This window comes from Corynebacterium sp. MSK297, assembly GCF_030232885.1.
GTDB lineage: Bacteria > Actinomycetota > Actinomycetes > Mycobacteriales > Mycobacteriaceae > Corynebacterium.
This window is the reverse complement of record NZ_JASPGD010000005.1, coordinates 1-57,671: the sequence shown is the minus strand read 5'-3', so window position 1 is coordinate 57,671 and position 57,671 is coordinate 1. Positions and strand designations below refer to the sequence as shown.

The window sequence follows — 57,671 nt, the reverse complement described above, 5'->3', positions numbered from 1 at the left end:
AGCAATTCGGACCCGCGATCGGTGGCTTCATGCAACATCCACCCGTCGTGGGTTCCCTGCACCGCGTTGAGGTCCGTGTTCGCCCACGGCATAGCCAGGACGCAATCGACGTCACGGATCATATCCAGCCATTCGCGGGCGGCGTCTGCTCCCCTACCCTCGTCGCCAAGGTCGGGTTCACGGTCCGCACCCCACGAATCCCGCAGGCGGACCGGCTCATTATTAATCTCCGGGCGCTGCTCATTGACGTAATAACCTTCGGTCATCCGTGCAGCCATGTTCACCACCGCGGGGTCGAGTGCCATGCACGCTGCACCACCGAGATCATGGTTGCGATACGTCTCGACGAGTTCATATAAGCGCCCGCCAGCGGAAATCTGTCTGGTGAAATCCTCCGAGCGCACGATCAGCGGATCATCACCCGTGGCGCCTGGCACCGGGTCGATCCGAGCGGAAACCGGGACGATGACAGAAAACCCTCGCTCGGAGTTTTCTGGAGAATTTTCTGCGGTATCTTCCGTTACGGTGTCGTCCGCGATGAATCCGTTGGCCGTGTGTTCGTTGGCCGTGTGTTCGTTGGCCTCGGTGCCGTGTACTCCGTCGTCAGTCGGCCTATCCACACGCAACACCAGCCTCTCGCTGGCTAAATGCACCGGGTCCCCATCCTGAAAGCCGGTGAGCGTGAACAACACCGGATAGGCGCCCGGTTGCGTGATGCTTAACGACGGCGAATCTGCCGACGCCGTAGAAATATCCATCGACGCGCTAGTGGAACTATTCGGCGCCACCGAAGCAAGATTCACAGCATTACCCCAATACGGGAAATCACTGTGCGCCAGGGCAGCCTGCGCCTCGTCCGCAGAATTCACAGCATCAGCCCGCCGCACGGTCACCTGCACATCGCTGAGCTCCGATGCCGAGCGATTATCGATCCGGAATTTAGCCTGCAGCTGCTCGCCCACACCTACAGGCGTGGTAGCGGAAGCACCGGAAGCGATTTCTTCCAGGGAGGACAGAGACAAACTGACGTCGTCGTCGGCAAGCGGGTCGTGCGGCACACCCCACAACTCGGATTTCTCCGGTGAGACCGGCACTGGCTCGGGTGCGGCGATCGCAGCCGGGGCGGCAATCACACCAGGCAGAGCAGCCACCAGCAACAACGCCGAGAAAGCAGCAGGCCGACTCATCGCGGGGTGATCCTTCCCGCCTCTTTTTCTGCTCGCGCCAACTCCGGAAGCAAATCGTGTGCTCTGCGGGCTAATTTCCGCTCGTCGGCATATGCGAGGCGCTCCATCAGCTCGGAAGCCGGAATCCAAGCAACCTCCGTGACCTCTGGGTCTTCGTCGTTCAGCCATCCGTCGACGAAGCGCAACAGGTGGTGGTGCACCGTTTTGTGGATGCGCACGCCATCGGAGACGAACCAGTAATCAATCACACCCAAGTTCTCGAATACTTCGCCGTGAATTCCCGTCTCCTCCCACACTTCGCGCTCGGCGGTGAGCGTATGCTCCTCGTCCGGTTCGACGTGGCCCTTCGGCATGGACCACAACAGGCGGCCCCGCCGGTCCAGACGGCCAATCAAGGCCACATAAATGCTGGAGAGATCAACCGTGCCGTTTTCCGCAACCGCCTCAGCGAGACCGGAAAGCACCAAACCACCCGCGGATGTTTCTGTGCGGGTTTCCATGACAGAACGTTGGGAACTGTGGCCCTTGCGCGGATGTGCGTTCTTGTTGGCGTGTTTGGGGTTGTTGGGGTGCCTTTTCGACGACTGCTTGGATGTTTGTTGCTTTGCCGAGTGTTTCTTTGGCGAGTGTTGCTTGCCCTGTTTGCGTGCGTGGTGTTTTTGCGCAGGTTTCGCACGTTTTTTCCCAAAACTATCGGTCGTGTTTTTTGCAGCATCAGTATTGTCGCCGGCGGGATTGTGACCTCCCTTCTGCGCGGCCGGGCGACGCCGGCGTCGGCGTCGACTTTTGTGGCTTTTTTGCTCGTTAGTCATTACTGACGATCGTAGTAGACTAACGGGGGTGAATTCTTCAGACACCCAGCAGATTGCTTTGTTAGCACGTGCCACCGAAGCCGTCCGCGAGCTTTCCCCGCTCTTAGCAGGATTGGTGCAACGTTTTGATGCCGCCGGTCATCAGCTGTTTTTGGTCGGCGGTTCTGTCCGAGATGCCATGCTGTCACGTCTGGGTCATGATCTCGATTTCACTACCGATGCTCGCCCGGAGGTTGTAAAGCCCATTTTGGATGAGTGGGCTGAGACGGTCTGGGACACCGGCATCGCGTTTGGCACGGTTTCTGCCGTGAAAAAGGGCGAACAGATTGAGCTGACGACGTTTCGCTCCGATGCCTATGATGGCGATTCCCGTAATCCCGTCGTGGAGTTTGGCGACACCCTCGATGGTGATCTGATCCGCCGCGATTTCAAGGTCAACGCCATGGCCGTGGAATTAACTCTTGCCGACGACGACCCGAACGTGATCACTGGGCGCTTCCATGACCCGGTGGGTGGTTTCGCCGACATGGTTGCCGGGGTGCTGGACACACCGGATTCGCCGGAGATTTCTTTCCGCGATGATCCGTTGCGCATGTTGCGTGCTGCGCGGTTTGTGTCCCAGTTGGAACTGCGCATTGCCGACCGAGTGCGCGCGGCGATGCAGGACATGGCCGGCGAGATTAACCGGATTACTGCTGAGCGCGTGCAGGTGGAACTAGACAAGCTGATGGCGGGTACCAACCCGGTGGCTGGCATTGAGGTGCTGGTGGACACAGGATTGGCCGAGCATATTCTGCCGGAGGTCCCCGCGCTGGCGATGGAACCAGACGAGCACCTGCAGCACAAAGACGTGTACAAGCACTCGTTGACCGTGTTGCAGCAGGCAATTGATCTCGAGGATGACGAGCACTCGCCGGATTTGGTGTTGCGTTGGGCGGCGTTGCTGCATGACATCGGCAAGCCAGCCACGCGCGCGAAAAAGCCGGGTGGCGGTGTCAGCTTCCATCACCACGAAGTTGTTGGCGCGAAGATGACGCGTAAGCGGCTGCGGAAGCTGAAGTATCCGAAAGCCGTGATTGAAGACATTGCGAATCTGGTGTTTTTGCACATGCGTTTCCACGGCTTCAGCGAGGGTGAATGGACTGATTCCGCGGTGCGTCGTTACGTGACTGATGCTGGTGCACTGCTGCCCCGCTTGCATAAGTTGGTGCGGGCTGATTGCACCACGCGGAACCAGAAGAAGGCTCGTCGGTTGGGCCGCGCCTATGACAATTTGCTGGAGCGGATTGACGAGATCCAAGAAAAAGAAGATCTGGCTCGCGTGCGCCCGGATTTGGACGGCAACGAAATCATGGAAATCTTAGGGCTGGAACCAGGGCCAGAAGTCGGTAAGGCGTGGGCGTACCTGAAGGACTTGCGTTTGGAGCACGGTCCGTTGGGTAAAGAAGAAGCGATTGCGAAGCTGCGGGAAAAGTGGGGTGTGGCCTAAATGCCCCACTCACCGGTTTTATGGTGAATTTCCGAGCACTCACCGGCACTGTCGATCATCGGTGGAACGGCAGCCTAGTCGGCTTTATCAACGTAGTGTTCTAGTCTTCCCGTTGGTGAAGTTGTTAGCCCAGTTCTGGAAAACGTTGTTGTACTTCTACCCACCAGGCCGCAAAGGCGTCGTGAGAAAGATGCTGGGTGGTGATGTCCGGATAGTCGCCGTAGGTATCCGGATGCGGGACGGTGGTTTTGGGAACATCGATCTGTCCGGCGCGGTGCATCTTTTCTGCGCTGGTTCCTGGCTTGTCGACGCACGCTGCCCCAGCGATGACTTCATCTGGTGTTAGAGCGATCATGCGGTGTACCAGGCACCCGGATCCGCTTTCTTCCAATTCCGCGAGGTGAATCGCTGTTCCCGCACCGGGGATGGTCATCGTCAGTCGCGTATATAGATGTTTCACGTGAAACACTTCCCTATCTTCGTGTATTTCCCTATGTTCGCGTATTTAACTGTGGACGTTGAGCGCGTTGCCTGCGTCATCGATGGACACTGGTTCTAAAGGGTCACGGGCCGGGCCTGAGACCACGGAGCCGTCAGCGATCTTGAATACCGAGTTATGTGCCGTGCAGCGTACTTCATCGCCTTCCACTTTGGTGATCAGATTCCTCTGGTGCGGGCATTGTTGGGAGTACGCGACATACTTGCCCTCTTCCGGCTGTGCGATGATGTAACCGTCGGCAATAATTGCTGACCCCACCGGTACCTCTGCCTTGGCAACTTCCAGCGGGGGTTCTTCACCGCATGCGGCTAGGAACGCACCCGCAACAGTGGTGGCGGTTCCTAGAAGGAATAGGCGGCGGGAACAAGTCTGTGCCATCGTGATCGCTCCTTGCAGTGCGTGTCAGCGGTGTATTGGGTGTATTGTTTTATCGTCACAGTGTCGTTAATGCTCTAGGCCCATTGCATTCGTGATTTTGTCACCGTGATTGTGTGTGGTTATTGGTTATCGGCCTGTCGAGCGGCTTGGCGGAGCGCATTCACGTCTACGCTTGGAGCCTCGGCAACGTCACGGGTTTCCGCCCCGCCACCGGAAGAACAACATCCACCGGTAGCATCCGCATTCTTTTTTGCGCTGACGTGCTGGTCGTACAGGACAGCGGTCCGGGCACCCAGGTTGGCGCCGTAGGAAATGGCAATGATGCCGACGACCGTCGTCACGGCAGGAATAACCCACATCAGTCCACTCGCTTGTAGCGATACTAAAGCGCCGAACGTCAGGCTTGCCCCAGCAACCAACCAGACCGGGCCCGCTACGGCGTGCGAGGTCATCCATGCTTCCGGCGACTTACGTGCTTCATGTACCCGTAAGCCGAAAATGCTGTTGCCAGGTAATTTTTTCATCGTGGCCAGCCCTCCCACAACGACGACGACGGCGGCCAGGGCGAACAGCACAATGGGAACGACGATCATGCCCCCAGTCTAGCCCTGCCTGCGAGAATGACGAAAAATACTTCGCTATGCTTAATGAGTCCTGAACATCACCATCCATAGTTAAGAGTTTCCTATGAACGTTCGTAAAATCGGCTCCTCGCTGCTGTTTCGCGTCGTGGTGGCGATCGTCCTCGGTGTTATTACCGGATTATTCTTCCCGGAATGGCTCGCCCGAGTGTTCGTCACTTTTAACGGCTTGTTTAGCCAATTCCTCGGCTTCTTTGTGCCGGTGCTGATTTTCGCACTGATTACTCCGGCAATCGCCGGATTGGGTAAGGGTGCCGGAAAGTGGTTGGGTATCACCACCGGTATTGCTTATCTTTCCACTATTGGCGCCGGGTTGTTGGCCTACACTGTGGCAGTATTCGGTTACCCGACTTTGTTGGGTGCGCAATCGCTGGATCTTGATGTCAGTGACGTCGAAGAAGGTGCGTTGACGCCGTACTTCGAAGTCGAGATGGCTCCCCCATTCGAAATCATGACCGCTCTGCTGCTCGCCTTCGCCGTGGGGCTGGCAATGACGGCGGTGTCCTCACCCGCGCTGTACAAGGGTGTGCGCGAATTCGAGAAACTCATTATGAAGGTGATTACCTCCTTCGTCATTCCCCTATTGCCACTGTTCATCTACGGTATTTTCCTCAACCTGATGATGAACGACAACCTGGGCGATGTCATCAATTCCTTTGCCCGCGTGCTTGTGCTTTCCGTCGTCATGACCTGGGTGGTCGTCATCCTGCAGTACCTACTCGCCGGTGCGCTGTCGGCGAAGAACCCACTGACCGCGCTGAAGAATATGCTTCCTGCCTACTTCACCGCGCTGGGTACTTCTTCTTCTGCCGCCACCATTCCGGTGACCTACAAGTCCGTACTGAAAAACGGTGTAGCACCAAATATCGCGGGATTCGTGGTGCCACTCGGAGCCACCATGCACCTCTCGGGCTCGATGACCAAGCTGATTTTGTACACCTTCGGCATTGTCTATTTGTCTGGCATGGATGTCAGCTTCGGGCTGGCACTTGGCTTCATGCTGTTGCTGGGAATCATGATGGTGGCCGCTCCCGGGGTTCCGGGTGGTGCGGTGTACGCGGCACTTGGCTTGCTGGGAAGCATGCTGGGCTTCGACGAAGACATGCTTGCTCTGATGATTGCGGCGTATATCGTTGTCGACTCGTTCGGTACCGCAGCGAATATTACCGGCGACGGTGCGATTGCCTTGCTGATCAACAAGTGGACCAAGAACGGCACGTCAGCAGAAGGTGTTGGGCTGCCGGACGACTACGATGTTCCTGCCACGGGTGAAGCACTGGGCCAGGATTCGCCTGGCGTCGGAGAAACTGAGAAAGGCAAAATCTGACTCAGGCAACCGCTGACAGCAATAGACTGACAGAAACACACTGTTAGAAACGAACACTGACAACCGACAGTGACAATGATTTAAGCGCCAGGCTGATTTAGTCCTGGCGCTTAATGCGTTGCAGCTACCGCGCTCCAGTTAGCGCGTTGCAGCTTTCATGTGTGCGACGTAGTCGGATACCTCGTCGGCAAGCTCTGCGAGAGTGAACTCGTTACCCTGTTCCGTGGACTTCACCCGGCCAGCAATAATACGGGTAATCGCAGAACCAGTGATCGCACCGTCTGCGCCAGCCGCCAATGCTGCCCGCACGTGTTCAGGCTCCGAAATGCCGAAACCTAAGAGCACCGGTGCACCGTCGAAACGCTTAATCGCATCGACAACAGTATCCAATCCCCCGGTCTCGGCTTCTTTATCGGCGCCAGTGACACCATGCCGAGACAGCGCATAAATATAACCCGAGGAATTGTCACTGACTGCGCGCAACGTTTCTTCGCTGGCACGTGCCGGAGCAATAAATATTTGCGAGATCCCAGCCTGCTCCGCGGCAGCCACGAATGGTGCGCCTTCGCGGGTAGGAACATCCGGGATCAAAATAGAATCTGCTCCCGCCTCAGCGCAGGCCTGGTAGAACTCAGCGGTTCCCTTGCTTACCGCCAAATTGCAATAAACCAGTAATCCGATGGGAGTATCCGGGAATTCCTCGCGAATCTGGCGCAGCTGTTGGAACGACTTATCCAGGCTGGCACCCGCGCGTAGCGCGCGTTGGTGAGACTTCTCGATTTCCGGACCGTCGGCCACCGGGTCACTAAAAGGAATGCCGACCTCCAATGCATCTGCCCCAGCATTCACCGCCGCCCGGATAAGTTCTAGGGAAGCCTCATAGCTGGGATCGCCGAGCATAAAAAACGGCACAAACGCGCCCTCCCGCTTTTCGCGAAGATCAGCAAACAGTGTCTCGTAACGTCCCATGATTATGCTTGGCCCTTCTCGTCATTTTCTTCGGCGGCTTGTTTCTGTGCGGCGTTGTCATCCGCATAGCGCGCCCACGCGCCGGACTCATCTTCTAGATCCCCCAAGACGTGGCGCACGTGGTCGATGTCTTTATCGCCACGGCCGGATAGCGAGACGACGATGGAGATGTCTTCGTCTTTACGCTTCAAGGCATAGGCCAGCGCGTGCGAAGACTCCAGCGCTGGAATGATGCCTTCTTTTTGTGCGAGCAACTGGAATGCTTCCAGTGCTTCGGCGTCGGTAATACCAACGTAGGTCGCACGACCGCTGGCATGCAGGTGCGCGTGTTGTGGGCCAACGCCGGGATAGTCCAACCCGGCAGAAATGGAATAGGACTCATCGACCTGGCCCTCGGCATTGCGCATCAGATATGAGCGCGTCCCGTGCAAAATCCCGACGGTCCCCTGCGTGATGGTTGCGCCGTGGCGGCCGGAGTCCACGCCTTTGCCGCCCGGTTCTGCCCCGATGAGTTCGACGTCTGGTTCGTCGATGAAGTCTGCGAACATACCGATGGCATTCGAACCACCCCCGACGCAGGCCACGACGACGTCGGGAAGCCCGCCGGTGCGTTCAATCATTTGTGCTTTCGCTTCGGTGGAAATCACACGGTGGAACTCCCGCACGATCGTGGGGAACGGATGTGGGCCGGCCGCGGTGCCGAGCAAATAGTGCGAGTCCTCAAAGGTGGCTGTCCAATCGCGCAAAGCCTCGTTCACGGCATCCTTCAGCGTGCCGGAACCGGTTTCCACGGAGACCACCTTGGCCCCCATGAGTTCCATGCGGAACACGTTGGGTGCTTGCCGACGCACATCCTCAGCGCCCATATACACCACGCACTCGAGATCCAGTAGCGCGCACGCCAGGGCTGTCGCGGTTCCGTGTTGGCCCGCTCCAGTTTCGGCAATCACACGCTTTTTGCGCATCCGCTTGGCCAACAGTGCCTGGCCTAGGACCTGGTTGGTTTTGTGCGCGCCGCCGTGGACGAGATCCTCGCGCTTTAAGAAAATGCGCGCCTTACCGCCGAGGCGGGTGGCTTCGGTTAACGGGGTTGGCCGCCCCAAGTAGTCCTTGAGCAGGCGGGCTAATTCATCCTTGAAGGACTGGTCTGACATCGCGTCGACGAAGGCGCGCTCTAATTGATCCAGCGCGGGAATCAGAGATTCCGGGACGAATTGCCCGCCGAATTCGCCGAAATACGCCGGCAGAATGGTTGCACGGTCATCGCTCATTGGTGTGTCCTAGTCTGCTAATTCTGGTGAGTCTGCTAATTCTGGTGAGTCTGTTGAGCTCGCTGATTTGCGTTAGCCGATTATTGTGGTGGGTGGGATTGTGGCGTGAAGCCACAACCCAGTTTATCCCTTGGATAGGGTGTACTCGCGCGGTTCCGTGTAATCGCGGATCGTGTGAAAGATACTACGGATAAGGGCAGCATCTTTGCGGGGTGCAGCAGCTGCTCCCGCTGTATTCGTCTCAGTGGCGGACGCGGGTGCAACTTCTACACCGGAGTTCAGGTCTATACCGAAGCAGCCGAGTTCTAGTGCCTTTTGGATATTTCCTGCTGTGATGCCACCGGCCAGTAGGGCGTGTGGCTTGATCGCATCAGGTATCGACTGCCAATCGAAGGAGGTGCCGGTTCCTCCTTGCCCAGCATCGAGGACGAGTTTGTCCGCTGCCCCGGGGGCAAGGAGTTCGTCGAGCTTTTCTGGCTCGACTTCTGGGGTGGTCATAGAGATCGCACGCCAGATTTCTAGGCCGGTATCCGCTGGGTCTGCTCCCGCGTCGCGGAGTTCTGCTCGCACGTTCGCGAGTAACGCTTCTTCTTCAGCAATGGAACCCTGGTACGGACTGTGGAGCTGCAGGGCGTGGATTCCCGGCTGTAATAATTCTGCCCAACCATTCGTCCGTCGTGAGACAGCGACGTAGCGTAGGCCGGGTTCATCGGCGATGATTTTTTGCGATGTTTCACGTGAAACATCGCGTGGTGATGCCTCTTCGAAGATCAATCCGCCATAGACGGCACCAGCGGCTCGAGCGGCTTGTGCGGTGCTTGGCGTCGTCAAGCCGCATACTTTGTTGTGGCCATACGCCAAGGCGCGTGCTGCCCAATCGGTATCCGGTTGCGAGGACAACTGCGAACCGACCAAAAAACCCGACGCGTGCGTACCCAAGGCCCGCACTGCCCTATTGTCACGGATTCCAGACTCAGATATGGCCAGCGTCCCTGGCGGCAACAATTGCGCCAGCCGGGCACTGCGCGACAAATCAATGGAAAGATCATGCAAATTCCGGTTGTTGATGCCTATGATCCGAGCACCCAATCGCAGCGCGCGGGCAACCTCGTCCTCATTGATGACTTCCGTGAGCACGTCCAGCCCTAAGTCGTCGGCAAGAGTAGAAAGGCATGCGTACTCGTCGTCGCCCAGTACCGAGAGCATCAATAAGATCGCATCGGCGCCGTAATAGCGGGCGGCATAAAGCTGGACGGGATCAACGATGAAATCCTTGCACAACACCGGAAGATGCGTCGACATCGACACCGTAGCCAGATGGTCATAATCGCCACCGAAATGCTCCGGCTCGCATAACACGGAAATTCCGGCAGCATAACGCGAATACACCCGCGCTAACTCGCCGGGTTGATAATCCGCCCGGATCACACCCAGCGACGGCGATGAGGACTTGCACTCCATGATGAACGCCTGCGGGCGCGCCCGAAGTGAATCGTACAAACTGCGTTGCGAGCGTGGCAGCTGTGCACGGTCCATGTGTGCGATGCGCTCGGTGATGGCTGGCAGGTGCGTACGACGCTGGGCAACGATATTTTCTAGCACCGTGGGCAATTTAGCGTTCACCGTAATCGGCCTCCTCGTGGGTAGCTAACCAACGTTTCGCGGTACCGCTTTTGATGATTTGAGTTGCCAGCGCGGTTCCTTCGGCAATGGAATCTGCCTTGCCGATGACATACAGCATCGCGCCGGCATTCACCGCGACGGCGTCATGGTGTGCTTGCGGGGCGACGCCGTCGAAAATCGCGCGGATCGCAGCGGCATTCGCGGCACCATCTCCGCCTTCCAAGGCAGCTAATTCGTGGCGGGTGACGCCGAAATCTTCCGGGGTGAGCTCGTACTGTGCAATATGGCCGTCTTTGAGTTCCCAGATCGTGGTCGGGCCATGCACCGCGAGCTCATCTGTTCCGGAACCGTGCACGACGAGCGCCCGCTTGCGGCCGAGCTCGCGGAATACCCGCGCAATCGTTTCGCCGATTTCCGGCCGGGCAACACCCATCAATTGAAATTCTGGGCGTGCCGGTGACAGCAACGGACCCAAGGTATTAAACAAGGTGGGAACTTTCAGTGCCTTGCGCACAGGCATGACGTGCGCAACCGCCGGATGATATGCCGGTGCGAAGAGAAAGGTAAAGCCAGAATTCTCAAATTGATTCACCGCGCGGTTCACGTCGAGGTCCAGTGGGATATTCAGTGCCTCGAGGACATCCGCGGAACCGGAACGCGACGATACGGAGCGGTTGCCGCCTTTGACTATTTTCGCTCCCCCAGCGGCGGCGACCAGTGATGCCGCGGTGGAAATGTTGATGGTGTTGGTGCCGTCGCCGCCGGTACCAGCGGTGTCTAACAAACCAGCACCGGTGACCGGGAACGGGCGCGCGGCATCGATGAATGCCTGGGCGGCGCCAGCGATATCGGCGAAGGTCTCACCGCGGGTGCGGATCGTCGCCAAGAGCGCGGCAATGTGCACGTTATCGTACTCACCGACGGTCAGCGGTTGGAAAACTTCCCGGGCCTGCTCGACTGTGGGGTCATGATTGTCCAGATAGGCCAGCAGCCGGTTCAGTGGCGCGGGGTTCGCGTCGGCGTTGTCGGAGCTATCATCCGCTGTGGTGTTTGAACTGGTGCTCTGGTCAGTCATCAGCACTCCCCTTTCGTCAAAAAGTTGATGCAGCGATTCAACAAGACTGGCCCTTTCGGGCTCAAGATCGATTCCGGGTGGAACTGCAAACCCATGCATGAGCCATCGGAGGCATAAGCCGCCATGGCCACATCGCCTAAATCAGTCTTTGTCGTTGCAAGTACCTGTAGCTGTTCCGGCGGGTTCGCGCATGCCAACGAGTGATAGCGCGCCACCGGCACCAAACGGCCGATGTGATCAGGTTTGTCTGGTTCCTCGTCGATCGTGAGCCCGGCAAACAGAGGGTGCTGTGCACCGGCATCCGTCAGCGTCATCGGCACCGAGCGGCCATGCACTGGCCCGCAGGGTTCCACGCTGCCACCGTAATGTTCTAGTAGGGCTTGGAATCCCAGGCAAATACCCAACACCGGAATTTCGCCATGGATAGCGTCGAGAAGTTCCATCATATTCCCGGTTTCCCGTGGGTGCCCTGGCCCGGGCGAGAACAACAGCAAATCCGGCTTGGCGGCCAGAACCGTCTCGACGGATACCGTGTTACGGAAGACCGTGCAGTGATGTCCAGCAAGCGCGTCGACCAGGTTGTAAATGAACGAATCGCGGTTGTCGATGACCACGACGTGCGGGTGGGCCCGTTCGGAGTGGTCCGCCGTATGTGTCTGGTGTGTTGTCATTATCGTGCCACCTCCACTGGCGCCCCCAGCGCGACGGCATCGAGTACCGCATACGCCTTGTGTACTGTCTCGTCGGCCTCGGCCTGCGGCGTGGAATCGCGGACGACGCCGGCACCGGCCTGAATGATCGCTTCCCCTTTACGCACGAAAGCACTGCGAATGACGATGCAGTTATCCATGCGTCCGTCGCCACCGAGATACCCGACCGCGCCGCCGTAGGATCCGCGGCGTTTGCCTTCCACCTCGCGCAACAGGTCCACCGCGCGTAGTTTTGGTGCACCAGTCAGCGTGCCCATGTTCATGCACGCGCGGTAGGCATCGAGGGCGTCGAAATCCTCGTGCAAGGTGGCGGTGACGCGGGAGACGAGGTGCATCACGCGCGAATATCGGTCCACTTGCAACAGCTCCGCTACTTTACGCGTGCCGGGGACGGCGACGCGGGCGAGGTCATTGCGCGCCAGATCTACCAACATGGTGTGCTCGGCCAGTTCCTTGTGGTCGGTGCGCATCTCCAGCTCGTTGCGGATATCGAGTTCGTGATTGACGCTGCCATCCGGGTTTAAGTCGCGCGGGCGCGTTCCGGCAATCGGATACAGCTGTACTTCGCGAGTATCCGGGGAGAACTTCAGGTTTGATTCCGGCGAGGCGCCAAACAGTTCGTAGTCTTCGCCGCGGAAGTAGAACATATACGGCGACGGGTTCGTCTGGAGTAGGCGTCGGTAAGAAGAAAACGCATCTGCACATGGGGCGTGGAAAGTGCGCGCAGGCACCACCTGATAAATATCGCCCTGGTAAATATTGCCTTTGAGCTGTTCGACGTGGCTGCGGAATTGTTGGTCGTCGATATCTGTGCGGACCCGCAGCGGTTGGCTCTTGTCGACGCCCTGCTCCGGTGGAGCCAGTGGTGTGATCTCAGTTTTGGCTTTCGCGGCATAGGTAGCAAGCCGCTTGTCGACGTCGTCCTGGCTGGTGCCGACGCCGCACACATACGCCGTCTGCGACAGGTGGTCTACTTTTAGTAGTGTTTCTGTGACGACGAATTCGTAATCTGGGTATGTGTTGTCGCCTTCGCTGACCGCGGGTAGGGTTTCGAAGGTTTCTAAAAAGTCGTAGGCGAAGCCGCCGGCCAATAAGGGCAGATCCGGTACTTCTCCGGCGGAACCCTGCTGAGTGACGTTGCTGTTGCTGCCATACTGCGCGCTCAATTGCAGGCGACGCAGCACTTCTGCCGGGGAAATCGCCAGCAGGCGTTCGCGTTCATCGGCGGCCTGGGATACCGGGAATTCGAAGACTACCACTCCCCGATCGTCGCCACTGCCGCCGCCATTGCCCGTGACTTCATATTCGGCAAGTTCGTTGCGTAATTTCGTTACAATCTCTTCGCCGGTAGCTGTGAGTGCCTGGGCGATAACCCGGCTGCCGTGGCAACGAACGCGCACTGCGGAGTCGAGAACCGCCAAGCAGAGAAGGTTTTTCTTGGATTCGATATCCGCTGATTCCAGCAGTACTGTATCTGTGCGCTCGAGCCCGCCGAGATGGGCGAAAAGCTGCGCCGCATCCGCGTGGTAGCGCAGATCGCGGCGCGCCGTGGGGAGATGTGCAGCAAAATTCATAGCCCCAACAATACTGTGTGGCAGCCGACATCGGCGGTGTGCCCTAGGCTTATATTCGCAACGCGGGTCGGCGCCGCCGGGAATGGCAATGTTTCACGTGAAACATTGCTTATTCCCCACCGAAAACGAGCTCGCCGTTTTTATAAGTCCGGTAGGTCGCAGGCATGCCTGGACGGTAGGCCAGCTCGATTGCGTTGGTGAAGTTGAGCACGTGCAAATCTGCTGCCGCACCCGGGACCAAGCTTCCGCGGCCAGGACGGCCCTGTGCGTCTTCCCCACCTGTGACCGGTTGACGGCGCAGAGCTTTCGCTCCGCCCAAGGTTGCGGCTTCGATAGCCTCATCCAAACTGAGGTCTTGCTGCAGCACCGCGGTGGTGACGCAGAAATTCATCGACGAAGTATACGAGGTTCCTGGGTTCAGGTTCGACGCAATCGCGACGGTGGCACCGGCATCTAACAGCTGACGTGCTGGAGCGAGATCTTGTTTCGTTGACAAGTCGCAGGCAGGCAACACTGTAGCGACGGTCTCGCTGCCCGCGAGTGCCTGAATATCGTCGTCGGAAAGGTAATTGACGTGATCCACCGACGCCGCGCCAATTTCCACTGCCAAGCGTACGCCGGGGCCCTGTTGTAGCTGATTACCGTGCACGCGCGGAAGCAAGCCCCGCTTCTTGCCCGCCTCGAGAACCTTGCGTGATTGTTCCTCGTTAAACGCGCCGGTCTCGCAGAAAACGTCGATCCAGCCAGCGTGCGGCTCTACGGCGTCCAACATCGGGCCGACGACTTCCTCCAGGTATTCGTCGGCATCTGCCCCCGGTGGTACCAGGTGCGCACCCAAGAAGGTGACATCGTCGACGCCCTTGCTGGCAACCTCAGCGGCTAGAGCCTCGGATTCTGTGTTCAAGCCGTAGCCGGTTTTGGTCTCGATTGTCGTCGTGCCACCCGCGTGACAGCCAGCGATGCGTTCTTGCAACAACCGCTCCAGGCGCTCACGTCCGGCATTGCGGGTAGCTTCCATGGTGGTGGCGATACCACCGGCGGAATACGACTCGCCTGCCATGCGTGCTTCGAATTCCTCGGCGCGGTTGCCATCGAAAATCATGTGCGTGTGTGAATCTACCCAACCTGGCAGTACTGCACGGCCGCCCAGGTCGATCTTTTCCTCGATGCCCTCGGAGAGGTCCTGGGGCAGGTTGTTCAACGCACCGACCCAGGTGATAATGCCATCGCCGTTGACAAGCAGCGCGCCGTCTTTAATGGTTCCTGCGTCCGAGACTGTACGTAGTTCGCTGATGTTGTGGAAAAGTGTGCTCATGATGCCTTTCGAATGGTGATATTTCGCGTGCGTGGAGATGTCTGTCTATGGGCCGGTGCTCTCCTGCTAGTGCCTAGTCCAGCGTGCCGACGACGCCTTCGACGCTGGATACCAGTGCCCCGTCGGCCACCAACTGGTGGGCGTAAGCGATTTCCGGTGCCAGGTAACGGTCGGTGGCAGGCCCTGCTACCCCTTCGCGCAACAAGGCAATGGCGGCCTTCGTTCCTGGTGCAGATTCTGCCCCGGCATCACGGCAGCGCATGGTGATCGCGCGGGCCGCAGTGAGGTATTCAATGGCCAGGACTCGCTGCAAGCCGTCGACGGCGGTCCGTAGCTTGCGGCCAGCAGACCATCCCATAGACACGTGATCCTCCTGCATTGCGGACGACGGAATGGAATCTGCCGAAGCTGGGTTCGCGGCACGTTTGAGTTCCGAGACGATACCGGCCTGGGTGTATTGCGCGATCATGTGGCCGGAGTCGACGCCCGGGTCGTCGGCAAGAAACGCTGGCAAGCCGCGGTTGCGGGCGGTGTCTAAGAAGCGGTCGGTGCGGCGCTCGGAAATCGAGGCTAGGTCTGCCGCGACGATGGCCAAAAAGTCCAGTACATAGGCCACTGGGGCGCCGTGGAAATTTCCGTTGGAGCGGACTTCCCCATCGATGACTACCGGGTTATCCACGGCGGCGGCGAGCTCACGCTCGACGACAGTGATCGCGTGTGCGATGGTATCGCGGAAACCGCCAGTGACCTGCGGCGAACAACGTACGGAATAGGCGTCCTGTACCTGAGTTTGCTGGAAATCTTCTTGCGCGGCCTCCAACAGCGGTGAGTGTGCCGCAACGGTGCGAATATTGCGTGCCGACGACGCCTGGCCTGGGTGCGGGCGTAGTTTGTGCAGTTTATCGTCGAACACGCTCAAGGTGCCGTGCAGGCCTTCGACGGTCATCGCGGTGGAGATATCGGCGACCTTCGCCAGATCCTGCAGATCGTGGATGGCCAAGCACAGCATGCCGAGCATGCCGTCGGTGCCGTTGATCAACGCCAGGCCTTCTTTTTCTTCCAATTCGAGCGGGGTGATGCCGGCGTCGGCAAGCGCGGTTGCAGCAGGCACCGGTTTTTCGGAGCCAGGAACGCGCACCTCCCCCTCCCCCAGCAGCGCCAGCGCGCAGTGTGACAGCGGCGCGAGATCGCCGGAACACCCCAGCGAGCCGTATTCGTACACCACCGGGGTGATGCCTGCGTTGAGCACTGCGGCGTAAGTTTCGGCGACGACCGGGCGCACGCCAGTATGTCCAGTGCATAACGTAGACAAGCGAAGCAGCATCAGCGCGCGGATAACCTCTTGTTCTACCTCCGGCCCGGAGCCTGCCGCATGCGAACGCACGAGCGAACGCTGTAGCTGGGCACGCATATCGTGCGGGATGTGTCGGCGTGCCAGAGCGCCAAAGCCGGTGGAGACGCCATAGACCGGGGTTGGTTCGTTGGCGAGGTCATCAATGCGCTTGCGAGTGATGGCGATGTGCTCGAGGGAATCCGCAGAAATTTCCACCGCTGCCCCACCGCGTGCGACTGCGACTACGTCAGCAATACTTAATGCGCCGATGCCTACCGTAACGGTGTGATTGGCATCGGGGTTACCATTGGAGGTTCCTGTATTCATTGTGACTCCTTGTAGGTTGGTTTTTGCTCGGCGGTTGTGCTTGGTATTGGCTCATGCTTCTGCGGCAGAATCGCTTATAGCGTGGGCGTGATTGTGTTGTGGACTACGGCACTATTTTAGTGCGAGTCCACCGTGCCCGCTAAGTTGTTTGTCTTGGATACCAGACTTCTTTAATTCCACCGGTGCCCTACTCAGCAGCCATTATAGATTCGTCACAGTGACAAAAGATTGTTCAAGGTCTACTAGGCTCAGAGAAACCGAAAACAAACTGATTAGACTAGGTGGCATGACTAAATTTGAGTGGACTGGACGCGTTGATGGACCTGGCCCAGAGCATGCCCGTTGGCATTCGGTGATCGATGCAGATTTCACCCTGGGTGAGGCAGCAGAGGCCCAACCGGGCGCTGTGTTGCTTGGCTTTGCCTCTGACGAAGGAGTTCGCCGCAATGGTGGCCGTCAAGGTGCCGCAGCCGGACCAGATGAGCTTCGCCGGGCGTTGGGCGGTTTAGCAATTCACGATGATTTCCCCCGTTATGATGCGGGAACAGTCAGCTATGAAGGGCGAGATTTAGAATCCGGGCAAGAAGAACTTTCGCAATGCGTTACTGCCGCTGTACGTGCAGGACACTTGCCAGTAATTTTAGGCGGTGGGCATGAAACCGCTTTTGCTTCCCACCGTGGCTTGGTTCGAGCTTTAAAAAATGAAAATTCCGCCGCGTTGGAATCGCTCGGAATTTTTAATTTAGACGCGCATTTTGATTTGCGTGATGCAGAAGAACCGACCTCAGGGACCCCATTCCGGCAAATTTCCGACATCGACGGTGAACATTTTTCCTATATCGTCTGGGGGATCTCAGCTGCAAATAACACTCGAGTGCTATTTGAAACTGCCGAACGTCTTGGTGTGGGGTACTTGCTTGACGAAGATCTAGCGCGGCTTACTGTGCAGGAAACTACCGACATTGCGATGAAAGTTTCCCAGGACTATAAAGACATACATCTTAGTATTGACTTAGATGTACTTCCGGCATCGGTGGCGCCAGGAGTATCTGCCCCGGCTGCTCTTGGCGTGGAAGCGTTGAAAATTCATGCGATGGCACTGGCATTGGCGCAAACCGGAAAGCTTCGTCTCGTAGATGTGGTCGAGTTGAATCCACAGTATGATGTAGATGCACGGACAGCCAAGCTGGCAGCCCGCATGATTCATGACATCGTCGCCGAACACGGCGCAGCCCGCAAATAAACCGCAAAGTTAGCGGTGGCTATTACTATCTAGGCCTAACGTGTTAAAACTAACACCATGAATGCAGTGATTATTGCCGTGGTGGTCATGCTGGGCCTGGCCGTCGCCCGCGTCCACGTGGTTTTAGCGCTCCTTATCGGCGCGATTATTGGCGGTTTGGTTGGTGGCTTAGGTGTCGGTGGTTCCTTCACAGCTTTCCAGGATGGTATTGGCAACGGTGCGTCCATTGCGCTGAATTATGCCCTGCTGGGTGCTTTTGCTCTCGCGGTCGCGAATGCGGGTCTCCCCCGCTTGCTGGCCGAATCCATCATTAATCGGATTGACGCAGACAACGCGGAGAATAACGAGCAAGCCAAAGAAAAAGCCGTAGCCGTCGCCAAGTGGCTTATGGTCGCAGGCCTGCTGCTCATGGCGGTTATGTCGCAGAACCTGGTGCCAGTCCACATCGCGTTCATCCCGTTGATTGTGCCTCCACTGCTTTCCGTTCTCAATAAAATGCAGGTGGACCGCCGACTGATCACCTGCGTGCTGACCTTCGGCCTGGTCACCACCTATTTCTTCATACCGGTCGGTTTCGGCAATATTTATATGAATGACATTCTCCGCAGCAATATCGTGGAGGCTGGAATGCCGGAAGCTAATAATGTTTCCGTCATGCAGGCCATGGCCATCCCTGCCCTCGGCATGCTCGCTGGTGTTTTGTTTGCAATTTTTGTTAGTTACCGCAAAAAACGTACTTATCAAGATATCCCCATCTCGCAGGACGCAGCCAAGGCTGAGGAGATTTCGCGCTACCGCATCACTATTTCCATCATCGCGCTGATCGCCACTTTCGGCGTGCAGATCGTGCTGCAATACCTGGATTCGGATGCCGACAGCCTTCTGGCCGGTGCCCTGGTTGGTTTGGTCATCATGCTGGCCTTCCGTGGTGTGGAATGGAAACAATCCGACGATATCTACACCGAAGGTATGCGCATGATGGCGTTGATCGGTTTCATTATGATCACCGCGCAAGGCTTTGCTTCGGTGATGGCTGCTACCGGACACGTGGAAACCCTCGTCGAGTCCACCGCTGCGGCTTTCGACGGTAATCGAGCGCTGGCTTCGCTGGCGATGTTGCTGGTGGGCCTTATCGTCACAATGGGTATCGGATCATCCTTTTCGACGCTGCCGATCATCTCCACCATCTACGTTCCCCTGTGTATCTCGCTGGGCTTTTCCCCGCTGGCCACCGTTGCGCTGGTGGGTACTGCAGGTGCACTGGGTGATGCGGGCTCCCCGGCCTCGGATTCCACGCTGGGGCCAACTTCTGGCCTAAACGTCGACGGCCAGCATGACCACATCCGCGATTCTGTGATCCCAACGTTCCTGCACTTCAACATCCCACTGATTGCCTTCGGCTGGGCGGCAACGATGCTGCTGTAGGTGAGTGAACTGCCCGCTAGAACTTACTGCGCCACGGGTTCTTGCTTGCAATGAGAAATTTTTCGATATCTCGCGGTTGTGCCTGTAGCGTCGGGTCAAAATCCAGATAAGCCTTCGTTTCGCGGGCGATGAGACCAGAAAGAATGAGTAAGCCAATCAGATTTGGTATTGCCATCAGCCCGTTGGCGATATCAGCGAAGGTCCAGGCCAGGCTGATCTCCGTAGTTGCGCCAATGTAGATAACGCAGGTAAACACCATGCGGTAGGGAATTGAGGCCCAGGCGCCGAAGGCGCGTTCGGCGCTGCGCTCTCCGTAATAGGACCAGCCAAGAATCGTCGAGAACGCGAAAAATACTACCGACAAAGAAACGATAGTGCCGCCCCAATCAGAGCCAATACCTTCGCTGAAGGCCGCAGCGGTCATGGTGGCGGCATTACTCTGACCGGCTTCCCACACCCCAGTGGTCACGATGACTAGCCCAGTCATGGTGACCACCACGATCGTATCGATGAAGGTTTGCGTCATGGATGCCAAACCCTGGCGCACCGGGTGGGTGGTTTTGGCAGCCGCGGCTGCAATCGCGGCCGAACCCATGCCGGATTCATTCGAGAAGATACCGCGCGCGACACCCATCTGCATTGCCAGGATGATTCCCGCCCCGAGGAACCCGCCGGTGGCAGAGGTACCAGTGAACGCGTCGTTAAAGATCATGGCGAAAGCCGCAGGAACTTCGCTGGCGTGCATGACCAGCACAATGATCCCGCCGGTGAGGTAAATAATGATCATCAGTGGAACAAAAGCCGAGGTGACCTTACCGATAGATCCGATTCCGCCGAGTAGCACCGCACCGATGAGCACGAACATGATGACGCCGGTGACCGTTGGACTCACGTCAAAGGTGTTGTCCAAACCTGCGGCAACGGCATTGCCTTGCGTGAGGTTCCCAATACCGAATGATGCGATGATTGCGGAAATCGTAAAGAACCACGCGAGGAATTTACCCAGTCGGCCGGGGATGCCCTGGGAGAGATAACGTTGCGGGCCGCCCGAGACTTTGCCGTGTGCATCGGCCACACGGAAACGCACACCCAGGAATGCCTCTGAGTATTTTGAGGCCATACCAAGCAGCCCGGTGATCCACATCCAAAACAGAGCACCCGGCCCGCCGATGGAGATTGCCGTGGCCACACCGACGATGTTGCCCACACCGACGGTGGCGGCGAGGGCAGTGGTCAGCGCTTGGTATTGGGTGATGTCGCCAGCGCCGTCCGCGTCATTACGGTCAACGAGGCCGTGGCGCAGCGCCACCCCGAGTTTGCGGAACTGAACTCCGCGCAGGCGAATTGTAAGCCACAAGCCGGTGAACAACAGCAGGGGGATGAGGAACCACTGGCTCCAAATAAACTTGTCAATGCCGTCCAGAATGTTCTGGAGCGAATCTGCGAATGAATCGTCTGCCATAAACTACAGAGAATACGCACAGTACTCTATTTACTTCTCTGCTGGGTTGCTACGCTTTGAATTGAAGCTATTATCTCAAGTAGAAAGCCTAGCCTAATCATGATTGACCCAACAGTGTCCGCTGATCCTGCCTCCGGTGGGCGTTCTTCTGTGCAATCTGAATCATCTGCTTCCCACCAGCCGTCCGAATCAGGGCCTAACCAGAATGCCGCACCGAGCCAGAATGCCGCACCGAGCCAGAATGCTGCGCTACAGCTGCAAGGTTTGAGCAAGTCCTACGGCGACAAGGTCGTCGTGCAGGATATTAATCTTCGGGTTCCCCGCGGTAGCTTTTACGGCCTCGTTGGCCCGAATGGTTCGGGTAAAACCACCACCGTGCTGATGGCTACTGGCCTGCTGCGCCCCGATGCCGGCACCGCGCTGGTGTGTGGGCGCAACGTATGGGGTAGTACGGCAGAGGCCAATGCCGCGAAAGGTTCCTATGGGCTGCTTGCCGACGGTTTGCCGGTCTTTGACCGCCTTTCTGGGCAGGAATACTTGCACTACCTGGGCTTGCTCCGCGGCATTGACGAGCCCACGGTGGCGCAGCGCTCCCGTGAGTTGCTGGATGCGTTGGACCTGGCTGATTCTGCCAGCAAGTTGATCGTCGATTATTCCGCAGGCATGACCAAAAAGATCCTGCTGGCCGGGGCGTTACTGCACCGCCCGGACATTCTGATTCTCGACGAGCCTTTTGAGGCCGTCGATCCGGTTTCTGCGACCACCATCCGCGAGATCCTGCAAGCCTATGTTGCCAGCTCCGGCACGGTGATTATGTCTTCGCACGTGATGGAAACGGTGGAAGCGTTGTGTGATCACGTCGCGGTGATCGGCAAAAACCAGGTGCTTGCCGACGGCACGTTGGATGAGGTGCGCGCTGGCTCTAGCTTGAGCGAGCGTTTTGTGGAACTGGTCGGAGGGCGCCATCTGGCGGAAGGCTCACTGGAGTGGCTGGCTGGCGCGGGACAGAAAAGCTCTAGTGCCGACGACGCTGTCGATAACAATAAGGGGGAGCAGTAGTGAACCGCACAGCACCAAGGACCAACACAGCAGCGACGCAGACAGCGGCACCCCAGACAGCAGCGCAGCCGTCGCTACGAGTATTCACTAGCTTGCACTGGAAGTTGTGGAAGCGGCATTTCAGTACGAATACTTCGCAAATTTTCATCGCCATAATAGTCGCGTTTTATTCTTTCATGGGGCTGGTTGGTCTCGGCGCATTTACGCTGCTGGGAGCCGCTGATGGTGATTTCATGCCCATGATCTATAGCCTGGCGGCTGGCACGGTGGGCTACTGGCTGGCGGCGTTGTTTATGCCGGCCGGAGAGAACCAAGTTGATCCCGCACGGCTGGCGGTGCTGCCGCTGACGGAAGCAATGATGTTGCGCGGCGCGGCGGCGACCTCACTGTTGACGGTGCGGGGTGTGCTGGCGATTTTTAACTCGTTGGTGATGATCGTGCTTGGTGCGGTTGGTTTGGTGCAGCACGGCAGCGGGTGGGGCATTGCGGTGTGGATACCGGCTGTGCTGGTTTCACTGGTGATTACGGTTGTTGGTGGGGAAGCCTTGGCGACGTTGCTGGGAAGTGTCGGAAACCGCAAGAACAGTGAGAAAGCCGCGATGGCTAGCGCCCTGGGCTTCATCGTGGTGATCTTCGGTTTCAACCTTGTTGTCAACGGTAGTTCGGAATTTTCGCTGCCGTGGGATACCTTGCTGGCACTAGTGGCATGGACTCCGTTTGGTGCGGCACCGGGTGCGGCTGTCGCAGTACTGCAGGCTCACTGGGTGATTGCCCTGGTGCAGGCAGCAATTGCGGCCGCGACGGGCGTAGTGGCGTGGCGCGTGTGGCACTGGGCGCTGCGACGTAATGCGCAGGCCGTGACTGGCGATTCCGGGGCGGCAGCCACCGGGTCCGCGGCGGGAAGCGTGTTGTTACCGGGGGTGCGGGCGTCGGCAAGCGGAGCAGTGTTCTCTCTGACCCTGCGATATTGGCGCCGTGATATTCGCTTTACCTACAGCCTGATAGTCATGCCCTTGTTTTTGGTGATGGTGTTGGCACTGGCCGCGATTAATGGTCAGTCCGGTACGGCCTATGTGGCGGTGCTGTTTTTCGTGTTGTTTGCTGCCGGTATGACGTCGAATGCGTTGGGCTATGATGGGCCGTCGAACTGGGTGCACATGAGCGCTGGACTGGCGCCGCGCACGTTATTGTGGGCACGCACGCAAGCGGTGTTGCTGCTTACGCTGCCGACGTTGGTGATTTACCTGGTGGTTTTGGCGATGCTGGGTACAGAGCTGACCACTGTGGTGGTGCTCGCGGTGATCGCGGGCTCGGCGGTGTTGCTGAATGCTGGGTTGGCGGCGCTGTTGGCAGTGTGGAATCCGTTCCAGGTTTCCGCGCCGGGCACCAACCCGATGAAGGATAAATCGGGTTTTTCCGTTGGAGCACTGATTATGATGTTGGTATCTGTGCTGATGGTGTGGTTACCGCTCGCGCCCGGGATCATCATGATGATTGTTGGCATAAACCTCGGTGATGGTGGTGTCACACAGCTGTCTGGCTTGCCGACGTTGTTCTGGGCTGGCGTTGTTCTGACTGTGCTTGTTGCGCTGGCTGGGCTTTGGCTGGGGCATGCTGCGGCCGCGAAGCGCTTGGAAAAGCGGTGGCCGGAAGTCTTTGCTAAGGTGCGGAATTTTTATTAAAACTGTGCGGGTATAGCAGTTTTCTCAAGCACAGCAGCTTTCTAGAGCACGAATTTTCTCGGGTGACCGGGCTGATCACGGTGGTGATGGGCCCGGTTTTATTGTGTCGTAGTGTGCGTCACGGTGGTGCATGGGTGCATGGGTGCATGGGTGCATGGGTGCATGCGCGTTTGCTGAGCTGTAAGGTTTTGCAGCTTTGAACAGGTAGTTTTCAGTCTTGTTGCAAACCATTTTCAAGTAGGTTACTTTTAACTAAACTCATTGGAAATGAGTTTCAATAAGAAAGGTTTTATTAGTGAAAACTTCAGATTTCTTGCGTGCCGACGTGCGCGCTCGTGGGCGACGTTGTACGGTGTTTGGATCGCGTCGTTCGCGAATTCGTATCGCGGTGGCAGTAACCGCGGCGTTGAGCACGGTGTTTGCTGGTCTGCCTGCTGCTTCGGCAGGGCCTGATGATGGAAAACTCATTTTGACCGAACGTCACATTGATTCGCCTTATGTGGTGAGTAAAGATGGGCAGTTCGATGTTCGTACTAAATACAATCAGATTATCGACGGTGACTATGAGGCAATAACAGCAGCTTTTGCCGATTCTGCCCTGTGGATTGGGAAAGGCTGGGATGATGAAGCGAAAACCAGGCCGAAATATCAAATTACGTTGCCCGATAATGGCGATTTTGTTTTCATTGGCGAGCCTGGCGAGACCTACGTGCAAGCACCCAGTGGTGCAACCGGCAGCAACCACAAGCCGATTTGGTACGGGTTTGGTGCTGAGAGTGACCTTGACGTCGACAATGTGCACAATGGGCGGGTCGCGCTGGATTTGATCAGCGTCGATGGCCCTGGGGATATGGAACAGTACAATTACAACCCCAACGACGTTTTCAATCTTGCACGAGTGGTTGGCACAACGGAATCCTCTTCGCATTCCATTTCGATCAAACCTGCTGAACACACGCACTTAAACACCCTGTTTACTAAGCCGGGTCGGTATGAGTTGACCTATCGTGTGAGCTCACGCACCAACGACGGAAAATTCGTTACTTCAGAACCACGCACCCAGGTAATTCAGGTTGGTGGACAGCGGCCACTGGATACTCCAACCGAGTCATTGGAAGATCGTTTTAAAAAAGCTCCGCAAGGAGATGCTGCGGCGGCAAATTACCGGCTTAGTATTGCTCCGAAATCTGATCCAAAGGCGGGTGGGGACGACAAACTTTCGACGATCACCTTTGATGCGGGTAAGGAAAGCCTGAATGGTACCGTCACTTTGTTCGTCGACGGATATTTCTTAACGGACCTTGCCGTGGAAAACGGCAAGGCAACCTGGGATGAGCTGTTGAGCCCGAAGCAGTCGAATATTCAGGCTGTTTTCACCCCGGATACTGTGGTCGCTGGTGAATCCACTGTTCAAGGCGCTGGTGAGAGCGCTGCGGAGGTTGCAGGAGCAGCTGCTCCACGGTGGATTTCTGCACCGCTACCATATTCTGCTGGTGAGTCGAAAGAAACCACCAGTGCACAGCATGCGGATGCTTTGCCGAAGGGTAATAATAAGCGGGATCTGCGAACTCCAGAACCGGGCACCCAGTTGACCAGCAAAGATGTTGACGTACGTTATGTCTCCGGTGATGGGCTAACCGACACGTATTACGTAGAAGCCAAGGATCCGACTTTCCAAGGTGCGTTTACTGGTGGCGTCTACCGCACGATGGAGGATACGGAAGGTGGTTATGCTGACTTACCATTAGAAGGCGCTATCGTTAATGGCAAAGGCTTTGTGACGATCGATAAGACGTATGCACCACGTGAAGGCGTGCTGTTCATGAACGTTATTCCACACCCTGGTTATGGGCTAGCTAATGCTCGAGGGGCAATTGCTGAAAAGTTTATCCGTGGCAACTCTTACGAAGGTACCGTGCACCTTGGCGACTCCTCTGGAGCATCGGAAAGTGACCCAGGTGCTTCTGATGATGCTGGCCAGCAGCCTCCCGTCGACAAGCCATCTGAGATTCCAGAAACCTCGGAGAAACCTGAAGATTCAGTGAACCCCGAGTCGCCAGAAGGCTCTGCGCCTTTGCAACAGGGGCGCGGGATGTGCGTCGACAAGAAATTATTGGACCGGGGACATGTTGATATCTTGGCGAAACACAACGCCGATGGGTTTGAGATTAGTCTGAAAGACGATACCCGCCTGATTGACAAGAAGAGCGTGGAGCGTTCGCTGAATGATGTTGCTTTGGTGGTGGGTGATAACAGTAAGCAGACTCGACGGGCAGCTCACCAAGGTGCGGAGTTTGATTTCCTTGGTAAGCAGGATGATGGTTTCTACCACTTGCCACAATCACAGCGTCCCGGTGTGATTTGGCCAGGTTATAACACTGAAGCGATTGACTTTAACAAAATTGATGGGGAAGTCTCGCTCAATCTGCAGCCGCGTGATGTGCCGGAAGGCGCAACCTGGGGAACCTTTATTGATGGACAATTGGGCGATCTGCCGACGGTCTTGTCTGATTCAACCAAGAATGATCACTCAATTGAGTCAAGCTTTGCCTCGCACACTCACATCCACTGGGGATTTTCCAAGCCGGGAGTTTATACCTTCGATGCCAATTACAGTGCGAAGAGCAAAGAAGGCCGCGAGTGGCAGTCTGAGAGTCAAGAGCTTGTGCTCACGGTGGGTGACGATGCACTAGAGACCTGTAAAATGCCGAAGTCAGGAGCAGAGCAGGAGCCAAAACAGCCGGAAGATTCGACGCCAGAAGCAGAGCAGGAGAATAAGCCAGAAGATGGCCCGACTGCACCAGGCCCTGGAAAACCAGAAGGTGAGCTTGAAGCCCCGGGTACTTCAGAGGCTCCGAAGCAACCAGAAGAATCCATTAAGCCGGAAACTCCGAGAGATCCGGAGGCTCCGAAAGATCCGAAGCCGAGCCAGCCGGAAAAGCCGGGTAATGGGAAACAGCCGGACAGCCAACCCAATCCAGGCAGTTGGTCATTGCAAAACTTCTTCGCAAACTTCAACCCAGTGCACCTGCTAGCACCAGTGTTGGGCATTGTGTTCATTGCGCGGATGATTGCGCTGTTCTTCGAACTGCAGCCGCAGGTTGCACACTTTTTCGCGCAACACCTCCCAGGGTTGCCGAAGTGGGGGAAGTAACGGGAATCGAGTGGTTGTGGTTGGGGCCTTTCTTCATAATTTCTGTACGGCACACCGGGAACCTTAAGCCTTATTGCAAACTGATTTCAGTTAGGGTATTTTGGCACCACTGCTGAAAAGCGGATTCATTTTCAATAGGGAAAGGCTTAGAAGTTATGGCCCCACAGATTCGTCGCTCACGTGCGACAGGACGGCATAGACGCAATATTCGATTGGCTATTGCCGTGACCGCGGCCTTGAGCACGACGTTCGCTGGACTGCCAGCAGCAATCGCTGGCCCAGATGATGGCAAAAAGATTCTCACGAAAGAGCACATCGATGCGCCGTTTACTGTGCGGGATGAGGCAGGAACCTTCGACCTGTATGCACATAACAACGAGGGCACGCACAAATTCTCAGAGTCGGCGATCTGGGTTGGTAAGGGCTATAACAGCGACGGCGCTGATAAGAAGCAGCAATATCAATTCACGGTAGAGGATAATGAACGTCTGCGTTACCTGGGCAAGCCAGGTGATACCTTTGTCTATTCGCCAGAAACGCCATTGGGCGGACGGCAAGACCCAGCATGGCTTGGTTATGGTGCAGAAAAAGACTTAAACGTCGACGATATGCTGAACGGTCGTGTCTCGTTAGACCTGTTGTCGGTGGATGGTCCGGGCGAGGTAGAGCAACTGCAGTACCGGTCCGGACAAGCGATCGATGTTCTGCGACTTTTGGGTACCAGCGCATCGTCGCCACGTTCCATTTCGATTGAGCCCGGAGAGCACAACCACATCGGAACCGTATTCACTAAACCCGGCCGATATGAGCTGAAGTTTCAAACCAGCGGTCTGCGTAAAGACGGTACTTATGTGGCATCCGAACCGCGCACAATGGTAATTCAGGCGGGCGGACAGCAGCCGAAGGCTGAGGCCACGAAGCCTTTACAGGAACGCTACAATCAGGCGCGCACAGCAAATCTTGCAGAGGCCAATTATCGGTTAAGCGTTGCGAAAAAAGCGGACCCGACTGTCGACGGTGACGATAAACTTTCCACCATCTCGTTCGATGCCGGAAACCCGGAGCTTTCGGGCACCGTGACGTTATTTGTCGACGGCTATTTCCTGACGGATCTGCAGGTGGAAAACGGTAAAGCCTCCTGGGATGAATTACTGAGCGCACAAGAATCCGATATTCAAGCCGTATTCACCCCGGATGATGAAACTTCGGCGCACTGGATTTCTGCACCGTTGGCATATTCCGCTGGCCAGGCGGAGGTCACAACCACCTCGGACAAGCAGGCTGAGCAACTGCCCAAGGGCAATAACCTGCGGACCTTCAACTTCCCGGCACCGAATACTGCGGTCGCGAATGATGAGGTCACCGTGAAATACGTCCCCGGGGCTAATGGGGTCGGAGAAATCGTCGTCGAGGCGAAAGACCCGAAGCTACAGGGGCTGATTGCGGGTGGAATCTATGAAAATGAAGCTTGGTTAGAAAAAGACACCGCAGACCGGGAATTGGCGGGCACCTTTCAGGACGGCAAAGGAACACTCCGGTTTGAAGAAGCGTACCTACCGGAAAATGGCTTGCTGAAACTCGATGTGATTCCGCACGCTGGCTTCGGACGCGCAGCTGCTTCCGGAATTGTGACAGACAAATTCAATGCTGGAAACGCCGCCGAGGCGACCTTCCGTTTGGGCGCGATCAATGACTCTGTGGAACCAGAGTTGCCGAAACCAGAAATAGAAGAGGCCAGTGACGAAAATCTGGGCGCGGACAAACCGGATGCAGAGCAGCACGAACCGCCGAAGAACAACGAACAACAGAGCAATGGTGAGCACGCTGGGCACCCTGTGTGCGAGGGCAAAATCCTGCTCAACCGTGGCCATGTAGACATTCTGGGTAAACGAACCACAGATGGTCTCGATATTGCGTTGAAAGACGATACGCGGCTTGCTGCAGATAAATCTATGGAGCGTTCTTTAGAGGATGTCGCTTTTGTCATCCGTGACAATGCGAAGCGGAAGCGTCCAGAACAGCTGAGCGCTGAGAAGTATAACTTCATTGGCGAGAAAGACAATGAGTTCTATTATTTACCGCAAGCTCAGGACAGGGCCATCCTGTGGCCTGGCTACAACACCGAGGGCATTCCGGTACAGGACCAATTCGATGGCCCGGTATCTCTGAATCTTGTTCCCCGTGAAACTCCGGAAGACTCCAGTTGGGGCGTGTTCATTGATAAGGGGTCTTTTGGGCAGGATCACGAAATTCTGGCGGATTCCACCAAGCAGGATTATTCGATTGAATCGCATTATTCAGCACATACCCACGTGCATTGGGCTTTTTCGCATCCGGGAATCTATACCTTCGACGCCAGCTACAGCGGTACAACAAAAGATGGTCAAGAACTGAAGTCCGAGAGCCAAGAGCTTGTGATCACGGTGGGGGAAGAGGCTTTGGAGTCTTGCAAGACCGTCCCGGCGCCGAACCCGAGCGAGCAGAACCAGCCGAACGAGCAGAATGAGCCAACCCAGCCGGGGGAGCCTGGCCAGCCCGGTGAGCCGAATGAACCGGAAGAACCGAGCCAGCCGAACGAGCAGACCCAGCCAAACGAGTCGAACCAGCCGAGCGAGCCACAACCAGGTACCCCAGGAAAACCTGAGAGGCCAGATACCCCGAACGATTCAGACAAGCAGCCTGAACGGGGAAGCTCATCGCCCCAGGAATTCTTGCGCAATTTCAACCCGGTCCACTTGCTTACGCCACTGCTGGGTAGTGCGTTTATCGCACGGATACTCGCACTATTCCTCGAGTTGCAGCCACAGATATTCAATTACTTCGCTGATCGTTTGCCGTGGCTGAAGAACTAACCCACAAGTATCCACAAATTCCATCTTCCCGGAAAGAAACCGTACATGACCGCATTAAAAACTTCGTCGCCACGGCCAGCGCGCGCGTATTCTGCGCTGCTGACTGCCTTGGTGCTGTGTTGGGTGGCCGCGTTTGCTCCCACTGCGTTGGCACAAACCTTTGACCGTGGACACGTTGACGTCTTCTACGTCACCTCACATGGTGGTGAACTGTCGCTGTCAATGAAAGAAGATGTCACCGGAGGCGGAGTACAACGTTCTGGCGACGACGTCGTCCTGCATGTCAGCGACGCCGCGTGGTCGGAAGCTACCGCAGGCGTCGACGGAATCGGCCAAGCGACGTACTTCCTACCGCAATCTCAAAACCATGAGGTGATTTGGCCAGGTTGGGATACCCAGCCTGTTGCTGCCGACGGATACCAAGCTGTTGATTTCAACTTCCAAGATGTTTCTGGGCCCGGCGAAGTCTATATCTTCGAAACTGAAGGTTTTGGGGGCATCAAATCTGTCACCAATGATGGTTCATACAACCTGCGCACCGGCTCTGTAATAACCCAGCCGTACCCAGCACATAAGCACATCAACTGGGCGTTTACCCACCCAGGTACTTACCGGATGACGGTTTATGCCAGTGCGGATGGACAATCCAGCAACGCGGTGACTTATACCTGGCAAGTTGGCGGCGAGTCTGCTGGAGCACCAGCACCAGCACCAGCGCCTGCCGTGTCCGGCGGAGGCGAAGCAGGTGGCCACGGTGATGGCCACGGTGGTGGCCATCATGATGGTCATAGTGGAGAAGTTGACCATACAGGTAATCAACCCGCAGCCCCAGCGCCACACGCTGGCGGGGGATCTGCCCCAGGCCCACGAGCTGGTGGAGGATCTGCCCCAGGCCCACGGGATGGTGACGCCCGCTTGGGGCCAGCACCGAAATCCGCTCCACCAGCGGGAGCATCCGGTGGTGCGTCGTCGGAAAGCAAACCCGGCGGCGGCAACGCACAATGTACCCCTGGCCTGCAGCCACAAATCAAAGACGACACCACCAGCCCACCGCAATGGCGTCCAGCGCAAGGGGCGACGTTCTACCTGTCGTCGAATGCAGAGGTTAAGCTGCCCAGTAACGTCGGCACCGTGCCAGAAGGAAAAGCCTGGATGATCGGCGCCACGCAGGTTGCGGGAGTGCCATGGTTAGGCGCGAATACGCAACATGAATCGATGCATGAACACCTAGCATCGAGCGTGCGCTGGGAAATTACTGGCTTTAGCGGACCAGGGCCAATGACCGTGTATTCGCAGGGTCAACTGGGGCAGATCGTTGGTGAAGAATGGTTCCGTGCCGCCGGTGGTGGATTCCAAGGTAGTAAAGCCATCCCGCGTAACACGCATGTGCACCCGAATTGGGTTTTCGGTGCTCCCGGTAATTACCAAGTCAACATCACTCAGTCTGCGCAGCTAAACAACGGCAAAAAAGTCTCGGGAAATGCGACTCTGAACTTCGTTGTGGGTGGTAACAACCCAGGTGGAGCCTTGAGCAATGGTCATTTTGACTTGGGTGCAGTAGTGAACCCCGATGGTGGCGAGTGTGCGGGCGCTGGTGTTGCCGGTGGTGCAGCGGGCGGTGCTGGCAGTGCCGATAGTGCCGGCAACGGCGTCGATGGTGCGGACCTGGCGGCCACGGAAGGTTTGAGCGAAGAAGAACTCGCAGCACAAGGCCTAGCTGCCGATGGCACACCATTGGGTAATGGATTTTCTTCGGCGTTTGCTAACCAGAACTCCAAGCTGTTCAACATTGCAGCAATCGTGCTAGGTCTGGGGCTTTTGTTCCTGGGTGTGGCAGCAGCACACTTCGCCGTGAAAAAAGCGAAAGCTGCTGACGAAGACGACGATGCTGCAGATGAAGATGAGGAAGCAGGAAACTCCACGACTACTACCGGCACGCAACCACCACAGCCTCCGAAACCACCACAGACTGCAATGATCCCGCGGGTCTAAACCCGCGAAAGCTTGTAGAAAGATTGAGTATGAAACACCGTCGCAGAACCATGTTCGCGCAGCGCATTGGTCTTGCACGTGGTTCTGGTGCCGCGAGAATCGGCTATGGCTTGGCTGTCGCGTTGGTGATCTCAGTGACAGCTGGTGGAGCATATGCGTTCAGCGGGGCGTCGGACGGCACCGGCAGCGTGGGTTCGGCGCAGGCGTCGTCGGCAAGCGCCCAAGCGCAGGAAAGCCAGGCCCACGGAGCCGATAACTCCGAGGCACGGCTGCAGGTCGTGGCCACCACACCGATCATGGCCGATTTCGTTTCTCAGGTTGCTGGGGACGACGCACAGGTGACGACGCTGATCCCACCGGGCAAAGACCCACATGATTTCGAACCCACCCTGCGTACTGTCCGCGAGGTGGCGTATGCCGATCTGGCCTTCGCCAACGGGTTGCTGCTGGAACCACCAGCGTTGGCTGAAACCTTGCGCGAATCCACCGCAGGAGAAGTCGTCGACGTCGCCGATCTTGCATCATCCTATGGGGCAGAGCTGATTCCACTGGTGGAAAATATTGCTCTCGATGCCGTCTGGTTGGGTTTGCGCGTGCAGGGTGCGCAGGACGCGAATTCGGTGACCTTCACCATGACTGATGCCGACGGCCCGGGCGATGTCTCGGCGTATATCGTTTCCACCTTCGGCACCCCGGAGCCGATCTTCCCGTCTGATTCCGGTATCGATTTGCCTGCTAACGCGCACACGCACGTGTCCTGGGCGTTTAGTGAACCCGGAATCTACCAGCTCACCTTCGCGGCTACCGGACAGCCAGGCTCGGAGGCGACCGAGGAGCAAACCATCACCGTCGCCGTCGGCGTGCACTCCGAAGAAGCCGCACACGTCATTGATTCCGGGCACGTGGATATCACTGCGGATCTTGCCGACGGCACCATCTCGCTGCGCGACCACGACGCGAACTTCGATCCGAATACCACCGTGCTCGCGGTCCCGTCGTCGACCCTCCAGCCCATCCCGCCGGACCCGGCCTATCGCTTTTTAGGGCGCCCCGGCGAAGAGACCTACCTGCTGCCACAAGCGGTGCTGGGCAAGCACCTGCACGGTGAGATCGACCCGCACCTGTGGCACAACACCCGTAACGCGCGGGCCTATGTGGAGGTCATCGCCGAGCAGATGGCCACAGCAGACCCGTCGAATGGGCATCGCTACCAACAGCGCGCCGCTGAATATAACCAGCAGCTTCGGCTTGTCGACGACGAGCTGCGTGCCACCTATGACGCGATCCCGGAACACCGTCGCCATTTGGTGACCACCCACCACGGCTATACCTACCTGGAGCAGGGCTACGGGATTAATATCGCTGGGTTCGTTACCCCGAATCCCTCGGTCGAGCCGTCCCCGCGCGATGTGATCGCACTGCAGCGGACCCTGGAAAATCTGGACATCCCAGCTGTGTTCGTGGAACCAAATGCCGCTGCTTCTACCTCCACGTTGGAAGAAACCGCGCGCCGGGCCGGGGCGCAGGTGTGCACGATTTACGGCGACAGCCTGGACGAACAAGTGCCAACCTATCTGGATCTGATGCGGTTTAACGCGAATGAAATCAACCGATGTTTAAGCCCCCAAGCCAGCAGTCCTGGTGCGACCACGCCGGGCCAACACAGCAATAACCACAGAAATAACGAAAAGGAACTCCCATGATGATAAAAAGTGCACTCAACAAAACCGCATCATGCAAGGCCGCATCTCAGAAAACTTCATTACGTATGCGGGCTGCAGGCCTTGCACTAGCGACAGCGACGGGATTGGGAGCAGGGTTTTTCCCGGCAGCACAGCCAGCAGCATCCGCGCAGGGAAGTGACCTTTCCCAGGTGGTTACCGGTGATGAAGCGATTGCCCCGGAAGGTGAAAAAGTTGTTGTCGAGTCTGGACACATTGATATTGGTGCGATGGTGATTGATGGGCAACTCCACATCCTGGCCCGCGACGACCGCAGCCAGCCGCCAGTATGGCGCCATCTGGACGATATGGTGTTCCAGTTGCGGGAAAACTCGGTGCAGACGCTGCCTGATAACGACGATTTCTCCTTTGTTGGCGCCGGCGCGAATGAGCCCGCTTACGTGGTGCCGCAAACAGAAATCGCTGATGTACCTTGGCTGGGTTGGAACACGCAAGCACCAGCGTTGACGGACAACGTCCACAACGGCGTGAACATGGATTTCTTAGGCCACAGTGGCCCAGGCGAGTTCGCGCTGTTCTTGCAAAACGGTGGTTTTGAAGCCCCGGATGTGCTGTGGTCGACGGCTGCTGGCAAGGCCGACGACTTTTTTGTAGAACTCCACACCCACACCCACGCAAATTGGACGTTTACTGATCCAGGCGTGCACCAGGTGGGACTCCAGATTACTGCCACCACCCACGACGGCCAAGAACTTTCGGCACAAGAGGCTGTGACCTTCGCGGTTGGCGAAGGCACGGACCCTGCGGAAGCCCATAACGCAGTCTTTGACTGGGAAAACGCCTCCACTGGTTCTTCGGGGTTCCAGATCTCCTGGTTATTGGTTGGGGGAATCGCGATCGTCGTGGTCTTAGTCGGCGTCGGTGTTGCTAGCCGCGGAAAGAAGAAATAAGCATGCAACCGCTTATTACCGTCGACAAGCTGCAGGTTTTCCTGGGTGGGCGCAAGGTGATCACCGATGCTTGCATAGAGATCGGCCACGGCGAGTTCATTGGTTTGCTCGGGCCCAATGGCGCAGGGAAGACGACGTTCATGCGTTCGATTCTGGGGCTGGTGCCAGTGAAAAGCGGCGAGATCGCCGTGGATGCCTCGATTGGTTATGTGCCGCAACGCCACGACGTCGCCTGGGAATTTCCCTGGAGCGTGCGCAAGACGGTGCTGTCCGGCCGCACAGGGATCATCGGATGGTTTCGGCGTCCCCGTCGGCATGACCATCAGGCCGTTAACGCCGCGTTGCAGCTGACAAACCTGGAGGATCTCGCCGAGCGCCCCATTGCGGAGCTTTCGGGCGGGCAGCGCCAGCGTGTGTTGTTGGCGCGAGCCTTGGCTACCCGCCCGGAGGTGTTGTTTTTGGATGAACCATTCACGGGGTTGGATGCGCCGAATACGGAAGGCCTGCTGGAGCTGTTTGAGCAGTTGAGTTCGCAGGGCACGAGTATTGTCATGTCCAGTCACAATCTGGCTGAAGCCGTGCACACCTGTCACCGCGTGGTGTTGTTTAACAAGGGGATTATGGCCGATGGGCGTGCCGACGAGATTCGCGCGAACCCGCAGATCTGGTCAGAGACCTTCTCCGTCGCGCCGAATTCGCCGCTGCTATCTGCGATTGGGGTGGGGGCTAATGCCTAATTCTGTGATTTCTTTTCCGGAATTCCTGATGGATCTCGCGAACCCACAGCTGGATTTTTTGGCGCGTGCGGTGGCGATTTCCGTGATTGCCGCGATCACCTGCGCCGTCGTCGGCTGCTACGTCGTGTTGCGCGGTATGGCCTTTATCGGTGATGCGGTGTCCCACGCGGTATTTCCGGGCCTGACCATCGCGTTCGCCTTGCAGGTTTCCGTACTGCTGGGTGGTGCGGTGGCTGGAGCAGTGGTTGCGATCCTGATCGCGTTGTTCTCGCAGCGGCAAAATGTCCGGGAAGATTCCGTGATCGGTATTTTCTTCGCTGCTTCCTTCGCGGTAGGCATGGTGATCATTTCCCGCACCGAGGGTTATACCGCCTCGTTGAGCAGCTTCCTCTTCGGCTCGCTCACTGGTGTTTCCAGCACGGATGTGTGGTTGGCTTTGGCCGTGTCCGTGCTGGTCTTGGCGACGATCGTCGTCATCGGCCCACAATTGAACGTGACCTGCCTGGACCGCGAAACCGCGCGTGCCATGAACATTCCGGTGCTGCTGATGGACATCGTGCTCTACCTGGCTGTCACCGCGGCCGTGGTGATCTCGGTTGGCACCGTCGGCAATATCTTGGTGCTCGCCCTGCTGATTGCGCCCCCGGCCACTGCGCGCCTGATCACCGCAAACTTGACGACGATGATGGTGCTTTCGGCAACCTTCGGCGCGTTGGGCAGCTTCTTTGGGCTTTATATTGCCTGGGCATTCGACCTTCCGGCGGGCGCCAGCATCGTGTTGTTGCTTTCGGTCTGGTTCTTGGTGGTCTGGGCGCTGATGCCGTCGATCAGAACCCTGCAGACCACCAGGGCCGCGCGGGTGAGCAGACAGACAGCCTTTGAGACCACATAAAGTCCGATAAATCTCAGACCACTTTCATACCGCACAATTTATTGCCACGAAAACCAGCAACTACCTGGTTAACTACACCAGCAACTTTCTGGGGATGTTTCTTTTGGGAGGAACCATGAAATCCACGAACCACTCGCACCGCAACGGCTGTGTGCGAAACGCCCGTGTGCGCAGTTCGCTTAGCTCACTCAGCCCGTTTAGTTCACTCATCTCACGCCGTTTCTCGAAAACCGCTGTGAGCCTGGGTCTGTCATTGGGCTTGGCGACGGCTGGCCTGGGTGCTGGCGTGCTCGCGCCGTCGGCAAGCGCGCAAATCCACGAAATCTGCACCGCCTCGGAAGGTTGGACCCCAGAGCATAAGATCACGCATGGCCACCAGGACATGACGGTTTTTTCGGAGAACGGATTAGAACCTGCACTGATTGATGATTCTTCCGGAAAGCCGAAGTCCTATAAATCGAGACAAAGTGTGGTGGAAGTATCCAATAACCAGCATGTGAAGCTCGGAGCCTTGGGAATTGCTGGGCTTGCCGACGAAGGTTGGTATTTGCCGCAGACCCAGGAACGGGAAGTTCCTTGGCTGGGTTTTTCCACGATGCATCTCAGCTCTGAATACCTTGCAGAAGGTGAGGAAGTATCGATGAACCTGAACCTGCAGCACGGTCCAGGCCGCATGATTGGCTGGTTACAAGAGGGCCTAGGGGGTAACAAAATTGTCCTGGACTCAGCGAATTCTAATGATGCCTGGCCTATCCCATATAACACGCATGTGCACACCGGATTCGTGTTTGAAAAAGCAGGTGTCTACGAGGTGGGATTTGAATTCGGACTGCCACGGGGCGGAACGCAGACGTTGGAGGTGATGTTCCTGGTCGGTGACTACGACTGTGGCGACGGTGATTCAACGAGTACTGGGACTAATTCGGGTTCGGAGAGCAAAGGCGACAGCGGCGAGTCCAAGACTTTTGGGCAGCATCTTACCGAAGCAGAAAAGGAAATCGCGCAGACGGAAAAAGCAATCTCGGGAATTGAGAACTCGGTGCGGAAGCTCGTATCGCCCATCACCAAGAAAGAGGAAAAGAGCGAATCTAAGCCGAATGGCTCAGACAAGTCTGAAGCGTCCTCAGCGCCGAGTGCTGGTCATGAACCGGATTCCGCGAAGCCTAGGCAGGCCAGCGGAGGAAATGGCGAGAAGAAAAAGCCCATGCCCGCAGGTGGAGGAAATGGCGAAAAGAAAAAGTCTGCGCCAGCTGGTGGAGGTCCAAAGGCTACTCCAGTAACTCCGAAACGTGGCGGGGGAGGAGGCCCAGTCCCAGCCGCGAGCGGTAGCAGATCGAGCAGTGGCAGTTCGGGTGTTCCAGCCAAGGCCCCTACTTCCGCTGGTGGTGGCTCGAAAGCCGCTGCACCCGCAGGCAGCGCACGCGTGGAAGCAGCTCCGCCTGCGCAAGCTGACGCGGATAATCCGGGAGTCGTCGATGGACAGGAGGATGTCCACGGTGACGCAGTAGACGGTGACGCACTAGATGGTGGCGCCGAAGATGGTGCCGCACAGCGTGGTGCGGCGAATGCGAACTATAAGCCAACCTCATCGTCGATGAGTTTCTTTTCGGGCTTGATCCTCGGTATCGGTGTATTTGCCTTCGCATTGGGGATTGGAATTTATGTCGTGATGTGGCGGCGGTCCCGCAACAAATAAGTTGTTAGGAGGCGACTAGCTTGCTGGATCCGGAAGTAACAGGCGGGAGCACAGAGACCCCGGTCTAAACCAGGGGCCTAAGCCAGGGATCTAAATCAGAGGTGTAAATTAGGCCCACACTACGGCGCGCTATTTTGCAAAAACCGCGATTTTTGTAAAATAGCGCGCTATTATTGTCTGTATTCTTACAGCGCTCAGTGAAAGTACAACGCTGATTTAACATAAGGCGCTGATCTAAAGCAGTAACACCGACCCGAAGAAGGCGCGACTGAAGGGCCGGATCTGCGGTCTGAGCTTGTTAAGCGTGAATTTAGGGCATCGGGGCCAGGAAAACTGTGGGTGGCTGATGTTACCTATGTTCGCACGCGGAAAGGCTTCGCCTGCACCGCGTTTGTCGGTGTCAAAAAACGGTAGGTCTTGTTCATCATTCGAACCACGGCTGACAATACGCGAGTACGCAATAAGTCAGCATCGTCTACAACGAGCGGCTAGCCGAGCACGAGATCACTGCCTCTACCGGGACAGTTGGTGATTCCTGTGACAATGCGCTAGCTGAGAATGTCAATGGCTCCTACAAGAACGAGCTCATTGATACCCGAAGGTGGGCAGACATTGTTGAGGTAGAAATCGCGACGTTTGGGTGGGTAAATTGGTGGAACGAAGCAATGCTTCATCAGTGCCCTAGTTACCGCACACCAGAGGAGATTGAATCAGAGTTTTGGAGCAGGCAACCGGCCCGAGAAATAATGGAAATTAAGGCAAATGCCTAGGAACAAAACCCGGGACGTTTCACCTACCCATCTTAGAAAGCCATGGCTACACCACAATCCCTGATCACTCGCCTCGCGTCCCCAGACGCCACTGGACGCACTGAAGCCGACATTCAGTCCGACATTAAGACCCTGCTGACTACCGCCGACTTCGACCTGGACACCCCACGGTTGGAAGAACAAATCGGTGACGGCTCTCGCCGACGAATCGACATCGCCACCGGCGCCACTGTCATCGAAGTGAAAAAACGGCTTACCAATGAGACCGCCGACGCTGACTACATCAACCAACTCGCCGGCTACGTCACCACCCGCATGAACCAAGATGGTTCCCGCTACAACGGAATCCTCACCGACGGGAAAACCTGGTGGCTGTTCGAGCAGTCCCCCGCCGATGGCTCCTTTGCTCGGCGCAGCACCTTCGAACTTTCTCCCGGAGCCACCGGGGTCGGGCTTATTGAATGGCTCCAAGCCGTGTTGGCTACTCGGAGCAACATCGCCCCCACCCACGCCAACATCGAAAGCCTGCTCGGAGCCTCCTCCCCCGCCTACGGCCAGGACGTGGCCTACCTGCTGGACTTGTATGCCCAAGTTCGCACCAACCCCACTGTGGGATTAAAACGCGACCTGTGGGCGCGCCTGCTGCGTAGTGCCCTGGGTACCGGCTTCGATACGGACAACGACAAACTGTTCATCGATCACACTCTGCTAGTGGTTGAAGCCTCTGTGATTGGTCACGCCGTGATGGGGCTTCCCCTCGACGACTTGCTCCAACATCCCGAGCGTCTGCTTAGTGGTGACGAGTTCCGGCAGGCCGGGATCTACAATGTTATTGAGTCCGGCTTCTTCGACTGGATTCTTCTTGCCGAGGGAGGCCAGCAGTACCTCTCCCACATCGTGAAACGCATCCAAATGTTCGACTGGTCAGACATTGACCACGATGCGCTGAAAATCCTCTACGAGTCGGTCATCAACGCCGATGTGCGTAAAGGCATGGGCGAGTACTACACCCCCGATTGGTTGGCAGAAGGTGTCACCGCCAAGGTGCTGGATAAACCGTTGGAACAATCCGCCCTTGACCCAGCCTGCGGATCAGGGACGTTTCTCTTCCAAGCGATCCGGCGGATCATCACTGCTGCCGAAGCCGCCGGGTGGGACTCTCCCACAATCGTCGAGCACGTCCAAAACCATGTTTTTGGTCTCGACATCCACCCCGTGTCCGTGCTTTTGGCTCGTGTGACCTACTTGCTCGCACTCGGCGAGCACCTCCACGAACGTGGGGACGTGTGGGTACCGGTACATCTGGGAGACTCGATGCAGTGGTACCAACCTGGTGACCACGAGGAAAACGTCGTCACCATCAACACCGAAGGTGTTGACCTGGCCGATGTTCAAAACGCCACCTTGTTCTCCATCGCCCGCACCCTGACCTTCCCCCTGAACTCAATGGGCGACACGGACACCTTCGACCAGTTAGTCACCGCCATGACCGACCGGGCGAAAGAACACACCGACCCCACAGCAGCGCACCCTGAGGTTGATCCGATCTTCAAGAAGTTCGGAATCACCCCGAACACCAAGGACTACAGCCTACTGGCGGAAACTTTCACCACCCTCTGCGACCTCAATGCCGAAGGCCGCGACAGTATCTGGGGCTTCTACATCCGCAACCAAGTCCGCCCCCTGTGGCTATCCATGCCCAGTAGGCGAGTCGATGTACTCATCGGTAACCCACCGTGGGTGGCCTACCGGCACATGACCTCCGACCTTCAGGAGAAGTACCGAGCCTTCGCCAACCGCTACAACCTATGGCACGGCGGTGAAGTCGCTACTCAACAAGACCTGGTGGGACTGTTCATCACCCGCAGTGTGGCCAAGTACCTCAACGACGGTGGAACCTTTGGTTTCGTCACTCCACTGGCTGTCTTGTCGCGGAAAGCCTACGAAGGCTTCCGGGCCGGTCGATGGGGGACGTACCTGCGCGGTGAGTTCACCGAAACCTGGGACCTGGAAAAGATGCGCCCACGCGGGTTCTTCCCTGTCCCCTCGGCAGTGGTGTTCGGCACGAGGCATACTTTCCATGATCCCACCAAGAGCAGCGAGGAACCCGCCTGTGGGTTCCCTTCCATCAAGAAGGTGCTGTCAGGCCTGCGAGTCCGCAACGATTGGTCGGCCACCTACGAGGCGTTGACCATCACCGAGGCGAAAAACGTCGAACTGGGCAACGACGCTGGCAACCGCTCCCCCTACAACGACCTCGTCGTCAACGGGGCGACGATCTTCCCCCGCATGCTGTTTTTCGTCGAGGAGCAGACCCAAACAACCTCCCGACTAGGCAGGACGCAGGGAACCACCACGGTAGAGTCCCACCGCACCTCGCTGGAAAAAGAACCGTGGAAGTCTCAACCATCTTGGTCAGCTACCCTGCCCAGCAGGTACATCTTCGACGTTCATCTTGGCTCCACGCTTGTCCCCTTCGGCTTATTGGAGCCGTGGCGGGCGGTGCTGCCCATTGAGCGCCAGCAGTTGATGGACGAGCAACAGATCAACAACGCGGACAACGGTGTACGGGAATGGTGGCGCGACGTATCCCAACGCTGGGAGACCAACAAAACCAAGCAATCCAAGCTGTCCTTGATGGAGAACTTGGATTACCAGCGCAAGCTATCGAAGCAGCTCAACGCCGTCAAATACCGGGTAGTGTACTCCAAGTCCGGAAATTCTCTGGCAGCAGCCCGCGTTACCAAGCCCAGCGTGATTATCGATCACACACTGTATTGGATGCCTGCTAGTGGTGCGGACGAGGCCAGGTACCTCGCCGCGATTCTTAACGCGCCGGTGACAACCGAATTGGTGGCGGCATATCAATCCCGTGGGCTGTTCGGTGGTAGGCACATTGATAAGAATGTGTGGCGGTTGCCGATCCCGAAGTTCGACCCGGCTGATCCACTGCACATGCGGTTGGTTGATCTCGCAGCCGAAGCCGAGGATGTCGCAGCCGGGGTGGACGCGGGAACCTACGGTTTCCAGAAGCACCGTCGACTTGTGCGCGACGCGCTCGCCAAGGCCGGGATTGCCGAGGCAATGAACGCGGCTGTGAAAACCCTTCTGGGCGAGAGTGACTAGAATATAAGGGGGTGGCAGCCTGCAGAGCTGCCGCCAGGGGCGGGGCGCTCGACGCAGACGACCACTATTCGAGGAGACTTTGGAGCTAATCCCTCAACCCCAATGAGCGTCGCGCCAGGCTCGAAGCAGTCAAAGAACTAGCCCCCAACAAGAACACGACGCCGCACAAGAACGCTGAAGCGTACTGGGTTTAGTTCCGCTTTTACGACCCCGTGTTAATGGGTTCGGTGAAATAATATTCGGTTTCTAATTCTTGCGGGGTGGCGTAGTCCAATGCTTCATGAAGCTGCTTGGTGTTCTGCCAATGCACCCACAGCAAGGTGGCGAGCTCGACTTCTCCGACCGACGCCTGCAGGCCTTGAGCATGTATCAGTTCCGCTTTGTAGAATCAGTACGCGTTGTCGAACGTGTGACAACACCGACAATCGTGCGACTCTAGACGTCAGTGACAAACGCGGTGTAGCCGAATCCTGGCTGGGCACGAACATGAGTAATCTCAGTAACCCACAGCCGCCGAGGGCCTGGGCACGAAAGTTTCGTTGAACCAGGCCTGGGCGATGATCCGGTGCCTTCGGGCTGATCGTGGTTAGGGGTTCGTCCACGTCTGCGGCCGGAAACACCTGCTAGTTCCATGAGACGGGCGGTCTTGTCGCGGCCGATATGAAAACCTTCACGGCTCAATTGCGTGCCACATTGTGCGGAGACCTCAGACCGAAAGTTTTCTGCATGTATGTGTTGATGTAGGAAATCATGTGGTTGTGGGGTAGTCGAGGTACCAGGCCCGCAACGTAGGGTGTGGGATACACCCACAGCTCTCCGACTTCCTCGTAGGCGCGGTGCAGCAAGCACGATTCCAGACCGAGCATTTCAACAATGTGATGGACTGCTTTCTCCTTGAACTCGACGAAATATTTTCTAGGCATAGCGTTCAATCCTTGCGTAGCTGAGGTAGGAACTAAACCCAGGACGCTTCACTTCCACAGTGGCGTCCGTATCGGGTAGAGCTAGAAGAATCCCTCGACGAGAAGCGCGTGCAGCTTCTTAACGTGGAAGACAGGCTCGGGGAAGCAGAATTCTCGGATTACAGGAAGTCTAATGCGACGGCGGTAGTTTGTTACCCCAGCCGTCGGCTTTAGTTTGTGCAATCTTGAAAAATATCCGGTAGGAGCGGGAAGACTACGGATAGTGTGTCGCTGACCGCGCCGGACGACGACGCACAGTTGATAATCAGACTCCCGCCGCCGTGCTCGGTCATGCCGATGATCCCGCGGGACAAACCTGCTTTGGGCGAGGATTTCATACCGCGCAGTAGCACTTGTGTTTCTAGGCCGTGCAACCGGGCGCTGAGGTATTTTTCCGTAACTTCTGGCGTGAAGTTGGTAGCACCAATGCCGGTGCCGCCGATGACGATGATGATTTCACAACCATCCGCGAGAGCCTTTTTTATAGCATCACCGACGGGGGCGTAACCTTCCGCTACCACCGTGGAATCGTGCAATTGCAGCCCGTAATTTTTAATAAAATCCTGCGCGATTTCACCGGATTTATTTGTTTTACCTTTTGTTAAAATCCGGTCGGAACTGACGATGATGGCAGCTAGTTTTATACCCATATTTCGCCTCCAATTTCTTGAAAATGGGCGGTGACAAAAGTCATAGTGGAATGTTATTTCCCCAGCTTAGGGCTACCTTAAGTACCCTACCTGCAGGATTGTTCGTTATGCGAATTACGCAAGATTTGTGTGTCGTAATTTAATAAAAATTTAGCTGTTTCGGGTTTCCTTGATCGATTCATATGCCACTAAATTGAGGGACATAGGCCCTACGACTAATGAGGATACAATGACTACTCTCGATACCTCAGGCAAAGTTATCCAGGGATGGGATCCAGAAAAATCTGATCACTGGGACTCCAAAATCGCCTGGCGGACACTGTGGATTTCCACTTTCGTTCTTATCATTGGCTTCGCCACGTGGTACCTGGTCTCCGCAATTGCTCCACAGCTTAATGCAATCGGATTCGACCTGACCACTGCTCAGCTTTATTGGCTGACCTCCATTCCAGGCCTGGCCTGCGGTTTGTTCCGCCTGTTCTTTATGTTCATGCCGCCCATCATGGGTACCCGCAAGTTGGTCTGGGTTTCTTCTCTGCTGTTCATTATCCCGATGCTCGGCTGGTTCTTCGCCGTGCAAGATACCTCCACTTCGTACTGGTGGCTGCTGGTTTTGGCCTTCATGTCCGGTGTGGGTGGCGGCGTGTTCTCCGGATTCATGCCCTCGACCGGCTACTTCTTCCCGAAGCGCCTGTCCGGCACCGCACTGGGCCTGCAAGCAGGCATCGGTAACTTCGGTATCTCATTCATCCAACTGGTTGCCCCTTGGTTGATGGGATTTACCCTGCTGGGTGTCGGTTTTGTCGCACCGCAGCGTACCGGCGACGGCCACATCTTCGTGCACAACCCAGCGATCTTCCTGGTCCCATGGGCCATCGTTGGCGCAATCTTGGCGTTCACTCTGTTGAAAGACGTTCCGATTGAGGCGAACTTCCGCCAGCAGATCGACATTTTTGGCAACAAAAACACCTGGATTCTCACCATCGTCTACATGATGACCTTCGGTGGATTCGCGGGCTTTGCAGCCCAGCTGCCGCTGCTGATCAACCAAACCTTCGGTGCTGGTTCGGATTTTGCTGGGCAATTCGAAGATCTGCCGAATGGTGCTACCTTCGCCTTCCTTGGACCACTCATTGGCGCCCTGGTTCGCGCAATGTGGGGCCCACTCTGCGATAAATTCGGCGGTGCCATTTGGACGTTCATCGGATGTCTCGGAATGACGATCTTCACCGTCGTCGCCACATTCTTCCTGACGCCTACCCACCCGGATCAGATGTGGTGGTTCTTAGGCTCGATGCTGGTGGTTTTCTTCTTCACTGGCTTGGCTAACGCCGGAACTTTCAAGCAGATGCCGATGATCCTGCCGAAGCGGCAGGCTGGCGGTGTGATCGGTTGGACCGGTGCCACGGCAGCTTTCGGACCATTCATCGTCGGTGTCCTGCTTTCGATGCTGGCCCCAACGGTCTTCTTCATCGGCTGCGTTGTGTACTTCTCGATTACCACGGTGCTGGTCTGGATCTTCTACGCCCGCCCGAACGCACCGTACCCAGGATAAAGCGCCGTATACAGGATAAACAGGAGCATATTACCCCCATGACTACGACTACTTCTGATTCCCACGCATCTGGTTCTTCTGGTTCCCCAAAACCGAATCCGCTGTTTAAGCTTGGTGCCTACCTGCGCAAAGGTGAGGCCACGGAGTCCGGCCAACAGCTGTTCTTAAAAGGCGGCCGCCAAGCGGACGTTTTCTACCGTAACCGGTGGGCCTTCGACAAGATGGTCCGTTCCACCCACGGTGTGAACTGTACTGGTTCCTGCTCGTGGAAGGTCTACGTCAAAGACGGCGTGATCACCTGGGAATCCCAGGCTGTGGATTACCCAACCACCGGCAACGACATGCCAGAATATGAGCCCCGCGGCTGCCCACGTGGCGCGTCGTTCTCCTGGTACACCTACTCGCCAACTCGTGTGCGTTACCCATACGCACGTGGCGTGCTCGTCGACATGTTCCGTGAGGAAAAGAAAAAGCACGGCGATTCCGTGCTGGCGTGGCGCGCGATCCAAGAAGACCCAGAAAAACGCCGCGCATATGTTTCGCAGCGCGGCAAGGGTGGCTTGATCCGCATTTCTTACGAAGAGGCCATCGACATTGCTTCGGCGGCACACGTCTACACCATCCGTAAGTACGGCCCAGACCGCATCAACGGCTTCACCGTTATTCCGGCCATGTCGCAGATCTCCTACGGCGCCGGTATGCGCTTCTTGCAGTCCATCGGCGGCGTCGCCCTGTCCTTCTACGACTGGTACGCCGACTTGCCACCGGCATCGCCGCAAACTTTCGGCGACCAGACCGACGTCCCAGAATCCGGCGACTGGTACAACTCGTCCTACCTGATGATGTGGGGCTCGAATATCCCGGTCACCCGTACCCCGGACGCCCACTTCATGGTGGAAGCCCGCTACAAGGGCACCAAAGTTGTCGTGGTTTCCCCGGATTTCGCGGACAACACCAAGTTCGCTGACGAATGGGCCCGCATCCAACCAGGCACCGACGCCGCGCTGGCGTTCGCCATGGGGCACGTCATCCTCAAGACCTTCCACGTGGACCGTCAGGAGCCGTACTTCCTCAACTACATGCGGAAATACACTGACTCGCCATTCTTGGTGGCTCTGGACAAGCGTGACGACGGCACCTACACCCCAGGTAAATTCCTGACCGCCTCGCAGGTCACTGATGACACCCTGAAGGAATCACCCAACGCGACCCACCGTGGCTTGGTCATGGAAGAAGACGGCCGCGTTGTTGACCCAGGCGGCACGGTTGCTGACCGCTGGGATATGGAATCGTCGAAGTGGAACCTGGGCTTGGATCATGCCGACCCGGTCATGTCCATCGCCGAAACCGATCAATTCGACACCGCGGAGGTGCTGTTCCCACGTTTTGACCTGGACACCAACCCAGAAGACGTCGGAACCGGCAAACCAATCGGTGCTGGTGTCGTACACCGCGGCGTGCCAGTACGCGAGGTTGATGGCAAGCTCGTCACCACGGTATTCGACGTCATGCTTGCGCACTATGGCGTGAACCGTGAGGAACTCAACCTGCCAGGATCCTGGCCAACAGATTTCCACGACGCCAACGAAGTAGGCACCCCAGCATGGCAAGAAGGCCTGACTGGTGTGGCTGCGGAAACCGCCATCCGCATCGGCCGCGAATTCGCGCAGAACGCCGCTGATTCGCAAGGCCGTTCGCAGATCATCATGGGTGCGGGCGTGAACCACTACTTCCACGCCGACAACATCTACCGCACCTTCTTGGCACTGACCTCTATGTGCGGCACCCAGGGCGTCAATGGTGGCGGTTGGGCACACTACGTCGGCCAGGAAAAACTGCGTCCGATGAATGGTTGGACCCAGTGGGCCATGTCTGCTGACTGGCAGCGTCCACCGCGCCACATGATCACCACCGGCTTCTACTACTTCGCCACCGAGCAATACCGTTACGACAACTCGCGGGCATCCCACCTGGGCTCGCCACTGGCCAACAACGACGCCATCGGTGACAAGATGGTCTCCGACACCATGGCAGAAGCCATGCGTCGTGGCTGGATGCCGGCCTACCCGCAGTTCAACCGCAACTCGCTGTTCTTGGCCGACGAAGCCGACGAAGCCGGCATGGAAGTCAACGATTACGTCGTCCAGCAGCTAGAAAAAGGCGACCTGGAGTTCTCTTACGACAACCCATCGGCAGAAGAGAACTGGCCACGCATCCTCATCAACTGGCGTACCAACCTGCTGGGCTCTTCCGCGAAAGGCACCGAGTTCTTCTTGCGCCACCTGCTGGGCATCGATTCCGATGCCAACGCGCCGGAACTGGCAGAAGAAGATCGCCCGCGCACCATCAAATGGACCGATGACGTGCCCGTCGGCAAGCTCGATCTGATGATGACCGCCGATTTCCGCAACACCTCGACCACCCTGGTCTCGGACCTGGTGTTCCCTGCGGCCACCTGGTACGAAAAACACGACATGTCCTCGACGGATATGCACCCGTACCTGCACTCGTTCAACGCTGCCATTAACCCACCATGGGAGGCACGCACCGACTTCGAGATCTTCCGCGATCTCGCCGCCGACCTGTCGGACAAGGCCACGAAGTGGCTGGGCACGCAGCGCGACGTCGTCACGCAGCCAAGCCACCACGACAGCCCCGACGAGCTGGGCATGCCAAACGGTGTGGTGCCGAACGTCGAAGAGCAGGGACTGATCCCGGGCGTGACCATGCCGAAGCTGCACGTCGTCGAGCGTGATTACACCAAGATCTACGAGAAGTGGACCCACCTGGGCCCATTACCTGCCAAGGCGGGAACGGGCGTGCACGGTACCAAGTTCAACGTCGAAAAGCAGGCCAAAGAGCTTGAGCTGATCTGCGGTACCTCGGAAACTTCCATGGGTGAGCTGGTGGACCTGTCCAAGGACACCAAGGTCATCGACGCGATTTTGCACCTGTCTGGTGTGTCCAACGGTGAGCTGGCGAAGCAGGGCTTCGAGTTCCTCTCGTCGCGCACCGGCAAGGACCTCACCCCACTGGGTTCGGCCGACGAAGACGTGCGCATCACCTGGGACGACATTAAGGAACGCCCGAAAGAGGTCATCACCTCGCCGGAGTGGACCGCCGACAAGCGCAACAAGCGCCGCTACACCGCGTTTTCCATCAACGTGGAATTCGACAAACCATGGCACACCGTCACTGGCCGCATGCAGTACTACATCGACCACGACTGGTACATCGACTACGGCGAAACCCTGCCGATTTTCCGCCCACCGCTGGATCACGTGCACATGCACGGCGAATTCGCGCCGGGCACGGAACTGACCAATGACCGTGGCGAAGCCGAAGTCACGCTGCGTTACTTGACGACGCACAACAAGTGGTCGATCCACTCGCAGTACTTCGATAACCTGCACGTTTTGTCCATCTCGCGTGGTGGACAGGTCGTGTGGATGTCCAACAAGGACGCCGAGAAGATCGGCGTGACCGACAACGACTGGGTCGAGGTCTACAACCGCAACGGTGTGGTTTCTGCGCGTGCCATCGTTTCCCACCGCATCCCGGAGGGCACGATGATCTGTAACCACGCCCAGGAACGCACCGTCGGCACGCCGATCAACGAGCACACCGGCCGACGCGGCGGCACGCACAACTCGCTGACCCGCATTTCCATCAAACCGGTACACATTGCTGGCGGTTACGGCCAGCTGACCTACCACTTCAACTACATCGGCCCGACTGGCAACAACCGCGATGAGGTTACTCGCGTCCGTCGCCGTTCACAGGAGGTTTCCTACTAATGAAAGTCATGGCCCAAATTTCCATGATCATGAACCTGGACAAGTGCATTGGCTGCCACACTTGTTCGGTGACCTGTAAGCAGGCATGGACCAACCGTGAAGGCACCGAGTACATCTGGTTCAACAACGTCGAGACCCGCCCGGGTCTGGGCTACCCACGCACGTGGGAGGACCAGGAGAAGTGGAAAGGCGGCTGGGAACGCACCAGTTCTGGCAAGCTGAAGCCGAAAGCCGGTGGACGCATCAAGAAATTGGCAACGCTGTTCCACAACCCGAACTTGCCGGAGCTCAAGGACTACTACGAGCCTTGGACTTACCAGTACGAAGATCTGATGGGTGCGAAGGCTGGGCAGAAAACGCAGCCAACCGCAAAGCCGGTATCGCAGATCGACGGCCGCGACATCAGCAAGATTGAATGGTCGTCCAACTGGGACGATAACCTGGGTGGTTCCACCGCAACCATGGACGATGACCCGATACTGCACAACATGAACCTCGAGGTGAAAAAGGAAATCGAGGATTCGTTCATGTTCTACCTGCCGCGTATCTGCGAGCACTGCATGAACCCGACCTGTGTTTCCTCGTGCCCATCTGGTGCGATGTACAAGCGCACCGAGGACGGCATTGTTCTGGTGGACCAAGACCGTTGCCGTGGTTGGCGCATGTGCGTTTCCGGCTGTCCGTACAAGAAGGTTTATTTCAACCACAAGACCGGTAAAGCCGAGAAATGCACCTTGTGCTACCCGCGCTTGGAGGTCGGCCAGCCGACGGTCTGCTCCGAGACCTGCGTGGGCCGTCTGCGCTACCTGGGCGTGATTCTTTACGACGCCGACCGCGTCGCTGAGGCCGCTGCCACCGAAAACGAGCAGGATCTGTTCGAGGCGCAGAAGTCCATCATGCTGGATCCGCGCGACCCAGAGGTGGTGCGTGCTGCACAAGCAGAGGGCATCCCGCACTCCTGGATTGATGCTGCCCAGCAGTCGCCGATCTACGATCTGATCTTCAAGTACGGTGTTGCTTTGCCGCTGCACCCGGAGTACCGCACCTTGCCTATGGTCTGGTACATCCCGCCGCTGTCCCCAATCGTCGACAGCGTGACTGCTTCCGGTAACGACGGCGAGGATCACAAGATCTTGTTCTCGGCTTTGTCGAATATGCGCATCCCGCTGGATTACCTGGCTGGTTTGTTCACTGCGGGCGATACCGTGCCGGTGGAGAAATCCCTGCGCCGCCTGGTGGCTATGCGTTCCTATATGCGCGATATCAACCTGGGCAATGAGCCGCAGGAAGAAATTGCCCAAGCCGTCGGCATGACCGGCAGGCAGATCGAAGAAATGTACCGTTTGCTGTCGATCGCGAAGTACGACGACCGTTACGTCATTCCGACCGCTTCTCCGGAAACCCCATGTGGCATTTCCAACCTGGACCCATTCGGCAACGTGGACCCAGCAAAGGCCTCCGAGGACGTATTCCACGACCTGGGCATGGGCGCACCGGAAGCCTGCACCAGCAGTGCTGCGCAAGGCGGCAAAGTCTCGCTGTTGTCGTGGAGCGGTGACCGCCCCGATGCGATGTTCCCTCCGAAAAAATAGGGAAACTAGGGAATAGGGAAGAAGTAGGAGCAACCCTTGAGTATCTTCGACAAACTGCGCAAACGCCCGACGACTCCGTCGACGAAGCCGAAATTTGCCGCCGCGCCTGCCGACGACGCCGTCGCCGGCTACGGTACCCCGGCTGGTATCGGCACTATGGGTGGCGCCAAGGACGTCGAGCGAACCCTGCGTGCCCACACCGGTAAAGTGCCCACCGAGTTCATTGCCCCGGTGGAGGTCACCGAAGAGCAGCGACGCATCACCGCGATGGCGGTGTCTGTGTTGCTGAACTACCCGGGCGAGGACATCATCGATAAGCTCGCCGCTGTCGAAGAGCAGGTAGACCAGCTGCCGTTGGCGATTGCCACGGACTTCGTGAACTTCGCGGAATGGGCCCGCAGTGTGGGCCCGCGTGCGCTGGAAGAACACTACGTGGAAACCTTCGATCAGCGTCGTCGTTGCGCGTTGTTCCTTTCCTACTACGCCGTGGGCGATACCCGCCAGCGGGGCATGGCGATTTTGTCATTCCGCGAGCAGCTGGAGGCACTTGGTTTTCAGATCTCCGATGACGAACTGCCAGATCACCTGTGCGTGGTGCTGGAAGCCATGGCGATGACCGAAGGCGAAGAGCACGAACGCGCCGTGGAAATGGTGGCCAGCCACCGCGAGGGCATCGAGGTGCTGCGGGCGGCGTTGAACCAGGCGAGCTCGCCGTATGTCGCGCTGATCGTCGCATTGTGCAAGGCGCTGCCGCAGGTTGATGCAAAGACTGCGCAGAAATACGTCGATTTGATCCGTACCGGGCCACCCGCAGAGATGGTCGGTATCGCGGATTTGCCGTTCCCGACCACGCAGCCGGGCGTTGTATAACTAAAATTGATTAAGGACCACACCATGTTTGATAACTTCCTCTGGGGCGCGTTCCCGTGGTTAGCGATTGTGGCGTTTGTCGTCGGTATCTTCTGGCGTTGGCGCTCGGACCAATTCGGCTGGACCACCCACTCCTCGCAGATTTATGAATCCAAGCTGCTGCGTCTATCGTCGCCGCTGTTCCACTGGGGCATGGTCTTCGTGATCATCGGCCACCTGATGGGCCTGGCTTTCCCGAAGTCCTGGACTCGCGCCGTCGGCATCGACGATCACGCCTACCACCTGATCGCGACCATCCCCGGCTCGATCGCCGCGTTGGCCGTGTTGCTGGGATTTGCCGGCCTGCTCTACCGTCGTTTGAAGAACCGCTCGGTGTTCTTGTCGACGTCCACCTCCGACAAGGTGATGTACATTTTCTTGGGCGCGGCGCTGATTTCCGGTTCCTTCGCGACGTTTACGCTGCAGTTGTTCGACCTAGCCGGTACCGGTGGATACGACTACCGCGAAACCATCTCGCCGTGGTTGCGTCAGCTATTGATTTTCAATATTGAGCCGGAGCTCATGGCTAACGCTCCGTGGCAGTTCAAGGTGCACGTCATTGCTGGTTTCACGCTGATTGCCGTGTGGCCGTTTACCCGCCTGGTGCATGCATTCTCCGCGCCGGTGGGTTATACCACTCGTCCGTACGTGCTGTACCGTTCCCGCGATGAGCGCACCACCCCGATGCGTTCCAATACCGCGTGGGAGCCGATCCGTTCGCACCGCGAGCAGTTGGAAGGTGAAACCCCAAGCCACGGTGCTTAGGTTTCCCGCGGGTCTAGCCATTTGATGCAATACGCTGCTACGGCAGCGACTGCCGCCAGTCTGGTGCTCAATTGCGAGCATGAGGGCTGGCGGTTTTGCGTTGGCGGATAAAAGTGCTTTCTCTAGAGACGCACTTCGGTCTTTTCCTCTATATAAACTCAAAGAGTGTCAATTTCTCAATATCACCCCGTATTTAGAAATCCCGGTAAAGCGCTAGGTCTATTGGTAGACAAACGATAATATGGTTAGCTCAAAGCATTTGGAGATCAGGAATATTTGGGGGTCAGGCCCCATCAAAATTATATGCATTCTACAATAATTATGAATAGCGGAATCCCATCGCAGCTCAAGTCATTTGATGATAGATTTAAAGTGTCACTTAGTTACTTGATTGACAGCTGTTCGAATGGCCTACTAGGCCTTGCCCCCAGTTCCGCTCAAATACAAGGAGACTCGCATAAAACGCACGCTCAAGGTAGTGCTTGCATCCATCGTGGTTGCTGGACTAGTCCTTTCAACTCCCCAAGCTATTGCCCAAGAAAATCAGTCCGAACCATCCATCCCTTATAGTTTCGAACGAATTTTAACATGGGATGAAGAGGGGAACCCCACTTCGGGGGTTGTGACTTTTGATGTGGGCACCACAATCATGAAACCTCGGGCCACGGAGAATGTCGGCGGTGGCACCTGGACCTATGGGAGCCGTTACACATCTGACGGTTCCAAGGTTTGCACGTCTAAATACATGCACAAGACAAAGACCCACACCGCCACGGCTAGTATGGGTACCAAAACTAGCACCAGGACTGCTAAGCCTGGGAGCTGGGCTTCCGCTAGTGTGACAGGCGGTATCTCCGCGGGTGTCTGCAACGCCTACTGGTCCACCCAATAGGTTCTTTCGTTAGGCCTCATGAACAGATTCATTCTTCCAACAGCCTGCCTAGCCATCGCCGTGGGTTATGCAATTTCCCATGCAACATCAACAGCTATGCTCGAAGGGCAGGCGAACGGGCTACTTTTCTCACGCAATCTAGTGGGGCAAATCATGGGATCGGCGTCTTTATGGATAAGCTGTGCATTTCTGGCAGGAAAATCCATATCGGGCAGAACACTACTCTCACCGTTCGTCGGAGTATTTACACTCCTTTCTATGTTGGCAGTCCACTATGCGACGGGCGCGCTTCTCGGATTTTTTTCATCTAGTATTTTTTCTGATAACCAGATTTGGTTCCTCGCTTCATTGCCTGCAGGAATGATATTTGGCTTATTAGGCTATTTATCGAATAGAATCCCTTTGCTTAGCTTAATTCTTGCATTGTGTTTCTTAACTGAGCCTTTCGTAATTGGATATATACCTGGGTTGAAATCTCTTCCCTGGACAACTGTTCTCGCCGGCCAGATTGCCGGAATTTCCTTGATAAGTGTAGGTATTCTTATTGTTTATATAGCCTGTAAGGAAGCCATTAAGGGTGGTAGAAATGGGTAACATACTTATATAAGGGTTTGCTCCGAGCAATCTTGGGACGTAGCGGAACAACTGGCTGCAACCTTCTCTGTAATAGTTACAGATGATGAAATTCAGTACGATTTCCCAAGGGGTATTACAGTCGTGCAAGAGGATGAAGATTTACCTGAATTATCCCCTCTAAGAGAGGTTTATCGTGTTTTCGACGTCAGTGAAGTACCCCGAGTTTTGTTCCTAGGCATTTACCTTATTTTCTATTATTTCCCGAGACTCATCTTGTTCCCAAAACTCGCTTTCAACCTCGACCGGGGTGCGGTACCCCAAGCTTTGATGCAGTCTTGTCTCGTTCCACCAATTCACCCACTCGAATGTCGCGATTTCTACCTCGATAACATCATCCCACCTGCGAGTATGAATCAGCTCACCTCTTGTAAGAACCGTTAACGTTTTCAGCCAAAGCATTGTCATACCAGTCACCAACTGTCCCGGTGGAAGCAGTGATCCCGTGCTGGGCACCTCGCTTGTTATAGACCACGCTGACATATTGCGACCCACGATTCGAATGGTGCACCAAACCTATCGTTTCTTCAGCGCACTTGGGTTGCCTGGTTGAGAGTGTGCTGCGGCACAGCCTGAAGTGCGCATCGAGTCTGATAACGCCCACCCAACGATCCGTCTGGAGTAAACGTCGGTGACAAACGCGGCATACACAAAGCCTTTCTTCGTGCGTACATACGTAATGTCAGCCACCCATAACTTGTTTGGTGCTGTGGCACTAAATCCGGGCGCACATCAGGCATGTTGAGGTGAACGGGTTGTGATAGGTGACCGGCCTTTGCCAGAAACACCGGCCAGACGCATCAGCCGGGCGGTGTGCTCTTGCCCGATATCGATTCGGTCACGGCGAAGAGCATGCCACATTTTCCGCACACCGTAAACACCGTAATTATCCCGATGAGCAGCACTAATGCGTTCAACCAGCACAGCATCACGAAGACAACGAGCACTTAATCCACGGGCCTTTAACTGACGATAACCACGCGAGGTGATAAACCCACCAGTCCGGTTATTCTTCAACGTCGTACAAATGAACTCGGGCAGTGAAACGATCCCGGTATTCAGCGATGAATCGGATCATAACCGAGGTTTTGGGCCTGGTCATGAGGCGAAAAAGCCGAGGCAGCCTTCAGCAGCTCATTAGTATCGCGTAGCTCTTGATTTTCACGGCGCGGCCTCGCGTTTTCGGCGGCCAAATCTTCAGGCACAGGTTCTGGGATGGTTCCCGAACGGCGAGCAGGCTTAAGTCCATTGACGAGCCGTGTGCCATGAAACCCCCAACTTTGGGGCTACTGCTTGGCACGCAGCCTGCATCGACATATTTTCCGCCAAGATGCGGTCTTCCACGAGACAGACCACACGGTCCTTTGGATGCTGGTCATTTTTGGTCATGCTCCAGGTTTTCGAGCTACTCAAACGGAACAAAACCTGGGACACTTCAATCCTGATTTTCAGGTCTATCTTGTCAGACTGCCATGCCCAGCAACCATCCCAGCCAGACTGCGCCCAGTCCGCCGAGCACCGTGAACACGGTATAGAGGCTCAAGCGGATCCACGCCCGTTCGTAGGTCAGATTCCCCAGTTCGCGGGCCAGGGTTGCCAGGGTTGAAAGCGCACCGCAAAAACCTGTACCAAAAGCGATTTCCCAATACGGCAGGTGCACGAGCGCGCCCAGATCGACGCGCGCCAGCATAATCCCGAGTGCGAAACACGCCAGCATATTAGAACACGCGGTTCCGGTGTAGCGGCCGCGCAGCTTGCTCAACAAGCCACGTACCAGACCGCCAGCAAAGGCACCGGCGGCGACGGAAGCCGTCGACAAGAGTGCTTCGGCGAGGCTGATATCGAGATTCATTCGCTCTCACCGTCCTTGCCGCCTGCAGCGCCTTCAGCGGCACGGAAATCTGGGTTTACGCGCGGGTTCGTCTCCGGGTGCGTCCAGGGCCCATGGGTGAGCACGAAGTGCGTCATTTTCTCGCGCAGATCCAACACGTTGCGCAGCTGATCGCCGCCGAGCCAGCAGATCGTGCAGGCAATGATAATCCCGGCGACGTAAAACACCTGGTGGCTGCCCAATTCTGTGAAGGCGAGCCCGACGAAGGCGGAATACGTCGAAAAGCCGCCCAGCATGCCAGCACCGCCAAACGGGCCGGGTGCGAGATAGCCCATCAGGAAACAGGCGATCATGTCGAGTACAGCGACGGGAAACAGCTCTTCACCGAAAATCGCGAGGGTAACGAACCGGGCGAGCGCACCAATGGCGGCACCGATCCCGATCACAAAGGCCTCGCGAAACACACCGCTGATACTACCGACGACGCTGCTACAGGCGGAAATGCTGCCAGCAGATCGCCCTAGAATGGGTTTATGAACGATTCCCAGTCGCAGATGCGGGATGCGCATAGTAAAAATTCGCCTGCTGGAAAGACACACGGCGGCGTGCAACACGCGAGTTTTTCCGCGCCGGGTAAGAACCCGGTTGGTGAGGTAGTGCTGGTTGCTACTGCCGACGGGCTAGTCGGGGTGTATTTCAGTGGTGGTAAGCATGTGCCAGATATTGCGGAGTGCGGGCCACGGTGTGAACTGGAAAGCGCAGCGGACGGTGGCGACAACAGCGATGAAAGCATCCGCCGGATACTGTGCCAGGCACGGGCAGAATTAAGCGAGTATTTCGTCGGCAAGCGTCAGGATTTCACGGTGCCTTTGGATTGGGTGCATGTGGCAGCTGAGTCCAGCGAGTTTTCGGTGCAGGTCTGGCGGTTGTTGCAGGGGATTGCGTATGGTGCGACCACGACGTATGGTGCGTTGGCGCGTGAGATGGGCAATGTGGGGCTATCGCAGCGGGTTGGGCAGGTGGTGGGGCGGAATCCGTGGAGTGTGATTGTGCCGTGTCACCGGGTGCTTGGTGCCGATGGTAGCTTGACCGGTTATGCGGGAGGATTGGACCGAAAGCGTTGGTTGTTGCAGCATGAAGAGCCAAGCGCGGCGGAGGCCGGGCGGTTGTTTTAGTTGCTTAGGGCAGTTGGAGTGTGGTTTAACCGTTGTTTGAGCAGGATCTTTCGGAGAGCGCGTCAAGTTATTTGTGTGTGGGGTTAGGTTTATAGATATTTGTTGAAGCGGTCGGGATAGACCACTGCCATCTGGTTGCTGGCTTGTTTCCGGCCGGAAACTCGGGCTGCTTCCATGAGCCTGCCTGCTGTGGCTGAGACTCGTGTGCCTTGCTTCGCCGTCTTTGCGGCTTGTTTGTTTTCACTGTTGCAGATCATCAACCACAGCGTTGTGAGCGTTGATTCATCGTTGGTGAACTGCATCCTGTTGCGGGTAGCTTTTCGCAGTTCATTGTTGAATGATTCAAATGAATTCATTGTAAGGTGGCTTGGCCGTGGGCTCGTCTTTGGCGGTGTACATCTTTTTCAGCGTTCAGTTCTGTGGTAATCGGGGTTTGCAACATGACCCGAACTAGGTCATAGGCATCCGTCGTAGACGTGGTTAGGTCATCAATGAGTTCCGCGATTTCAGGGTTAGCAAGCAGTTCTTTTTCCATCACATCAATCTTGGCCGTATCCGCTTAGATCTCGTCGTGCCACAGTAGTCATTCTGGTTCATCTCCTCATGCAGGTTGGGACCTCATACACAAACCATCAGACACTGTCACCAGGCTCGCAACGTGTGGTGGGATACGCCAAGGAGTTCGCCGACTTCCTCGTAGGCGTGGTGCAGCGAGCACGATTCCAGACGGAGCATTTCAACAATCTGATGGACCGCCTTGTCTTTAAACCAGACTGACTACTTTCTAGGCATAGTGACCAATCCTTCCTTAGGTGAGGTAGAAACTGAACCCAGGACGCTTCACGGTGCTTGTTGTTGACCAACACATGCGGATGACTCGCGCGCGAGGCCAGGCGCTCGTACCGTACACCACACAGACCGAACAGATCATCAATGATCATCTCTTTGGGACTAGCCGAATCAGCACGACGAGTATAGCCAGCGTGCGGCTCCAAGTACTGCAACGCAGCAGCAACTGCCTCGTCATGCGCCGCATCCGCCGCCGCACCCTCTCGTCGTCAGACAGCTCCCACAATAAGGACACGCTTTTCGGAGCACAATACGTCATATCGTAACCCGGCGCACCACGATCTCCAGGTGCGCGACCTAACTGTTGTCCACCTGGCGCTTGCGCATTGTAGAACCACCGAATGACATCTTGACCCTCCACAACCCGACCGTTTTTCACACCATACGTACGGTCCAACATTGGCTCAGCTTCGGGCAAAAAGCTCACAACCCATGCGCACGCAGGCTGACGTCCATCGTCGGAATAGTAAGCCTGTACTCCACGGTTTCATGACTGTCGACTCGTAATAGGTGAAAGATTCAGAGTGCAGTTTCGGCAGGGTAATTACGACTTTTTTGATACCTCCAACCACCGCACCATGAATACACCGGTCAATATCGAACGCTTACTGCAAATGTTCCCCCCAGAGTTCTCAGATGCTCTATCGGCGTAACGAGGGGCGGGAGACCATCTTCGTAGCCAAGCGGCGAGTGTCCGCACAGGGGTAAGAGACAATAAGAAATTGATAATCATGAGGTTACCCTCGTTTAGTGGACACCCGATTAATGCGGATCTTGTGTCCGTAAGAGAGGATGCTCATTGTGAGTCA

At 56.8% G+C, this 57,671-nt stretch carries 46 protein-coding genes and 5 pseudogenes (1 of these 51 running past the window's edge); 24 read left to right on the top strand and 27 right to left on the bottom strand.

The window, feature by feature from the left end; all coding sequences use genetic code 11:
* Both QP888_RS06635 and QP888_RS06630 read right to left on the bottom strand, forming a co-directional pair.
* On the bottom strand, positions 1-1,187 hold the beginning of the coding sequence (locus QP888_RS06635; RefSeq protein ID WP_284812753.1) for a hypothetical protein. 1,222 nt of this gene lie to the left of the window's left edge; the window shows 1,187 of its 2,409 coding nt (coding positions 1-1,187); it begins with the start codon at positions 1,185-1,187; its stop codon lies off the left edge, out of view.
* Positions 1,184-1,999, bottom strand: a complete 816-nt coding sequence (locus QP888_RS06630; RefSeq protein WP_284812752.1) for an NUDIX hydrolase — start codon at positions 1,997-1,999, stop codon at positions 1,184-1,186. Before QP888_RS06630 ends, QP888_RS06635 begins: the two co-directional genes overlap by 4 nt.
* Here QP888_RS06630 and QP888_RS06625 point away from each other — a divergent pair.
* On the top strand, positions 1,998-3,488 hold the full coding sequence (locus QP888_RS06625) for a CCA tRNA nucleotidyltransferase (protein ID WP_502869142.1): 1,491 nt from the start codon (positions 1,998-2,000) through the stop codon (positions 3,486-3,488). The genes QP888_RS06630 and QP888_RS06625 overlap by 2 nt on opposite strands.
* A gap of 124 nt (positions 3,489-3,612) precedes the next feature.
* On the opposite strand, the gene QP888_RS06620 is transcribed toward QP888_RS06625, so the two are convergent.
* The 3 genes from QP888_RS06620 to QP888_RS06610 all read right to left on the bottom strand — a co-directional run bounded on the left by QP888_RS06620 (position 3,613) and on the right by QP888_RS06610 (position 4,958).
* Positions 3,613-3,948, bottom strand: a complete 336-nt coding sequence (locus QP888_RS06620) for a hypothetical protein (RefSeq protein WP_284812749.1) — start codon at positions 3,946-3,948, stop codon at positions 3,613-3,615.
* Between the two features lie 45 nt (positions 3,949-3,993).
* The gene (locus tag QP888_RS06615) at positions 3,994-4,365 is read right to left on the bottom strand and encodes a Rieske (2Fe-2S) protein (RefSeq protein ID WP_284812748.1); all 372 of its coding nucleotides are present in this window, start codon (positions 4,363-4,365) and stop codon (positions 3,994-3,996) included.
* Between the two features lie 119 nt (positions 4,366-4,484).
* On the bottom strand, positions 4,485-4,958 hold the full coding sequence (locus QP888_RS06610; RefSeq protein ID WP_284812746.1) for an SdpI family protein: 474 nt from the start codon (positions 4,956-4,958) through the stop codon (positions 4,485-4,487).
* A 94-nt stretch (positions 4,959-5,052) separates the two neighbouring features.
* On the opposite strand from QP888_RS06610, the gene QP888_RS06605 reads away from it, so the two are divergent.
* Positions 5,053-6,333, top strand: coding sequence for a dicarboxylate/amino acid:cation symporter (locus QP888_RS06605; RefSeq protein WP_284812745.1), 1,281 nt, complete (start codon positions 5,053-5,055; stop codon positions 6,331-6,333).
* 138 nt (positions 6,334-6,471) lie between these two features.
* On the opposite strand, the gene trpA is transcribed toward QP888_RS06605, so the two are convergent.
* From trpA to hutH, 8 genes are all read right to left on the bottom strand, one after another.
* The gene (trpA, locus tag QP888_RS06600) at positions 6,472-7,302 is read right to left on the bottom strand and encodes a tryptophan synthase subunit alpha (protein WP_284812744.1); all 831 of its coding nucleotides are present in this window, start codon (positions 7,300-7,302) and stop codon (positions 6,472-6,474) included.
* Positions 7,303-7,304: 2 nt separating this feature from the next.
* Complete coding sequence (gene trpB, locus QP888_RS06595) at positions 7,305-8,573, bottom strand: tryptophan synthase subunit beta (protein WP_284812743.1); 1,269 nt, start codon at positions 8,571-8,573, stop codon at positions 7,305-7,307.
* 123 nt (positions 8,574-8,696) lie between these two features.
* Positions 8,697-10,196, bottom strand: coding sequence for a bifunctional indole-3-glycerol-phosphate synthase TrpC/phosphoribosylanthranilate isomerase TrpF (trpCF, locus tag QP888_RS06590; RefSeq protein ID WP_284812741.1), 1,500 nt, complete (start codon positions 10,194-10,196; stop codon positions 8,697-8,699).
* Positions 10,186-11,271, bottom strand: coding sequence for an anthranilate phosphoribosyltransferase (trpD, locus tag QP888_RS06585; protein ID WP_284812739.1), 1,086 nt, complete (start codon positions 11,269-11,271; stop codon positions 10,186-10,188). Before trpD ends, trpCF begins: the two co-directional genes overlap by 11 nt.
* The gene (locus QP888_RS06580; RefSeq protein ID WP_284812737.1) at positions 11,271-11,942 is read right to left on the bottom strand and encodes an anthranilate synthase component II; all 672 of its coding nucleotides are present in this window, start codon (positions 11,940-11,942) and stop codon (positions 11,271-11,273) included. Before QP888_RS06580 ends, trpD begins: the two co-directional genes overlap by 1 nt.
* On the bottom strand, positions 11,942-13,555 hold the full coding sequence (locus QP888_RS06575) for an anthranilate synthase component 1 (protein WP_284812735.1): 1,614 nt from the start codon (positions 13,553-13,555) through the stop codon (positions 11,942-11,944). The genes QP888_RS06580 and QP888_RS06575 overlap by 1 nt, the downstream gene beginning before the upstream one ends.
* A gap of 109 nt (positions 13,556-13,664) precedes the next feature.
* Complete coding sequence (hutI, locus tag QP888_RS06570; RefSeq protein ID WP_284812734.1) at positions 13,665-14,870, bottom strand: imidazolonepropionase; 1,206 nt, start codon at positions 14,868-14,870, stop codon at positions 13,665-13,667.
* Between the two features lie 73 nt (positions 14,871-14,943).
* A complete protein-coding gene (hutH, locus tag QP888_RS06565; RefSeq protein WP_284812732.1) occupies positions 14,944-16,530 on the bottom strand; it encodes a histidine ammonia-lyase in 1,587 nt (528 codons plus the stop codon).
* 286 nt (positions 16,531-16,816) lie between these two features.
* Between hutH and hutG the strand changes: the two genes are divergently transcribed.
* Both hutG and QP888_RS06555 read left to right on the top strand, forming a co-directional pair.
* A complete protein-coding gene (hutG, locus tag QP888_RS06560) occupies positions 16,817-17,773 on the top strand; it encodes a formimidoylglutamase (protein WP_284812730.1) in 957 nt (318 codons plus the stop codon).
* Positions 17,774-17,830: 57 nt separating this feature from the next.
* Positions 17,831-19,198 carry a Na+/H+ antiporter family protein gene (locus QP888_RS06555; RefSeq protein WP_284812728.1) on the top strand — a complete coding sequence of 456 codons (1,368 nt, stop codon included), beginning with the start codon at positions 17,831-17,833 and terminating at the stop codon, positions 19,196-19,198.
* A gap of 16 nt (positions 19,199-19,214) precedes the next feature.
* Here the strand turns inward: QP888_RS06555 and QP888_RS06550 are convergent, their stop codons facing one another.
* Positions 19,215-20,660, bottom strand: coding sequence for an alanine/glycine:cation symporter family protein (locus tag QP888_RS06550; protein ID WP_284812726.1), 1,446 nt, complete (start codon positions 20,658-20,660; stop codon positions 19,215-19,217).
* A gap of 99 nt (positions 20,661-20,759) precedes the next feature.
* Between QP888_RS06550 and QP888_RS06545 the strand changes: the two genes are divergently transcribed.
* The 12 genes from QP888_RS06545 to QP888_RS06495 all read left to right on the top strand — a co-directional run bounded on the left by QP888_RS06545 (position 20,760) and on the right by QP888_RS06495 (position 41,252).
* Complete coding sequence (locus tag QP888_RS06545) at positions 20,760-21,719, top strand: ABC transporter ATP-binding protein (RefSeq protein WP_284812724.1); 960 nt, start codon at positions 20,760-20,762, stop codon at positions 21,717-21,719.
* A complete protein-coding gene (locus QP888_RS06540; protein WP_284812722.1) occupies positions 21,719-23,401 on the top strand; it encodes a hypothetical protein in 1,683 nt (560 codons plus the stop codon). The genes QP888_RS06545 and QP888_RS06540 overlap by 1 nt, the downstream gene beginning before the upstream one ends.
* A gap of 295 nt (positions 23,402-23,696) precedes the next feature.
* Positions 23,697-26,555 carry a choice-of-anchor M domain-containing protein gene (locus tag QP888_RS06535; protein ID WP_284812720.1) on the top strand — a complete coding sequence of 953 codons (2,859 nt, stop codon included), beginning with the start codon at positions 23,697-23,699 and terminating at the stop codon, positions 26,553-26,555.
* Between the two features lie 155 nt (positions 26,556-26,710).
* Complete coding sequence (locus QP888_RS06530; RefSeq protein ID WP_284812719.1) at positions 26,711-29,407, top strand: choice-of-anchor M domain-containing protein; 2,697 nt, start codon at positions 26,711-26,713, stop codon at positions 29,405-29,407.
* Positions 29,408-29,452: 45 nt separating this feature from the next.
* Positions 29,453-31,399, top strand: coding sequence for a TIGR03773 family transporter-associated surface protein (locus tag QP888_RS06525; protein ID WP_284812717.1), 1,947 nt, complete (start codon positions 29,453-29,455; stop codon positions 31,397-31,399).
* 29 nt (positions 31,400-31,428) lie between these two features.
* A complete protein-coding gene (locus QP888_RS06520; RefSeq protein ID WP_284812715.1) occupies positions 31,429-33,102 on the top strand; it encodes an anchored repeat ABC transporter, substrate-binding protein in 1,674 nt (557 codons plus the stop codon).
* Positions 33,099-34,031: a choice-of-anchor M domain-containing protein gene (locus QP888_RS06515; protein ID WP_284812713.1), complete on the top strand. Its 933-nt coding sequence runs from the start codon at positions 33,099-33,101 to the stop codon at positions 34,029-34,031. Before QP888_RS06520 ends, QP888_RS06515 begins: the two co-directional genes overlap by 4 nt.
* 2 nt (positions 34,032-34,033) lie before the next feature.
* On the top strand, positions 34,034-34,768 hold the full coding sequence (locus QP888_RS06510) for an anchored repeat-type ABC transporter ATP-binding subunit (RefSeq protein WP_284812710.1): 735 nt from the start codon (positions 34,034-34,036) through the stop codon (positions 34,766-34,768).
* Complete coding sequence (locus QP888_RS06505; RefSeq protein ID WP_284812708.1) at positions 34,761-35,660, top strand: anchored repeat-type ABC transporter permease subunit; 900 nt, start codon at positions 34,761-34,763, stop codon at positions 35,658-35,660. Before QP888_RS06510 ends, QP888_RS06505 begins: the two co-directional genes overlap by 8 nt.
* 115 nt (positions 35,661-35,775) lie before the next feature.
* Positions 35,776-37,356 (top strand): choice-of-anchor M domain-containing protein, encoded by a 1,581-nt coding sequence (locus QP888_RS06500; RefSeq protein WP_284812706.1) that lies wholly within the window; start codon positions 35,776-35,778, stop codon positions 37,354-37,356.
* A gap of 470 nt (positions 37,357-37,826) precedes the next feature.
* Complete coding sequence (locus QP888_RS11155) at positions 37,827-38,126, top strand: integrase core domain-containing protein (RefSeq protein WP_350338237.1); 300 nt, start codon at positions 37,827-37,829, stop codon at positions 38,124-38,126.
* Between the two features lie 42 nt (positions 38,127-38,168).
* Complete coding sequence (locus tag QP888_RS06495) at positions 38,169-41,252, top strand: N-6 DNA methylase (RefSeq protein ID WP_284812704.1); 3,084 nt, start codon at positions 38,169-38,171, stop codon at positions 41,250-41,252.
* 202 nt (positions 41,253-41,454) lie between these two features.
* On the opposite strand, the pseudogene QP888_RS06490 reads toward QP888_RS06495, so the two are convergent.
* Positions 41,455-42,175, bottom strand: a pseudogene (locus QP888_RS06490) (IS3 family transposase).
* A 209-nt stretch (positions 42,176-42,384) separates the two neighbouring features.
* Positions 42,385-42,864, bottom strand: a complete 480-nt coding sequence (locus tag QP888_RS06485) for a molybdopterin-binding protein (RefSeq protein ID WP_284812702.1) — start codon at positions 42,862-42,864, stop codon at positions 42,385-42,387.
* A 229-nt stretch (positions 42,865-43,093) separates the two neighbouring features.
* Between QP888_RS06485 and QP888_RS06480 the strand changes: the two genes are divergently transcribed.
* From QP888_RS06480 to QP888_RS06455, 7 genes are all read left to right on the top strand, one after another.
* A complete protein-coding gene (locus QP888_RS06480) occupies positions 43,094-44,419 on the top strand; it encodes an MFS transporter (protein WP_284812701.1) in 1,326 nt (441 codons plus the stop codon).
* 38 nt (positions 44,420-44,457) lie between these two features.
* Positions 44,458-48,216, top strand: coding sequence for a nitrate reductase subunit alpha (locus QP888_RS06475; RefSeq protein WP_284812699.1), 3,759 nt, complete (start codon positions 44,458-44,460; stop codon positions 48,214-48,216).
* Positions 48,216-49,808: a nitrate reductase subunit beta gene (gene narH / locus QP888_RS06470; protein WP_284812697.1), complete on the top strand. Its 1,593-nt coding sequence runs from the start codon at positions 48,216-48,218 to the stop codon at positions 49,806-49,808. Before QP888_RS06475 ends, narH begins: the two co-directional genes overlap by 1 nt.
* 36 nt (positions 49,809-49,844) lie before the next feature.
* Positions 49,845-50,678, top strand: coding sequence for a nitrate reductase molybdenum cofactor assembly chaperone (gene narJ / locus QP888_RS06465; protein ID WP_284589758.1), 834 nt, complete (start codon positions 49,845-49,847; stop codon positions 50,676-50,678).
* Between the two features lie 24 nt (positions 50,679-50,702).
* Positions 50,703-51,482: a respiratory nitrate reductase subunit gamma gene (gene narI, locus QP888_RS06460; protein WP_284812695.1), complete on the top strand. Its 780-nt coding sequence runs from the start codon at positions 50,703-50,705 to the stop codon at positions 51,480-51,482.
* A gap of 478 nt (positions 51,483-51,960) precedes the next feature.
* Positions 51,961-52,374, top strand: a complete 414-nt coding sequence (locus QP888_RS11150) for a lactococcin 972 family bacteriocin (protein WP_350338233.1) — start codon at positions 51,961-51,963, stop codon at positions 52,372-52,374.
* 18 nt (positions 52,375-52,392) lie between these two features.
* Complete coding sequence (locus QP888_RS06455; RefSeq protein WP_284812693.1) at positions 52,393-52,968, top strand: hypothetical protein; 576 nt, start codon at positions 52,393-52,395, stop codon at positions 52,966-52,968.
* A 213-nt stretch (positions 52,969-53,181) separates the two neighbouring features.
* Here the strand turns inward: QP888_RS06455 and QP888_RS11145 are convergent, their stop codons facing one another.
* The 7 genes and pseudogenes from QP888_RS11145 to QP888_RS06435 all read right to left on the bottom strand — a co-directional run bounded on the left by QP888_RS11145 (position 53,182) and on the right by QP888_RS06435 (position 55,302).
* Positions 53,182-53,409 carry an integrase core domain-containing protein gene (locus tag QP888_RS11145; protein WP_350338236.1) on the bottom strand — a complete coding sequence of 76 codons (228 nt, stop codon included), beginning with the start codon at positions 53,407-53,409 and terminating at the stop codon, positions 53,182-53,184.
* Positions 53,410-53,523: 114 nt separating this feature from the next.
* Positions 53,524-53,706, bottom strand: a pseudogene (locus tag QP888_RS11140) (DDE-type integrase/transposase/recombinase); the annotation flags it as partial.
* Positions 53,707-53,739: 33 nt separating this feature from the next.
* The gene (locus QP888_RS11135) at positions 53,740-54,024 is read right to left on the bottom strand and encodes an IS3 family transposase (protein WP_502869134.1); all 285 of its coding nucleotides are present in this window, start codon (positions 54,022-54,024) and stop codon (positions 53,740-53,742) included.
* Between the two features lie 41 nt (positions 54,025-54,065).
* A complete protein-coding gene (locus QP888_RS06450; protein WP_284812692.1) occupies positions 54,066-54,212 on the bottom strand; it encodes a hypothetical protein in 147 nt (48 codons plus the stop codon).
* Positions 54,213-54,246: 34 nt separating this feature from the next.
* Positions 54,247-54,396 carry a hypothetical protein gene (locus QP888_RS06445; RefSeq protein ID WP_284812690.1) on the bottom strand — a complete coding sequence of 50 codons (150 nt, stop codon included), beginning with the start codon at positions 54,394-54,396 and terminating at the stop codon, positions 54,247-54,249.
* Between the two features lie 73 nt (positions 54,397-54,469).
* Positions 54,470-54,859 (bottom strand): fluoride efflux transporter FluC, encoded by a 390-nt coding sequence (locus tag QP888_RS06440; protein WP_284571063.1) that lies wholly within the window; start codon positions 54,857-54,859, stop codon positions 54,470-54,472.
* On the bottom strand, positions 54,856-55,302 hold the full coding sequence (locus QP888_RS06435) for a CrcB family protein (protein ID WP_284812688.1): 447 nt from the start codon (positions 55,300-55,302) through the stop codon (positions 54,856-54,858). The genes QP888_RS06440 and QP888_RS06435 overlap by 4 nt, the downstream gene beginning before the upstream one ends.
* Before the next feature lie 69 nt (positions 55,303-55,371).
* Between QP888_RS06435 and QP888_RS06430 the strand changes: the two genes are divergently transcribed.
* Positions 55,372-56,013 carry a methylated-DNA--[protein]-cysteine S-methyltransferase gene (locus QP888_RS06430; protein WP_284812686.1) on the top strand — a complete coding sequence of 214 codons (642 nt, stop codon included), beginning with the start codon at positions 55,372-55,374 and terminating at the stop codon, positions 56,011-56,013.
* 89 nt (positions 56,014-56,102) lie between these two features.
* On the opposite strand, the pseudogene QP888_RS06425 reads toward QP888_RS06430, so the two are convergent.
* The 4 genes and pseudogenes from QP888_RS06425 to QP888_RS11125 form a co-directional block, all read right to left on the bottom strand.
* Positions 56,103-56,372: pseudogene (locus tag QP888_RS06425) on the bottom strand (IS256 family transposase); the annotation flags it as partial.
* Positions 56,366-56,551, bottom strand: a complete 186-nt coding sequence (locus QP888_RS06420; RefSeq protein WP_284812684.1) for a hypothetical protein — start codon at positions 56,549-56,551, stop codon at positions 56,366-56,368. The pseudogene QP888_RS06425 and the gene QP888_RS06420, both read right to left, overlap by 7 nt.
* 316 nt (positions 56,552-56,867) lie before the next feature.
* Positions 56,868-57,044, bottom strand: a pseudogene (locus QP888_RS11130) (relaxase domain-containing protein); the annotation flags it as partial.
* A gap of 32 nt (positions 57,045-57,076) precedes the next feature.
* Positions 57,077-57,322 (bottom strand): annotated as a pseudogene (locus tag QP888_RS11125) (relaxase domain-containing protein); the annotation flags it as partial.
* Between the last annotated feature and the right edge of the window lie 349 nt (positions 57,323-57,671).

What these genes read in the sequence shown, in the direction of transcription:
- QP888_RS06630 (WP_284812752.1), bottom strand. Translation starts at nt 1,999, where the DNA reads ATGACTAACGAGCAAAAAAGCCACAAAAGTCGACGCCGACGCCGGCGT.
- QP888_RS06615 (WP_284812748.1), bottom strand. Translation starts at nt 4,365, where the DNA reads ATGGCACAGACTTGTTCCCGCCGCCTATTCCTTCTAGGAACCGCCACC.
- QP888_RS06610 (WP_284812746.1), bottom strand. Translation starts at nt 4,958, where the DNA reads ATGATCGTCGTTCCCATTGTGCTGTTCGCCCTGGCCGCCGTCGTCGTC.
- QP888_RS06605 (WP_284812745.1), top strand. Translation starts at nt 5,053, where the DNA reads ATGAACGTTCGTAAAATCGGCTCCTCGCTGCTGTTTCGCGTCGTGGTG.
- trpA (WP_284812744.1), bottom strand. Translation starts at nt 7,302, where the DNA reads ATGGGACGTTACGAGACACTGTTTGCTGATCTTCGCGAAAAGCGGGAG.
- trpB (WP_284812743.1), bottom strand. Translation starts at nt 8,573, where the DNA reads ATGAGCGATGACCGTGCAACCATTCTGCCGGCGTATTTCGGCGAATTC.
- trpD (WP_284812739.1), bottom strand. Translation starts at nt 11,271, where the DNA reads ATGACTGACCAGAGCACCAGTTCAAACACCACAGCGGATGATAGCTCC.
- QP888_RS06580 (WP_284812737.1), bottom strand. Translation starts at nt 11,942, where the DNA reads ATGACAACACACCAGACACATACGGCGGACCACTCCGAACGGGCCCAC.
- QP888_RS06575 (WP_284812735.1), bottom strand. Translation starts at nt 13,555, where the DNA reads ATGAATTTTGCTGCACATCTCCCCACGGCGCGCCGCGATCTGCGCTAC.
- hutI (WP_284812734.1), bottom strand. Translation starts at nt 14,870, where the DNA reads ATGAGCACACTTTTCCACAACATCAGCGAACTACGTACAGTCTCGGAC.
- hutH (WP_284812732.1), bottom strand. Translation starts at nt 16,530, where the DNA reads ATGAATACAGGAACCTCCAATGGTAACCCCGATGCCAATCACACCGTT.
- hutG (WP_284812730.1), top strand. Translation starts at nt 16,817, where the DNA reads ATGACTAAATTTGAGTGGACTGGACGCGTTGATGGACCTGGCCCAGAG.
- QP888_RS06555 (WP_284812728.1), top strand. Translation starts at nt 17,831, where the DNA reads ATGAATGCAGTGATTATTGCCGTGGTGGTCATGCTGGGCCTGGCCGTC.
- QP888_RS06550 (WP_284812726.1), bottom strand. Translation starts at nt 20,660, where the DNA reads ATGGCAGACGATTCATTCGCAGATTCGCTCCAGAACATTCTGGACGGC.
- QP888_RS06545 (WP_284812724.1), top strand. Translation starts at nt 20,760, where the DNA reads ATGATTGACCCAACAGTGTCCGCTGATCCTGCCTCCGGTGGGCGTTCT.
- QP888_RS06530 (WP_284812719.1), top strand. Translation starts at nt 26,711, where the DNA reads ATGGCCCCACAGATTCGTCGCTCACGTGCGACAGGACGGCATAGACGC.
- QP888_RS06525 (WP_284812717.1), top strand. Translation starts at nt 29,453, where the DNA reads ATGACCGCATTAAAAACTTCGTCGCCACGGCCAGCGCGCGCGTATTCT.
- QP888_RS06520 (WP_284812715.1), top strand. Translation starts at nt 31,429, where the DNA reads ATGAAACACCGTCGCAGAACCATGTTCGCGCAGCGCATTGGTCTTGCA.
- QP888_RS06515 (WP_284812713.1), top strand. Translation starts at nt 33,099, where the DNA reads ATGATGATAAAAAGTGCACTCAACAAAACCGCATCATGCAAGGCCGCA.
- QP888_RS06510 (WP_284812710.1), top strand. Translation starts at nt 34,034, where the DNA reads ATGCAACCGCTTATTACCGTCGACAAGCTGCAGGTTTTCCTGGGTGGG.
- QP888_RS06505 (WP_284812708.1), top strand. Translation starts at nt 34,761, where the DNA reads ATGCCTAATTCTGTGATTTCTTTTCCGGAATTCCTGATGGATCTCGCG.
- QP888_RS06500 (WP_284812706.1), top strand. Translation starts at nt 35,776, where the DNA reads ATGAAATCCACGAACCACTCGCACCGCAACGGCTGTGTGCGAAACGCC.
- QP888_RS06495 (WP_284812704.1), top strand. Translation starts at nt 38,169, where the DNA reads ATGGCTACACCACAATCCCTGATCACTCGCCTCGCGTCCCCAGACGCC.
- QP888_RS06485 (WP_284812702.1), bottom strand. Translation starts at nt 42,864, where the DNA reads ATGGGTATAAAACTAGCTGCCATCATCGTCAGTTCCGACCGGATTTTA.
- QP888_RS06480 (WP_284812701.1), top strand. Translation starts at nt 43,094, where the DNA reads ATGACTACTCTCGATACCTCAGGCAAAGTTATCCAGGGATGGGATCCA.
- QP888_RS06475 (WP_284812699.1), top strand. Translation starts at nt 44,458, where the DNA reads ATGACTACGACTACTTCTGATTCCCACGCATCTGGTTCTTCTGGTTCC.
- narH (WP_284812697.1), top strand. Translation starts at nt 48,216, where the DNA reads ATGAAAGTCATGGCCCAAATTTCCATGATCATGAACCTGGACAAGTGC.
- narI (WP_284812695.1), top strand. Translation starts at nt 50,703, where the DNA reads ATGTTTGATAACTTCCTCTGGGGCGCGTTCCCGTGGTTAGCGATTGTG.
- QP888_RS06455 (WP_284812693.1), top strand. Translation starts at nt 52,393, where the DNA reads ATGAACAGATTCATTCTTCCAACAGCCTGCCTAGCCATCGCCGTGGGT.
- QP888_RS11145 (WP_350338236.1), bottom strand. Translation starts at nt 53,409, where the DNA reads ATGCTTTGGCTGAAAACGTTAACGGTTCTTACAAGAGGTGAGCTGATT.
- QP888_RS06445 (WP_284812690.1), bottom strand. Translation starts at nt 54,396, where the DNA reads ATGACCAAAAATGACCAGCATCCAAAGGACCGTGTGGTCTGTCTCGTG.
- QP888_RS06440 (WP_284571063.1), bottom strand. Translation starts at nt 54,859, where the DNA reads ATGAATCTCGATATCAGCCTCGCCGAAGCACTCTTGTCGACGGCTTCC.
- QP888_RS06430 (WP_284812686.1), top strand. Translation starts at nt 55,372, where the DNA reads ATGAACGATTCCCAGTCGCAGATGCGGGATGCGCATAGTAAAAATTCG.